This window comes from Streptomyces sp. NPDC048142 (assembly GCF_043202835.1).
GTDB lineage: Bacteria > Actinomycetota > Actinomycetes > Streptomycetales > Streptomycetaceae > Streptomyces.
On the sequence record NZ_JBIDBC010000009.1, the window covers coordinates 111553 to 167303 of the forward strand.

The window sequence follows — 55751 nt, forward strand, 5'->3', positions numbered from 1 at the left end:
GAGGGAGCGCAGGAGAGCGCGAGGGAGAGTGAGGGCGAGGAAGGAAGAGTGAGGAGCGGGAGAGGAGCGGGAGAGGAGTGGGAGAGGAGGAGAGCGGAGTCGCGTTCGGGTCAGCCGCGCCAGGGCAGCTCGGCTGTGACCGTCGTCGGGCCGCCGGCCGGGGAGTCGACCACAAGGACCCCGTCCACCGCGTCCAGCCGTTCCGTCAACCCGGCCAGGCCGCTGCCCGAGGCCGGTGACGCCCCGCCTCGGCCGTTGTCCGTGACCTGGAGCATCAACCGGTCGGCCGCCCGCCACACGTCGACCGTGGCGCGAGTCGCTTTGGCGTGCTTGCTGACGTTCTGAAGCAGCTCCGAGACGGTGAAGTACGCGATCCCCTCGATCGCCTGCGCGGGCCGCGAGTCCAGGTCCACCTCGACCGTCACGGGCACGGTGCAGCGGGAGGCTATCGCGGAGAGTGCGGCGTCCAGGCCCCGGTCGGTGAGGACGGCGGGGTGGATTCCGCGGGCCAGGTCGCGCAGTTCCTGAAGGGCCACTTTCACCTCGCCGTGTGCCTCGTCGACCATGCGGGCCGCGGCCTCGGGGTCGTCGGTGAGCTTCTCCTTGGCGAGGCCGAGCCCCATGGCGAGGGCGACGAGGCGGGCCTGGGCGCCGTCGTGCAGGTCGCGTTCGATCCGGCGCAGGTCGGCGGCGGCGGTGTCCACGACCACACCCCGGTCCGACTCCAGCTCGGAGACCCGGGTGGCCAGCCGGGACGGGCCCAGCAGACCGGTGACCATCAGCCGGTCCACCGTCAGCAGACCGCGCACGACCCACGGCGCCGCCAGCACCAGCACGAGGCCTATCGTCCCGGTCACCGCCAGCTCGCCGGGCGAGTCCAGATACTCCTGGTGGGTGCGGTCCCCGTACAGCTGGATGCCGTTCTGCTCCCCGAACGCCGGGAAGAGCCAGAACCACAGCGGGTACGTCAGCGCCGCCAGGCCGTACGTCCAGAACGTGATCGCGACGACGAAGGTGAACGTGGCCCACGGGAAGTGCAGCAGCGTGAACAGCAGGTGCCGCCAGGACACCCCGCTCTTGAGGACCGCGCCCATCCAGGACATCGGGCCGCCGGTCTTCCCCCGTACCCGCTCCGGATCCGCCACCTCCACCCGCAGCAACCCGCGCGCCCGGTGCCGCTCCAGCGCACCGAAGCCCCGGCAGACGGCGAGACCGGCCGCAAGGACCGGTATCCCGATGAAGGTGACCAGCAGGCCCGCGCTCATCGACGTCATGGTGACCGCGAAGACGAACATCACCGTGCTGAGCGGGAAGCTCAGCAGCGCATAGAGCAGCTCGCGCCAGGCACGGGCCTCCAGCGGCCCACGCAGCGGTGCCGGGAGGAAGTGCTTCGCCGGGGTCTTCGCCCCGAAGCCGGGGCCGGAAAACTGCCGCTCCCGGTCCCGTGTGTCCGGTCCGTATGCCGTGGCCATGAGTCCCGTCCGTTCCGTCTCTGTCTCAGTCTCTCAGTGGGCTGTGCGTGGGGCGTAGGTCGTGGGGCGTGCGCCCGATGGCGCCGGAGGCGGCCCGCGACCACGGACCGTTCTCCCTCCAGGGTGCTGGCCGGCGGCCTTCCGCACCATGAGGTCCCTCTCCGTATCCGCCCGGGGGTTTTCCCCACCCCCTCGGGCGGCAGGGCAGGCCGGAGCGGGCCGGGCCGCCTGCGGGGCGGACAGCGGGGCAGCCGGTCAGGCGGCCCGGTCGCGCCAGGGCAGCTCGGCGGTGACGGTCGTCGGCCCGCCCTCCGGCGAGTCCAGGAGAAACACCCCGTCGACCGCGTCGAGCCGCTCGGCGAGCCCCGCCATCCCCGTACCGCCGTCCATCCGGGCCCCGCCCCCGCCGTCGTCCGTGACCTGGAGCATCAGCCGGTCCCCCGAACGCCACACGTCGACGGAGGCCGACCGTGCGCCGCTGTGCTTACTGACGTTCTGAAGCAGCTCCGAGACGGTGAAATACGCGATGCCCTCGATCGCCTCCGCCGGACGCCCACGAAGCCCCACCGACACCTTGACCGGGACCGTGCAGCGGGAGGCTATCGCGGAGAGTGCGGCGTCCAGGCCCCGGTCGGTGAGGACGGCGGGGTGGATTCCGCGGGCCAGGTCGCGCAGTTCCTGAAGGGCCACTTTCACCTCGCCGTGTGCCTCGTCGACCATGCGGGCCGCGGCCTCGGGGTCGTCGGTGAGCTTCTCCTTGGCGAGGCCGAGCCCCATGGCGAGGGCGACGAGGCGGGCCTGGGCGCCGTCGTGCAGGTCGCGTTCGATCCGGCGCAGGTCGGCGGCGGCGGTGTCCACGACCACGCCCCGGTCCGACTCCAGCTCGGCGATGCGCCGCTCCAGCTCGTCCGAAGGCGACAGCAGCCCGCGCACCATCGCCCGGTCCACCGCCGTCAGCCCCCGGGTGATGAACGGCAGCACCGGCCACAGGACGAGCAGGCTCGCCAGCGTCACCGCGAACGTCAGCACCCCCCACGGCAGTCGGATGAACCCGTACAGCAACGCCCGCCAGCCCACCGGGTCCTTCAGCCCCGCCCACAGCCGGACGAAGAACCCCTGGTCCCGGTGGCCGCGCGCCAGCGGACTCGGCTCCTCGACCCGTACGCCGAGCATCCGCCGTGCCCGCCGCCGCTCCAGCCGGCCCAGCAGCCGGGCGCCCTGGAGCCCGCCGACCAGCAGCGGCAGCCCGACCACCGTGACGGAGAGCGCGGCACCGACGGCGATCACCAGGACCGAGTAGACGAACCCGACGACGGCCAACGGCAGATTGGCGAGCAGATGCGCGACCTCCCGCCAGGTCCACCGGTCGAGGGCGAATCGGGCGGGCGGCAGCCGGTCGGGATCCGGCACGGAAGGGCTCATGGTCATACCCACAGCCTGCCGGTCCGCACCCGCGCACACCATGGGGCTCATGGGTGGGGGTGAAGTAGGGATAACCCCACCCGATGCCCGACGCGGCTGCTTACGCTCCGTTGAGCAGGCCCTAGACTCCCGTGCGTACAGAACAGGCAGGCACGCAGGACTGATGCGGACGACGAGGGAGCGAGGGGCGGACGTGGCCGACGTTACGGACGTGACCGGCGTGACCGGCGTGACCGGCGTGGCGGAGGTGGCCGGTGTGGCGGATGCGACGGGCATGTCCGGCGGACCGGTGGACGGACCCGCCGCACTCGCCTCGGAGTACTTCCAGAGCTACTCGGTCATCGGCCTGCTCGCCCTGGTCGGCGTCCTGTTCGTCGCCGTGGCCTTCGGGGCCGGGCGACTGCTGCGCCCCGTCGTTCCCACCCCGGAGAAGCTCCTCACCTACGAATGCGGCGTCGACCCGGTCGGCGAGGGCTGGGCACACACCCAGGTCCGCTACTACGTCTACGCCTTCCTGTACGTGATCTTCGCGGTCGACTCCATCTTCCTGTTCCCGTGGGCCACGGTGTTCGCGGCGCCCGGATACGGCGCGACGACCCTGGTCGAAATGTTCATCTTCCTCGGCTTCCTGGCCGTGGGACTGCTCTACGCATGGAAGAAGGGCGTCCTCGCATGGGACTGACGAGCCGGCCGACCCCCGCGTCGCAGCAGCCCGCGCCCCCGTCCGACCCGGTGCTTCTCCCCGAGCCGAAGCGCCTCGGCGTACTCTCCCGGCTCGCACCGGAGCCGATGAAGGTGGTCCTCAACTGGGGCCGCCGCTACAGCCTCTGGGTCTTCAACTTCGGACTGGCCTGCTGCGCCATCGAGTTCATCGCCGCGTCCATGGCACGCCACGACTTCATCCGGCTCGGCGTGATCCCGTTCGCCCCCGGCCCCCGTCAGGCCGACCTCATGATCGTGTCCGGCACGGTGACGGACAAAATGGCCCCGGCCGTGAAGCGGCTGTACGAGCAGATGCCCGAACCGAAGTACGTCATCTCCTTCGGCGCCTGTTCCAACTGCGGCGGCCCCTACTGGGACTCGTACTCCGTCACCAAGGGCGTCGACCAGATCATCCCCGTCGATGTGTACGTACCCGGTTGCCCGCCCCGGCCCGAGGCGCTGCTCCAGGGCATTCTCAAGCTCCAGGAGAAGATCGCGCGCGAATCCCTCGCCGAGCGGTATGCCTCCGGGGAGACGGGCGGCGGCCCGTCCACCGAGGCCCTGCGCAGCGGCCTGGTCGCCGCGCCGGCCTCGACCCCTGCTCCTTCCTCGACCTCTACCCCTTCCTCGAACCCGGTGTCGACACAGGCATCGACACAGGCCTCGAAGCCGACGTCGACCGAGGCTTCGGCGCCGGGGGAGGGGCAGCGATGAGCGAGCGCGACCAGCACGCGGAATCCGCAGCCGAGGCCTACGACCGGCTGCCGGACGCGGTCACCGACCTGTTCGGCGACGAGGCCACGGCGGAGTCGGCGTACGACCTGCTGACCGTCGACGTCCCCGCCGCCACCTGGCTCACCGCGCTCCGGACCGCCCGTGACGAACTCGGGTGCAGCTACTTCGACTGGCTCAGCGCCGTGGACGAACCGGGCGCCGGCTTCCGCGTCTGCGCCCATGTCGCGGCCCTGGGCACGGGTACGGTGCGGCGGCTGCTGGTACGGACGACCGTGCCGCACGAAGCGGCCGTCCTGCCCAGCGCCATCGACGTCTACGCGGGCGCCGCGTGGCACGAGCGCGAGACGCACGAGATGTTCGGCGTCGCGTTCGAGGGCCACCCCCATCTCGTACCGCTGCTCCTGCCGGAAGGTTTCGAGGGCCACCCGCTGCGTAAGGACTTCGTCCTGGCCGCGCGCGTCGCCAAGGCCTGGCCCGGGGCGAAGGAACCGGGGGAGCCGGCGGAGGGGCACACCGGACCCAAGCGTCGCGCGATGCTCCCGCCCGGGGTGCCCGACCCGAACGAATGGGGCCCCCTGAAGGGCCAACTTCCCCCGGCCGCCGCCCGCCCGGCCCGAGCCGCGCGCCCCGCAGCCGACCGCCCGCCCCGCCGCACCCGCACGGCGGGCGAGGGCTCGGCGGCACAACGGCCCACGGCGAACGGCCCGGAGGCCCCCACGGTGACCGGTACGGATGCCCCTGCGGTGACCGGTGCGGAGGTTCCCACGGCGAGTGGCCCGGATGCCTCCACGGCGACGGGCCCGACAGCCTCTGCGGCGAACGGCCCGGAGACCTCCACGATGACCGGACCGGAGGCCCCCGCGACGCCGGAGGCATCCGCGCCCTCAGAGGCATCCGCACCCCCGCAGGCGCCTTCGGCGACCGCGCAGCCGCCGGCCGCCACGCCCCCGCAGGCGGCCCCGACGACCCGCCCGCGCCGTTCCCGGTCGGCGTCCGAGGGCTCGGCCGGCCAGCAGTTGCCCCCGGACGCCCCCCCGGACGACCCTGCGGCGCCCCCGACCGCCCCGGCCCGCCGCTCCCGGTCCGCATCGGACGGTTCGGCCAGTCAGCGTCCGGGGCCGGACGCGTCGACGCCGGCTCCGGCCCGCCCGGCTCGCCGCTTCCGGTCCGCATCGGACGGCTCGGCCAGCCAGCGTCCGGCGTCGGGCGCGCCCGGGGACGCCTCAGGGCTTCCGCCCCGGGTGCGCAGCACGGACGCCCCGTGGCATGACGCCCGGCCGGCCTTCGACGAACCCGGCACCACGAAGCCGGCCGACGCCCCGCAGCCGCCCCACGCTCCGGGGGGCGACGGGGGCGACGACAGCGACGACGGCGACGGGGGCGCAGAGGCCGTGTTCCCGGACTCGACTCAGCCCCTCCGGCGTTCGAGGAGCGGGGGTACGGGTGCGGAGCCCCCGGTTCGGGAAGGGGCGGGCAGGGGAGAGACCCCGCGCAGCGGCCCCACCCCCAGCGACGCCGCCGAGTCCGAAAGTGAGCCCGCACCCACGGACGAACCCACCCCCACCCCTGACGAGCCCGCGCCCGACAAGCCCACTCCTGCCCCAGAGAACCCCGCCCCGGGGCGCCCCGCCCCAGACCACCCCGCCGGAGGCGATCCCGAGTGAACGATGCTCTCGACGTCGCCCTCCGTCTGGCCGTCATCTTCGGCGTCTTCCTCGTCGCCCCCCTCCTCGTCGGTCAGACGGAGCACAAGGTGATGGCCCACATGCAGGGCCGCCTGGGCCCCATGTACGCGGGCGGCTTCCACGGCTGGGCGCAGCTCGTCGCGGACGGCGTGAAGTTCGCGCAGAAGGAGGACGTGGTCCCGGCCGCCGCCGACCGCCGTGTCTTCCAGCTCGCCCCCGCCGTCGCCCTCCTCCCGTACCTCCTCGTCCTCGTGGTCATCCCCGTCGGCCCCGGCGACGGCGCGGTCGGCCAGGTCATCGACGCGGGCATCTTCTTCGTGCTCGCCGTCATGGGCATCGGCGTCCTCGGCTCGCTCATGGCGGGCTGGGCCTCCGCCAACAAGTTCTCCCTGCTGGGCGGCCTCCGTACCGCCGCGCAACTCCTCTCCTACGAGCTGCCGATGCTCCTCGCCGCCGCCTCCGTGGCCATGGCGGCCGGGACGGTCTCACTCACCGGCATCCTCGACGCCTTCGAGTGGTGGTGGCTGCCCTGGCAGATCGTCGGCGCCCTGGTCTTCTTCGTGGCCGGTCTCGCCGAACTCCAGCGCCCGCCGTTCGACATGCCGGTGGCCGACTCCGAGATCATCTTCGGCGCGTACACCGAGTACACCGGTCTGCGCTTCGCCCTGTTCCTCCTCGCCGAGTACGCGGGCATCGTCATCCTGTGCGCCCTGACCACCGTCCTCTTCCTCGGTGGCTGGCACGGCCCGTTCGGCGCCGACGGGCTCGGCTGGCTCTGGACCCTCCTCAAGACCGCCCTCCTCGCGTTCGTCATCATCTGGCTGCGCGTCAGCTATCCGCGCCTGCGTGAGGACCAGTTGCAGAAGCTCGCCTGGACCACCCTCGTCCCGCTCGCCCTCGCGCAGATCGCGCTCACCGGCATCGTGAAGGTGGCGATCAACTGATGCCCCCGATCCCTGGATCCGGCCTGGCCAAAGGCCTTGCCGTCACCCTGCGCACGATGACGAGGAAGACCGTCACCGCGCAGTACCCGGACACCCAGCCCGAACTCCCGCCCCGCTCCCGCGGTGTCATCGGGCTGTTCGAGGAGAACTGCACGGTCTGCATGCTCTGCGCCCGTGAGTGCCCCGACTGGTGCATCTACATCGACTCCCACAAGGAGACGTCGCCGCCCGCCGCCCCCGGCGGACGTGAGCGCAGCCGGAACGTCCTCGACCGCTTCGCCATCGACTTCTCCCTCTGTATGTACTGCGGCATCTGCATCGAGGTGTGCCCCTTCGACGCGCTGTTCTGGTCGCCCGAGTTCGAGTACGCGGAGACGGACATCCACGAACTCACCCATGAGCGCGACAAGCTCCGCGCATGGATGTGGACCGTGCCGGAGCCGCCCGCACTCGACCCCGGGGCCGAGGAACCGAAGGAGATCGCCGCCGCCCGCAAGGCCGCGGACAAACTCGCAGCCCAACGGGCACAGGAGCAGCGAGAGCAGCAGGAACTGCGGGAACAGCAGGAACCGTCGGACGAGAAGGGAGGGACCTCGTGATGCTTCACACCGCGCCCTCTTTGCTCACCGCCACCTCCACGGCCGCCACCTCCACTGCCACCGCTGCCGCGGGCGACCACCCCGGCTTCCTCTCCCCCTCCGGCGTCGAGATCGCGTTCCTCCTCGTCGGCCTCGCCACCCTCGGCGCCGCCGTCATCACCGTCACGACCAGGCAGCTGGTGCACGCAGCGCTCTGGCTCGTCGTGGCGCTCGGCGGGCTGGCCGTCGAGTACCTCCTGCTCACCGCTGAGTTCATCGCCTGGGTCCAGGTACTGATCTACGTCGGTTCCATCGTCGTCCTCCTCCTCTTCGGCCTGATGCTCACCCGGGCCCCCATCGGCCGCTCCCCGGACGCCGATTCGGGCAACCGATGGGTCGCCCTCGGGGTGGCCGCCGCCGCGGCGGCGGCCCTCGTCTGGGTCGTGGCCGACGCCTTCCGCACCACCTGGATCGACCTCGACGGGCCGGCCCAGGGCTCCACCGAAGTCACCGGCGCCTTCCTGTTCCGGAACTGGGTCCTGCCCTTCGAGGCGCTCTCCGTCCTGCTGCTCGCCGCCCTCGTCGGCGCGATCGTCCTGTCCCGCAAGCGCGACACGGACACCACGGTCCGCCCCGGCACGAACGGCACGGCCAAGCCCAGGACGTCGAAGTCCGGCCCGCCCGCCTCGTCCGGCACATCCGGGCAGGAGGAGCAGAGCTGATGCACCTCGCCTATCCCGCCGTGCTCGCCGCCCTCCTCTTCTGCATCGGCCTCTACGGCGTCCTCGCCCGCCGCAACGCGATCCTGGTCCTGATGTCCGTCGAGCTGATGCTCAACGCCGTCAACCTCAACCTCGTCGCCTTCGACGTCTGGCTCCGCGACACCCTCCACTCCGGCCAGGCCCTCACGCTATTCACCATCGCCATCGCCGCCGCCGAGATCGGCATCGGCCTCGCGATCGTCCTGGCCGTCTACCGCAACCGGGGCAGCTCCGATATCGACCGGCTCCGCGACACCGCCGAGACCGACGACGCCGAGACGCTCCCCGACGACGCCGAGACGCTTCCCGGTGAAGGGGACAAGAACGACGGGAGCGACGGGAACGGCAGGAACACCGGGAAGACGAAGAAGGCAGAGGCCACCACGTGACCACCACGACCCTCGCCGCCCTGGTCCCCCTCCTCCCGTTCCTCGGCGCCTTCGCCGGGCTCGCCGTCGGCCGCACCGCCCCCGGCTTCGTCCGCCCGCTGGCGATCCTTCCGACCCTCACCGCGGCCGTACTCGCCGTGATCGTCGCCGTCCGCCAGGGCGGCGGCCGGGCCATCGACGCCGCGATCCAGCTCACGCCCACCGGCTCGGTCCCGATCGATCTGGCGCTGCACCTCGACGGGTTCGCCGTCCTGGTCGCCGTACTCGTCACCGTCGTCGCCACCTGCGTACAGCTCTACTCCACGGCCTACCTCCGCGACGACGCCCGCTACCCCTCCTACGCGGCTCTCGTCTCCCTCTTCACCTCCGCGATGCTCCTGGTCGTCTACTCCGGCGACCTGATGGTGCTCCTGGTCGGCTGGGAGATCATGGGCATCTGCTCGTACTTCCTCGTCGGCCACTACTGGGAGACGCCCGAGGCCCGTGCCGCCTCCCTCAAGGCCTTCCTGGTCACCAAGCTCGGCGACATCCCCTTCCTGATCGGTCTGTTCGCGCTCGCCGCCGACACCGGCAGCTTCCGGATCACCAAGATCCTCGCCGCCGTCGGCAACGGCGGAGTCGACCACCCCACCCTCATCGCCCTGCTGCTCCTCGCGGGCGTCGCGGGCAAGGCCGCCCAGTTCCCCCTGCACACCTGGCTGCCCGACGCGATGGCCGGCCCCACCCCCGTCTCCGCGCTCATCCACGCCGCGACGATGGTCGCCGCCGGCATCTACTTCGTGGCCCGCCTGCTGCCCGTCTTCGCGGCCTCCGGCGCGGCGCTCGTCGTCCTCGCCGTGATGGCCGCCGTCACGATGATCGGGTCCGGGCTCGCCGCCCTCGCCCAGGACGACATCAAACGCGTCCTCGCCTACTCGACCATCGGCCAGCTCGGCTACATGTCGGGCGCCCTCGCCGTCGGCGACCGCGGCGCCGCCGTCTTCCACCTGATCTCGCACGGTGCGTTCAAAGCCGTCCTCTTCCTCGCCGCGGGCGTCGTCATCCATGCCGCGGGCACCAACTCACTGGCCGCCATGTCCCGGATGGGCGGCCTCGCCCGCCGCATCCCGGACGCCTACTGGACGATGACCGTCGCCCTCCTCGCCCTGGCCGCCATCCCGCCGTTCGCCGGCTTCTTCTCCAAGGAAGCCGTCCTCGTGGCCGCCGAGCACACCGCCCTGGGGGAGCGGACCGTCGCCCCGGCCGCCGCGGGCTGGACGATCCTGATCGCCGGGCTCCTCGCCGCCGTCCTCACCGCCGCCTACGCCGTACGTCTCTGGCTCCTCGCCTTCCGCGGGCGCGGCGCCGAAGCCCCCGACCACGGCAGGCAGCCCCACGCCATGACCTCCGTCCTGTGGATCCTGGCCGCCCCCACCATCGGCTTCGGCCTCACCGCCGGTGTGATCGGCGACTGGTTCGACGGGCACGGCCTCACGCCGTCCCTCACCACCGCCGTCGTGTCCACCGGCGTCGGCCTGGCCGGCGGGCTCGTCACCTACGGCGCATGGCGGCACACCACCGCCCTCGCCGCCCGCACCCCCATCGGCGCCGTCGTCGCCCACCCCGGTGCCGAACCCGCTCTCGTCGAAGCCGAGGCCATGACGTCCCACACCGCCGTCTACGGCACCATCGCGGACGCCCCCGACCCGGCCGACCCCGGCAGGCTCCTCCTCGGGCCCCTGCACCGTCACGCGGTCACCGGCTTCCACCTCGACGCCCTCTACACGGTGCTGTTCGTCCGGCCCGTCCAGGGAGCCGCCCGTCTGGTCCGCTTCCTGGACCGCGAGGTCGTCGACACCTACGTCAACGGATCGGGCGCCGTCACGCGCCTCCTCGGCACCGCTGTCCGCCGGGCCCAGACCGGCAACGTGCAGACCTACGTCAGCGCCCTGCTCGCCGGGTCCCTCGTCCTGGCGATCGCCGCCGTCGTCTTCGCCAACGTCAACGCGGGGTCGTGACCGTGATCGATATCAGTGCGTCCGTGATGCAGTTCCTTCTGGCGTTCGTCGTCGTCGCCCCGCTCCTCGGCGCCGTCGCGGCCCTGCTCCCCGCCCCGCCCGGACTCAAGGGGAAGAACCCCGACCAGGCCGTGCTCCGCCACGGTGTGACCGTCACCGGCGCCGTCCTCATCGCCGCGGTCGTCCTGGCCGCCGGCTTCGACCACGACCACCCCGCCACGATGCAGGCGACCACCGACATCAGCTGGATCCCGGCGCTCGACGTCCGCATCCACCTCGGCATCGACGGCATCTCGCTCCCCCTCCTGGTCCTGACCGCGCTGCTGACCTTCCTCTGCGCGCTGTACAGCTACTTCAAGCTGCCCGCGGGCCCCTCACCGAAGGCCTTCGTCGCCCTCGTCCTCGTCCTGGAATCCGGCACCCTCGCCACCTTCGCCGTCCTCGACCTGCTGCTCTTCTTCCTCGCCTTCGAGATGGTCCTCATCCCGATGTACTTCCTCATCGCCCGCTGGGGCGATGGCCAACGGCAGGCGGCCGCCTGGAAGTTCATCCTCTACACCCTGCTCGGCTCGGTCATCATGCTGCTGGGCCTCCTCCTCATCGGGCTGAAGAGCGGCACCTTCGACATGGTGGCACTCGCCACTGACAACGGCCGGGGCCTCACCACGTCCGTGCAGGTCATCGCCGTACTCGCGATCGGTCTCGGCCTCGCCGTGAAGACCCCGATGTGGCCCTTGCACAGCTGGCTCCCCGACGCCCACACCGCCGCCCCCACCGTGGGGTCGGTGCTCCTCGCGGGCGTCCTGCTCAAGATGGGAACGTACGGATTCGTCCGGATCCTGCTCCCTATCGCACCCGACGGCATGCGGACCTTCGCGCCCTACCTCGCCGCGTTCGCCGTCGTCGGCATCGTCTACGGATCCCTCGCCTGCCTGGCGCTGGCCCGTACCGGCGCCAAGGGCGACCTCAAGCGGCTCATCGCCTACTCGTCCGTCGGCCACATGGGCTTCGTCCTGCTCGGCATCGCCACCATGACCCCCACCGGAGTCAACGGCGCGCTCTTCGCCAACATCGCCCACGGACTCATCACCGGCCTGCTGTTCTTCCTCGTCGGCGCCATCAAGGACCGCTACGGCACCGCCGACCTCGACACCCTCGCCGGAGCGACCGGGGCCGCCCTCTACGGCCGGGCGCCCCGCCTCGGCGCGCTGCTCGCCTTCGCCGCCGTCGCCTCGCTCGGCCTGCCCGGACTCGCCGGATTCTGGGGCGAGATGCTCACGCTGTTCGGCGCGTACAGCCCCGCCGAAGGCCTCAGCCGCCCCGCGTTCCGCACCTTCATGGCCATCGGAGCGTTCGGCACCCTGCTCACCGCCGCGTACATGCTCATCGTCGTCCGCCGCGTCTGCATGGGCGAGCACCCGCCCCACCCCCGGCTGTCGCCCGACGAGCAGGCCGCGCACGCCCCGGCTGCCCCGCAAGCGGCGGACGGCCCCCAGCCGTCCCGGCCCGCCGGAGCCCGGACCGCCGCCACCACGCCGCAGCTCGCCGACATCCAGACGTACGAAGCCGTCGCCTGGACCCCGCTCGCCGCGCTCACCGTCCTCGCCGGCCTCTGGCCCGCCGTCCTCCTCGGCCTCACCGACCCGGCCGTGCAGCAGCTCCTCGCAGGAGGCAAGTCGTGACCGTGGACATCGGCACCACCGCCGGAAGCCTCATCGAGCAGACCGCCGCGGCCGAAGCCCCGGGCCTCCTCACCACCGCGACCGACGCCCCCAGCGTCGTCCAGTCCATCGACTGGCTCGCCATCGCGCCCCCCACCCTCACGGCGCTGGCCGCCCTGGTCGTCCTGGTCGCCGACCTGTTCCTGCCCGCGCACCGCAAACAGCTCCTCGGCTACGGCGCCCTCACCGCCCTCGCCGCAGCCCTGGCGCTCCTGGTCCCCCTGCGGGCCGGGGACCGTTCGACCTTCTGCGTCACCACCGGCGCCCAGGCCTGCAGCTACACCGCCGACCACTTCACCGTCGTCATCCAGGCCCTCGTCCTGGGCGGCGCGTTCCTCACCGTCCTGCTCTCGCTCGACGACACCCGCAAGCTGCCTGCGGGGGAGTACTGGTTCCTGCTCCTGGCCTCCGCCGCCGGGGCCGCCCTGCTGCCCGCCTCCCGCGACCTCGCCACGCTCGTCGTCGCCCTCGAAGTCGCCTCGCTGCCCGCGTTCGCCCTCGTCGGCATCAAGCGCGGTGACCGGCGCTCCTCCGAGGCCGCGCTGAAGTTCTTCCTCTCCTCCGTCGTCGCCACCGCCGTCATGCTGCTCGGCGTCAGCTTCGTGTACGCGACCACCGGCACCCTGCACCTCACCGAGATCGCCGCCCGCCTCGACGACGTGCCTCCGGTTCTCGACACCCTCGCCAAGACCGGTGTCGCCCTCACCCTTGTCGGCTTCGCCTTCAAGACCGCCGCCGCGCCCTTCCACTTCTGGGTCCCCGACACCTATGTCGGCGCGCCCCTCCCGATCGCCGCCTACCTCTCCGTAGTGGGGAAGGCCGTCGGGTTTTCGGGGCTCATCCTGGTGACCGTCATCGCGTTCCCCTCCTATGCCGACGTCTGGGGGCCCGCACTCGCCGTCGTCGCCGCGCTCACCATGACCGTCGGCAACGTCGCGGCCCTCCGCCAGAACGCCGCCCGCGCCCGCAGTGCCGTCCGCCTCCTCGCATGGTCCTCGGTCGCCCAGGCCGGCTACCTTCTGGTCCCGATCGCCGCCGCCGCGTACTCCACCGGCGAACAGATCGGCTCCACGGTGGCGTACGCCCTCATGTACGCCGTCGTGAACCTGGGCGCGTTCGCGGTCGCCGCCCTCGTCGCCCGTACGCACCCCGGCAACCGGCTCTCCGACTACCGGGGCCTGTACGCCACCCGGCCCCTGGCGGCTCTGGCGCTCGGCTTCTTCCTGCTCTGCCTCGCCGGACTGCCGCCCGGCATCATCGGGCTCTTCGCGAAGGTCACCGTCTTCTCCGCGGCGGTCGACGCGGGCCTCGGCTGGCTCGCCGTGGTCATGGCCGTCAACGTGGTGATCGCCCTTTACTACTACCTTCAGTGGACCGCGATTCTCTTCCGTTCGCCGGACGAAGCCCGGCGAACGGGCGGGACGGACACCGGAACCCCGGCCTCCGCCCCGCCGCGCCGATTCCGGGCCCCCACCCCTCTCACCACGGCGATCGCCCTTACCGCCGCCGCCGGAATCCTGCTCTCCGGGGTCCCGCAGGCCGTCCTGCGCGTCGCCGCCGTGAGCCTCTTCTGAGCCCTTCCGGAGCCGCAAGATCGGTTTGCCCACGGCCCCCGCCACAGGGCATGGTCTTGGCGGCATACGTCACGTAATCGACGTGGACGTGTCGGGACAAGAGGAGAGAGAGCAGTGCTGAACGGGTTCAAGGACTTCATCCTGCGCGGGAACGTCATCTCGATGGCGATCGGTCTCGCCGTCGGCGCCGCCTTCACCGCCGTCGTCACGGGTTTCAGCAACGCCTTCATCACCCCGCTGATCGGCCTCGCCACCCGTGGCACCGGAGACTTCAGCAAGGCTTCCTACAAGGTCGACGGCGTCGTGTTCCCCTACGGCCTCTTCATCAGCGCCGCCATCGCCTTCCTGATCACTGCCGCGGTCCTCTACTTCTGCGTGGTGGTCCCCATGGCCAAGGTGCAGAACCGCTTCACCAAGGAGCAGGAAGAGGCCGTCGACATCAAGGCCGCCCTCCGCGACTGCCCGCGCTGCTACAGCGAGATCCCCGCCGTCGCCTCCCGCTGCGGCCACTGCACCAGCGAGGTCGAGCCCGACGCCGAGGCGCTCTCCCTCACCAAGCTCCCCGCGCAGCAGCACTGAACCGCGCAGCAGCACTGACCACACAGCGGCACTGACCGCACAGCAACACCGGTCGCACCGCAGCACCGACCGCACAGCGGCACTTCGCACCACCTCACCACCGCACCACGAAGACGCCCCGCCACCCGTACGGCCCAGCGCCACTCCGTACGGGGACGGGGGCCTGACCGGCGTGAACACGCGGCACGGCTTCCGCCCTCCGGCCGCACGCACAAGGGAACTAGCTCCTCTCGCCTGGCGTTGACCAGTACGGGAGGCTCCACTGGAGAGTGGAGCACCACCATGCAAAGGGTTCCCCTGCTGCACCACTTGGAGGGCGTACCGTGCACCGCCGGCACAACGGGCTGAAGACCGCCGTACTCCTCGGGGGACTGTCCGCACTCATCATCGTCATCGGCAGTTTCTTCGGACGTACGGGCCTCGTCGTCGCGCTCCTGGTAGCCGTCGGCACCAACGCCTACGCGTACTGGAACAGCGACAAGCTCGCCCTGCGAGCCATGCGCTCCCGCCCCGTCAGCGAATTCGAGGCGCCGCAGCTGTATCGCATCGTCCGCGAGCTCTCCACGGCTGCCCGTCAGCCCATGCCGCGCCTCTACATCTCCCCGACGCAGGCGCCCAACGCGTTCGCCACCGGCCGCAACCCGCGCAACGCCGCCGTCTGCTGCACCGAGGGCATCCTCCAGATCCTCGACGAACGCGAGCTGCGCGGCGTCCTCGGCCACGAGCTCAGCCATGTCTACAACCGGGACATCCTCATCTCGTCCGTCGCCGGAGCCCTCGCCTCCGTCGTGATGTTCCTGGTCAACTTCGCCTGGCTCATCCCGGTGGGCCGCTCAAACGACGACGAGGGGCCCGGCCTCCTCGGCATGCTCCTGATCATGATCCTGGGGCCGCTCGCCGCGTCCGTCATCCAGCTCGCCGTCAGCCGCTCCCGCGAGTACGAGGCCGACGCCTCCGGGGCCCAGCTCACCGGCGACCCACTGGCTCTCGCCAGTGCCCTGCGCAAGCTCGACGCCGGGACGAAACAGCTCCCGCTGCCGGCCGAGCCGAGGATCGAGACCGCGAGCCACATGATGATCGCGAATCCATTCCGTCCGGGCCAGGGGATGGCGAGAATGTTCTCCACCCACCCGCCGATGGCGGAACGCGTCGCCCGACTAGAACAGATGGCAGGTCATCGCCCGTGAAAACCATCCTGAACGTCATCTGGCTGATCCTCTGCGGATTCTGGATGTTCCTCGGCTACCTGGTGGCGGGCCTTCTGCTCTGCATCACCATCATCGGCATCCCCTTCGGGCTCGCCGCCTTCAGGATCGGCGTCTACGCCCTCTGGCCGTTCGGCTACACCGTCGTCGACCGCCGGGACGCCGGCTCGCCCTCCTGCGTGGGGAACGTCCTCTGGCTGATCCTCGCCGGATGGTGGCTCGCCCTCGGCCACATCACCACCGGCATCGCGCTGTGCATCACGATCATCGGCATCCCCCTGGGCATCGCCAACTTCAAGCTGATCCCCGTCTCCCTCATGCCCTTCGGCAAGGAGATCGTCCGCACGGACCAGCCCTTCGCCACCCGGTAGCCCGCTCCTCAGCACCACCGGCCGGCGGCGTCCGTCCCGACCCCGGCGGACGCCCCCGGCAACCGAAACGCACGCCCCCGGCGTCCAGGGTTCCAAGACGAAACTAGGGGTAGGTGCAGCGACATGGGCATCATCAGTTGGATCATTCTTGGGCTGCTCGCCGGAGTCATAGCCAAAATCCTCCTCCCGGGACGCGACCCGGGCGGCATCATCGGCACCACCCTCATCGGCATCGCCGGGGCCTTCGTCGGGGGCTGGCTGTCCAGCAAATTCCTCGACCGCCCCATCAGCAACGACTTCTACGACACCGCGACCTGGATCGCCGCCATCGCCGGTTCACTGGTCCTGCTCATCGCCTACCGGCTGCTGTTCGGCAACTCCCGCGAACGCCGCTGACCCGGGGCGCGCACCAGGGCCCGCAGGCGCGGGGCGCACACCGCCTCTACCGCACGTCCCGTGACGTCATCCCGGTCTCCCGCAACGTCAGATTCAACCGGCCGGCCCGCAGCCCCGGGGCCGGGTCGGCCGGTCCCGCATACACCTTCGGCACCCCGTGGAACGCGAAACGCGACGGCCCGCCGAAGACGAACAGGTCCCCCGACGCCAACTCCACATCCGTATAGGGCTGTCCACGCCCCTCCGTGTTCCCGAAGCGGAACACACATGTCGCCCCGATGCTCAACGACACCACAGGAGCGCCCGACCGCTCCTCCTTGTCCTGATGCATCCCCATCCGCGCGGCGTCGCCATAGAAGTTGATCAGCGCGGTATCCGGTGCGAAGGCCTCCGCCGCGCCCTCGTCCCCGTACGCCTCGGCCGCCGCCGCCCGCCCCAGATCGCCCAGCCAGTCCGGGAACGCGGCCACCCGGGCGCCGTTGACATCGTCGGCCGTACGCGCGTAGCGGTACGGCTGCCAGTGCCACCCCAGGCACACCGTCCGCACCGACATCACCCCGCCGCCCGGCAGCGCGGTGTGGCGCAACGGGACCGGTCCCCGCGCCCACCGGCGGCACGCCGCCACCAACTCCGCCCGCCGCTCCACCGGCAGCCATTCCGGCACATGGACGGCGCCCGGCGCGATGACCCTGCGCGGCCGCCGGAACAGCCCGTCCGAGGACGGCGGAAGCCCGTGCGCCACGGCTCAGCCCGCCCCGCCTTCGATCCCCAGCAGCAGCTTCTTCCGCTCCAGCCCGCCCGCGTACCCCCGCAGCGCCCCGTCCGCCCCGATCACGCGGTGGCACGGCCGTACGACCAGCAGCGGATTGCGCCCGATCGCCGTGCCCACGGCCCGCACCCCCGCGCCCGCCGCCCCGACCTGGGCCGCGACCTCCCCGTACGACACCGTGCTCCCGTACGGGATCGACTCCAGCACCGCCCAGACCCGCCGCTGGAACTCCGTGCCCGCCCCCTTGGCCAACGGCACGTCGAACCGCGTCGAGCGCCCCGCGAAGTACGCCTCCAACTGCCGGGCGACCTCCCCGAACGCCTCGGGGGCGTGCTGCCAGCCGTCCTGGACGACCGCGCCGCCCTTCTGGCCGGGCATCGACAGCGAGAGCAGCCGGACTCCGGCGCCTCCGGCCGTATCCGGCCCGCCCGCCGGCGCCTCGCCGACCAGCAGCAGCTCGCCCAGCGGGCTCTCCACCCGCGCGTACACCGTCGTCGTCATGCCTTCTCACTTCCCCGGTCGGTACGGCCGTACGGCCAGTCTGCGCCCACTCGCCGTACGACCACCGGCGGTATTCGGACATCGCACCCGCACCCCTGGGCCGGGAGTACGGAGAGAGACGCGGAGACACCGGCGGCGTCGGCACTTCCGTGCGCGTCGTATGACTCAGCCGTACGCCTCGGTCGTACACCTCAGTCGCAAGCCGTGCACCTCAGCCGTACATCTCGTCCGGCTTGACTGTGCGGAAATTGTCGCACTATTTTTGTGCGAGATATTTCGAACGATGGGGAGGCGGCATGGCTGCCGTAAGGGTGTACCAGCATCCGGAGACGTCAGAGATCGCGATGCCCAGGGTGCTGTTCGCACTCAGCGAGCCGCTGCGGCTGGGCATGGTCCGCACGCTCGTCGAGCGCGGCGAGGTCGACAGCATCGAGCTCGGCCCGGACCTGCCGCGGTCGACGCTCACACACCACACGAGCCTGCTGCGTGAGTCTGGGATCGTGTTCGTCCGCGCCGAGGGGCGCAAGTGCATGATCCGGCTGCGTACGGACGATCTGGAGGCCCGGTTCCCCGGCCTGATCCGGACCGTCCTGAACGGCTACCCGGCGGATGTGGACGAGGAGGGGGACGCGTGATCCGCAAGGTGTGGCCGCTGGTCGCCGCCGCCGTCGCGCTCGGCATCGACGCCTACGTCCTCGCCGGGGTGCTGCCGTCGATCGCCGACTCGCTGGTGACGACGGTCGCGGTGGTCGGCCTCGGGGTGACCGCCTTCACCGCCGCGTACGCCGTGGCCGGGCCGCTGCTGTCCGGACGGCTCACCCGTGGCAGTACCGCGCGAGCACTGTTGATCGCGCTCGGCGTGTTCAACCTCGGAAACCTCATCACCGTCGTGGCGCCGGGAGTCGGGTTGTTCCTCGCGTCCCGCGTCGTCGCGGGCGTGGGCGCGGGCATCCTCACCGCGGTCGCGACCGCGACCGCCGCCGCGATGGTCGCCGATCGCGAACGCGGCCGGGCGATGGCGATGGTCACCTTCGGCCTGTCCACGGGTACGGTCGCGGGGGTGCCCGTGGGCATGCTGATCGGGGAGCACCTGGGCTGGCGCTGGACCATGGCCCTGGTCGTCGCCGTCGGCGTGCTCAGCATGATCGCCCTCGCCGCCCGCGCCCACACGCTGCCGGCCTTGCCCACGAGGCGTGGTGCGCCGGTCTTCGGGGTGCTGCGCTCGGGCAGGACCGCCGCCGGAATCGTCGCGGCGTTCCTGCTCGGCATGGCCAGCCTCGGCCTGTACACCTACCTGCTTCCGATGGCGGACGCCCGAGGTCTTCGGGACTGGGGCTTCGCCCTGGTGTGGGCGTGGGGCATCGGCGGCGTCACGGGGGCCGCGCTGATCGGCAAGCCCCTGGACAGGTACGGCCCCGGGGTGCTGCTGCTGGTCCTGCCGGCGACACTCGCCGTGAGCTTCGGCGCGGTCCGGATCTTCTCCGCCCCGGCCGTGTGGCTGATCGCCGCGGTCCTGTGGGGAGCTGCCGGCTGGGCCACCGTGCCGACCCTGCAGCAAGCACTCACGCGGGACCGCCCGGACCGGGCGATGGCGGTCATCGCCTTCCAGATGGCAGCCATGTACCTCGGTTCCGCCGCGGGCGCCGCTGTCGGGAGCAGCCTTTTGGCCGGCGGGGCCGACTCCGGCGATCTTGCGGGATGGGCGTTGCTCCCCACGGGGATCGCCATGGTTCTGACCGGCTGGATCGGCGCGGGGGCGCTCGCGAGGGCACTGCCGGCCGGGACGCGTGAACCCGTTCCTGCCCAGGCCTGCGAACCTGCCGGGTGAACTTCCCCCCGGGGTGACCGCGCAGCGTCCTGCCGGTGTTCACGGCGGCGAGTTCGGCCCGGTGGACGGAGGCCGGCCCTCACCCGTACGCACGTCCGTGGCCGGCCGGCGAAGACACAACGAGGGCCGCCGTCGAGGCCGTCCTCGGCGATGTGCCCCCGTTGCGTTCTGCGCGGACCGCCCGGCAACGTCCTTGCCGGTCGGGTCAGTTGATTACCGGTAGTTCGCGAACTGCACCGCGAAGTCGAAGTCCTGCCCCTTCAGCAGAGCCTGCACGGCCTGCAGGTCGTCCCGGCTCTTCGAGCTGACCCGCAGCTCGTCGCCCTGGACCAGCGCCTTGACGCCCTTGGGGCCCTCGTCGCGGATGATCTTCGCCACCTTCTTGGCGTTCTCCTGGGAGATGCCTTCCTCGATCGTGGCGAAGATCTTGTACTCCTTGCCGGAGAGCTGCGGCTCGCCGGCGTCCAGCGACTTCAGCGAGATGCCGCGCTTGATCAGCTTGGACTGGAAGATGTCGAGGATGGCCTTGACGCGCTCCTCGCCGTTCGCCTCCATCAGAATCTTCTCGCCCGACCACGAGATCGAGGCGCCCGTGCCCTTGAAGTCGTAACGCTGGGAGATCTCCTTGGCGGCCTGGTTGAGGGCGTTGTCGACCTCCTGCCGCTCGACCTTCGAGACGATGTCGAAACTGGAGTCGGCCATGACGTGTGGCTCCTTGCGTCGAATACGTGGGATACAGCGCAAGCCTAGCCACCGCCGCCCCCTCGGGCCGCTGATCAATCAGGTGGCGGAGCACCCCTGGCCATCAGGTATTGTTTACGTCGTCGCCAAGGAACTCATCACGAGGTCCAACGCGTCGTCCGAGGCGGTGTGCCCGAGTGGCCAAAGGGAGCAGACTGTAAATCTGCCGGCTCAGCCTACCCAGGTTCGAACCCTGGCGCCGCCACGCGAACGAAGCCCCCGACCAGTTCATCCGGTCGGGGGCTTCCTCGTTGTCCGGGCGTGGAGTTTCCCGTTCCGGAGTGCGGTTCCGGAGTCCCATCCGGAGTTCCGGAGCCCCGTCCCGAAGCTCCGCCCCGGTGTCCCGGTGCGGATCAGTTGCCCGCGACGTCCTTCACGGCCACCGACACCGGCACGCTCCCGGAGATCGCTTCGAGGGTGAGGCCCGCCGTCGCCGGGGTGTCCAGCAGCTCCAGCAGCGTGGCCGCCACGTCGTCGCGGGGGATCGGTCCACGGCCGGTCGAGGCGGCCAGGACGACCTGCCCGGTGCCCGCGTCGTTGGTCAGCATGCCGGGGCGCAGGATCGTCCAGTCCAGCGCGGTGCGGGAGCGTACGTCGGCGTCGGCGGCGCCCTTGGCCCGCAGGTACACGTCGAACACCTCGTCGCCGGGGTGGCCGGGGTCGGCGCCCATCGAGGAGACGACGAGGTAGCGGCGGACACCCGCTGCCTCGGCCGCGTCGGCGAACAGCACGGCCGCGTCGCGATCGACGGTGTCCTTGCGGGCGGTACCGCTGTTCGGCCCCGCGCCCGCCGCGAAGACGGCCGCGTCCGCGCCGCGCAACACCTCCGCGGTCTGCTCCACGGTGGCCGATTCGAGGTCCAGCACGGCGGGTTGGGCACCGGCCTCGGTCAGGTCCTGACTCTGTTGGGGGTTGCGGATGATCCCTACGGCTTCATCCCCGCGTGCGGCGAGCAGCCGCTCCAGCCGCAGTGCGATCTGTCCGTGTCCACCTGCGATGACAATGCGCATACCCCGACCGTACGCCCGGGGCGGGCTCCCGCTCAGTTCCTGGGCCCGGAACCGGAGTCGGGTCGTCCCTGGCGCGGAAGTCCGCCGAGGCCGGTGGCGGCGTCGGAGTCGGAGTCGCAGTACTCGCGCACGGCGCTGGTACGGGCGACGATCCGGCCGCGGTGGATGACGATGCGGCTGTAGGCGAGGGAGAGCACCGCGGAGAGCCGTTCGCCGCGTACGGCGAGGAGTTCGGCGGGGAAGCCCGCCTCGACGCGTACGTCGGGAAGGCCGAGGGCCGCGCGGGCGGTCGTGGAGACCAAGACGTACGCCTGTTCGGCGCGTAGCCCGGCCTGTGAGGCGAGCAGGTAGGCGGCTTCGAGCGGATCGCCGCGGCCGACCGGGTTGGCCGTGTCCCGCAGTGCGCCGCTGCCCGCCGCGACCCGCACGCCGGCGGAGCGCAGAAGGCGTACGGGGGCGGTCGTACGGCGCTCCGCACCGGCGCAGCCGCCCTGGGGCAGGCAGACCACGGTGATCCCGGCGGCGGCGAGCTGGTCGGCGGCGCGGGCCGCGGCGTCCAGGGGCAGGTGGGCCAGGCCGCCGCAGGGACCGAGCGTGACGCCGGGGCGCAGGCCGGCGGCCATCGCGGCGAGCCGGGCCAGGCGGACGGGGTCGTCGCCGTCGGTGTGCAGGTCCACGGGGCAGCCATGCTCGGCCGCGATCTCCAGGACGGCTTCGGTGTAGCCCGTGGGGTCCGGATCGAGGTCGGGGCAGCCGCCGACGACGGCCGCGCCCATCTTCACCGCGTCCCTGAGCATCGCGAGGCTGTCCGCCCCGGCGACGCCGGTGAGGAGCCGGGGGACCGCGACGGGCAGGACGTCGGCGAGGCCGCGCAGCGCACGCCGGGTCTGCAGGACGGCTTCGAGCGGGACGAGGCCCTGGACGTCGCCGACGCGGACGTGGGTGCGCAGGGCGGTGGCGCCGTGGCCGAGCTGGAGGAGCGCGGCCTCGGTGGCGCGGCGCTGGATGTCCTCGGAGCGGTGGGAGGCGGGCCCCGGGCTGTCGGGGCCCGCACTGTCCGCCGTGAGAGCGGTGTCGCTGTGGGCGTGGGCTTCGGCCGGGGCGGGGAGCAGGAGATAGCCGCGGAGGTCGATGCGGGGGCCGCGGGCGGTGAGGCTGCCCGCGGTGCCGACGGCCTCGATCCGGCCGCCGCTCAGGCGTACGTCGACGGCTCGGCCGTCGGCGAGGCGGGCGCCGCTGAGGACGAGGGCGGGGGTGTCGGCGGTGGTGGCTGCGTCGGCGCTGTCGGGCGCGTTGTCGTCGGGCCGCCGTGGCTGGCTTTCAGGCATCGCGCTCCTGGGAGGGGTGCAAGATCACACGGGGTGACCACACCCTAGGGGCGTGCGGGGGCGGCTTCCGGGAGGAGCGGAATAGTCGTACCGGTGCGCCTGTGCCGGCTGCCGGCCGAGCCCGGACCGGAGTCGGGCGCGGCCTGGATCAAGGCCTGATCAGCGGGTGTGGGCGGCCCCGGGCAGGGGGCCGGTGCGTGCGGAACAAACGGATTTGGGCAACCGGCGGGGGACCGTGTAATGTCTTCATCGCTCGCCCCAATAGCTCAGTCGGTAGAGCGTCTCCATGGTAAGGAGAAGGTCTGCGGTTCGATTCCGCATTGGGGCTCTGGTGATCGGGAAACCCCGCTTCGGCGGGGGGACTCATTCATCAAAGCGGTGTAGCTCAGTCGGTAGAGCAAGCGGCTCATAATCGCTGTGTCACCGGTTCAAGTCCGGTCACCGCTACTAACGGTAGCCGATGGTTGGGTCGGTCCTTCGATCGGCTACCCTTTTATGCGTTCATCCGTCCACCGTCCGTCCAAGGAGCACTCACGTGGCTGCCACCGACGTCCGCCCGAAGATCACGCTGGCCTGCGTGGAGTGCAAGGAGCGGAACTACATCACCAAGAAGAACCGGCGTAACAACCCGGACCGTCTTGAGATGAAGAAGCACTGCCCGCGCTGCAACTCGCACACCGCGCACCGCGAAACGCGCTGAATCAGGCTCGTACACGAGGCCGTCCCCTCTGGGGGCGGCCTCGTGTCGTTTGTATGGGGTCGTTCCCCGCACAGGGGCGTGCCCTTAATTCGTCTTTCACCAGGAGGTAGCGAGCTCATGGCGCTCGACCAGTCCTTCGTGGGGCGGACCTATCCGCCCACTCCGGCGTACGAGGTCGGCCGGGAGAAGATCCGCGAGTTCGCCGAGGCGGTGGGCGACACCCATCCGGCGTACGTCGACGCGGAGGCCGCCCGTGCGCTCGGGCATGCCGATGTGATCGCGCCGCCCACGTTCGTCTTCTCGATCACCTACCGGGCCGCCGGAGAGGTGGTGCAGGACCCGCAGTTGGGCCTGGACTACAGCCGGGTGGTCCACGGCGACCAGAAGTTCTCGTACGTGCGTCCGGTGCGGGCGGGCGACCGGCTGACGGTCACCTCGACGATCGAGGGCATCAAGTCGCTCGCGGGCAACGACATCCTGGACGTCCGCGGGGATGTGCACGACGAGGCCGGCGAACTGGTGGTCACGACGTTGATGAAGCTGGTGGCGCGCGCCGCCGAGGAGGCGTGATGACGGCGAAGGTCTCTTACGGGTCGGTCGAGGTCGGTACCGAACTGCCGGCGCAGACGTTCCCGGTGACGCGGGCCACGCTCGTGCAGTACGCGGGCGCCTCGGGTGACTTCAACCCCATCCACTGGAACGAGAAGTTCGCGCGCGAGGTCGGGCTGCCGGATGTGATCGCGCACGGCATGTTCACGATGGCCGAGGCGATCCGGGTGGTCACGGACTGGGCCGGTGACCCGGGCGCGGTCGTCGACTACGGCGTGCGCTTCACGAAGCCGGTCGTCGTGCCCAACGACGACAAGGGCGCGCTGATCGAGGTCAGCGGCAAGGTCGCGGCGAAGCTGGACGACCACCTGGTCCGGGTGGACCTGATCGCCATGTGCGACGGCAAGAAGGTGCTGGGGATGTCCCGGGCCGTGGTCCGGCTCGCCTGAGACATACCGGTGCGGTAGCCAGAAGTGAGGGGCGTTCCTCCTGCGGGAGGGGCGCCCCTCACTCGCGTTCGTTGCCCCCTGGGGCGCGGATTGTGGGACGACGTCCCCATCGCGCTCGGCCTCACCGCAGCTCTTCGCGGACGCGACCGTGCCCGCCGTCAGGACCGGGGCCGAGGCGGTCGCGCCGGGCGCGCTCGTGGCGCTCTCCCGCATCCCGGGCCGCCGCAGCGTCGGCCGCCGCCCCGGAACCGGTGGACCAGGGTGTCGCGGAGCCGGAGCCGGAGCCGGAGAAGGCGGCCGTCCTTGCCCCCGGGCCGCCCGTACGGTCCGTGGCCCCGCACGGGCGGCGGGGCGCCGGACCGTACTCTTGTCCCCGTGCAGGAACTTCACGACGCCCCCCTCGCCCCCCTGACCACCTTCCGGCTCGGCGGCCCCGCCGCCCGGCTGCTGACCGCCACGACCGACGCCGAGGTGATCGCCGCCGTGCGCGAGGCCGACATGAGCGGCACCCCGCTGCTGGTGATCGGCGGCGGCTCCAACCTGGTCATCGGGGACAAGGGCTTCGAAGGCACCGCGCTGCGGATCGCCACGAAGGGCTTCGCGCTCTCGGGTACGTCCCTGGAGCTGGCGGCGGGCGAGGTGTGGACCGACGCCGTCGCCCGGACCGTCGAGGGGGGCCTCGCGGGCATCGAGTGCCTGGCCGGCATCCCCGGATCCGCGGGTGCGACACCCATCCAGAACGTCGGTGCGTACGGACAGGAGGTGTCCTCCACCATCACGGAGGTCGTCGCCTACGACCGGCGCACCCAGGAGACCGTGACCATTCCGAACACGGAGTGCGCGTTCTCGTACCGCCACAGCCGCTTCAAGTCCGAACCCGACCGCTTCGTGGTGCTGCGTGTCCGATTCGAGCTGGAAGAGGCGGCCGGGCTTTCCGCGCCCCTCAAGTACCCCGAAACGGCCAGAGTCATGGGCGTCGAGCAGGGCGACCGCGTCCCGCTGCCGGCCGCCCGCGAGACCGTGCTGCGGCTGCGCGCAGGCAAGGGCATGGTGCTGGACCCGGAGGATCACGACACCTGGTCGGCCGGATCCTTCTTCACCAACCCGATCCTCGGACCGGCCGCGTTCCAGGACTTCCTCGCCCGGGTCCGCGAGCGCCTCGGACCGGACGCGACGCCCCCGGCCTTCCCCGCCGGGGACGGCCGCACCAAGACCTCGGCGGCCTGGCTGATCGACCGGGCCGGATTCACCAAGGGCTACGGCAGCGGCCCCGCCCGCATCTCCACCAAGCACACGCTCGCCCTCACCAACCGGGGCGCGGCCACCACCGATGACCTGCTCGCCCTGGCCCGCGAGGTCGTCGCCGGGGTGCACGAGGCCTTCGGCGTCACCCTGGTCAACGAGCCGGTGACGGTCGGCGTCAGCCTGTAGAGGGCCCACGGAGTCGGTCTCGGAGGCCCACGGAGTCAGAGGGCAACGGAGTCGACCGGAAGGCCCCGGAGTCAGTACGCGATGCCCACGCCCTGCTTCACGGCCGCCGGGTCGCCGATCAACGCGAGCATCGCGTGGGCCGCATCGGCCCGGGAGACGGACCGGCCGCTGCGCGGCGTACCGCCCACGACCTGCCGGTAGACACCCGTACGCGGCCCGTTCGTCAGCTTCGGCGGCCGCACCGCGGTCCAGTCCGTCGCACTGCGGGCCAACGCCGCCTCCATCCGGGCGAGATCGGCGTACAGATCCGCCAGGACCGCCCCGATCCCCTTGCGCATCAGCCGGTCGACCAGCGGATCGTCCTCCGGCTCCGGCCCGACCGGCGACGCGCTCACCGCCAGCAGCCGCCGGACGCCCTCGGCCTCCATCGCCGTCAGGATCATCCCCGTAAGCCGCTCGGCGACGCCGTCAGCCTTCCGGCCGCGCGCACCCAGCCCCGAGAGAACCGCGTCCCGTCCCGCCACCGCCGCCCGCACCGCCGACGGATCGTCCAGCCGTACGACAGCGTGCGGGGCCGCGCGCTCCAGCGGCTCCGGGAGCCGGTCCGGGTCGCGGACCACGACCGTCACCTCGTGGCCCGCCGCGAGGGCCTGACCCGCGATCTCCCGACCGATGCCGCCGGTGGCTCCGAACACGGTGACTCTCATGTGCGCCCCTTGGTGGGTGAGTATTCACTAACCTCTAGGATGGGTGGCCTCCACCCGGTGGTCAAGGTGTCCGGGTCACGGCTGTCGGAGCACGCATGGACCAGAAGCCCGCCCGCGCCCGGATCGTCGACGCGGCGCACGAGCTGATGCTCTCCATCGGCCTCGCCCGGACCACCACCAAGGAGATCGCCAGGGCGGCCGGCTGCTCGGAGGCGGCGCTCTACAAGTACTTCACCGGCAAGGAAGAGCTGTTCGTCACCGTCCTCGCGGAGCGGCTGCCCCGGCTCGTCAGCCTGCTCGGCGAACTGTCCGCCGGGGAGGGCAGCGTCGAGGGCAACCTCGCCGACGTCGCCCGGCAGGCCGCCCGGTTCTACGAGCAGACCTTCCCCATGGCCGCGTCCCTGTACGCCGAACCCCGGCTCAAGCACCGCCACGAGCAGGGCATGCGCGAGCTGGGAACAGGGCCCCACCGGCCGATCCAGCAGCTCGACGCCTATCTGCGCGCCGAACAGGCAGCGGGCCGGGTCCGGGCCGAAGCGGACACCTATGCCGCCGCCTCCCTGCTGCTGGGCGCCTGCGCCCAGCGGGCCTTCGCCTACGCCGCCCTCCCCGGGGGCACGCCCCCGCAGCCCCTGGACGACTTCGCCGCCTCCCTCGCCCGTACGCTGCTGGGCGGGCTCGGTCCGGAGGCGCCCGGGATCAGCTAGCCAGCCAGTCGTCGATCCCGGAGAGCAGTTTCTCCCGTACGTCCACGGGGGCCGCCGATCCGCGCACCGACTGGCGGGCCAGCTCGGCCAGCTCCTCGTCGGTGAAGCCGTGGTGGCGGCGCACCAGCTCGTACTGGGCGGCCAGCCGCGAACCGAACAGCAGCGGGTCGTCCGCCCCCAGCGCCATCGGCACACCCGCGTCGAACAACGTGCGCAGGGGGACGTCTGCGGGCTTCTCGTAGACGCCGAGCGCCACGTTGGACGACGGGCAGACCTCACAGGTGACCCCGCGCTCGGCGAGCTTGCGCAGCAGCCGGGGGTCCTCGGCGGCCCGGACACCGTGGCCGATGCGCGAGGCGTCCAGGTCGTCGAGGCAGTCGCGCACGCTGGCGGGCCCCGACAGCTCCCCGCCGTGCGGAGCCGCCAGCAGACCGCCCTCGCGGGCGATGGCGAAGGCCCGGTCGAAGTCGCGCGCCATACCGCGCCGCTCGTCGTTGGAGAGCCCGAAGCCGACGACGCCCCGGTCCGCGTACCGCACGGCGAGCCGGGCCAGGGTGCGGGCGTCCAGCGGGTGCTTCATCCGGTTGGCGGCGATCACCACGCGCATGCCCAGGCCGGTGTCCCGGGCGGCGCTGTCCACGGCGTCGAGGATGATCTCGATGGCCGGGATCAGCCCGCCGAGCAGCGGGGCGTACGAGGTGGGGTCGACCTGGATCTCCAGCCAGCCCGAGCCGTCCGCGACGTCCTCCTGGGCGCTCTCGCGCACCAGGCGGCGAATGTCCTCCGGGGACCGCAGGCACGACCGGGCGATGTCGTAGAGCCGCTGGAAACGGAACCAGCCCCGCTCGTCGGTCGCCCGCAGTTCGGGTGGCTCGCCACCGGTCAGGGCGTCGGGGAGACGGACCCCGTACTTGTCGGCGAGTTCGATCAGGGTGGTGGGCCGCATCGACCCGGTGAAGTGCAGGTGCAGGTGGGCCTTGGGCAACAGACGTACATCACGCTCCATCGGAAGATCCTGCCGCACGGGCGGGCCGGAGCGGTAGCCGCTTTACCGTTTAGGGGGCCGCTCGAACATAAACGCCCCCGGCCGGTGGAGGATCCCAGCGGCCGGGGGCGCTACTTGTCCGGGCGGTTCGTGACCGGTCAGGCCTTGGCCTCGCCCAGCAGCTTCTGGATCCGCGAGACGCCCTCGATGAGGTCGTCGTCGCCCAGGGCGTAGGACAGGCGCAGGTACCCCGGGGTGCCGAAGGCCTCGCCGGGGACGACGGCGACCTCGGCCTCGTCCAGGATCAGGGCGGCCAGCTCGACGGTGGTGGCCGGGCGCTTGCCGCGGATCTCCCTGCCGAGCAGGCCCTTCACCGACGGGTAGGCGTAGAACGCGCCCTCGGGCTCCGGGCAGAACACGCCGTCGATCTCGTTGAGCATCCGCACGATGAGCCCCCGGCGGCGGTCGAAGGCGGTCCGCATCTCGGCGACGGCGTCCAGCGGGCCGGAGACGGCCGCGAGCGCGGCGATCTGGGCGACGTTGGAGACGTTGGAGGTGGCGTGCGACTGGAGGTTGGTCGCGGCCTTCACCACGTCCTTCGGGCCGATGATCCAGCCCACTCGCCAGCCGGTCATCGCATACGTCTTGGCGACACCGTTGACGACGATGCACTTGTCGCGCAGCTCCGGGACGAGCGCCGGGAGCGAGGTGAAGGTCGCGTCGCCGTAGACGAGGTGCTCGTAGATCTCGTCGGTGAGCACCCACAGGCCGTGCTCGACGGCCCAGCGGCCGATCGCCTCGGCGTCGGCCTCGCTGTAGACGGCACCGGTCGGGTTGGACGGCGAGACGAACAGGACGACCTTGGTCTTCTCGGTGCGCGCGGCCTCCAGCTGCTCGACGGAGACCCGGTAGCCGGTGGTCTCGTCGGCGACGACCTCGACCGGGACACCGCCGGCGAGCCGGATCGACTCGGGGTAGGTGGTCCAGTACGGGGCGGGGACGATGACCTCGTCGCCCGGGTCGAGGATCGCGGCGAAGGCCTCGTAGATGGCCTGCTTGCCGCCGTTGGTCACCAGGATCTGGCCGGCGTCGACCTCGTAGCCGGAGTCGCGCAGCGTCTTCGCTGCGATGGCGGCCTTGAGCTCGGGGAGCCCGCCGGCCGGGGTGTAGCGGTGGTACTTCGGGTTGCGGCAGGCCTCGGCCGCGGCGTCGACGATGTAGTCGGGCGTCGGGAAGTCGGGCTCGCCGGCCCCGAAGCCGATCACCGGACGACCGGCGGCCTTGAGAGCCTTGGCCTTGGCGTCGACGGCGAGGGTGGCGGACTCGGAGATCGCACCGATGCGGGCGGAAACCCGGCGCTCGGACGGTGAAGTTGCAGCGCTCATGGCCCCATGCTCCCAGACCGCAAAAGCCGTCGGCACAGGGGTTTCAGGGACCGGACAGGACCTGAACAGCATCCGGACAGGACCGGTCAGTAGTGGTCTGTTCGACGCGGCGGCCCTGAACACGTACACTCACCTGTCGTTGGCCTTCACCAGCCACACCGTTCCTGCACCCGGTCACCGGGGAAGATGCGGTAGGTTGGTGGAAACCACAAAGGGTCGTAGCTCAATTGGTAGAGCACTGGTCTCCAAAACCAGCGGTTGGGGGTTCAAGTCCCTCCGGCCCTGCTACACACTCCTTCGCCAGGATGTGTGCGCATGTACGTACTTCATTGCACAGCCGTGCGGCTCCACCGGGCGCGGCACGGCCACGACCCGGAATCAGGTGAGTAGCGTGACGGACGCCGTGGGCTCCATCGACATGCCTGATGCTGAGGATGAAGCTCCCGAGTCGAAGAAGAAGGCTCGGAAGGGCGGCAAGCGCGGCAAGAAGGGCCCTCTGGGTCGGCTCGCGCTGTTCTACCGCCAGATCGTCGCCGAACTTCGTAAGGTTGTCTGGCCGACCCGCAGCCAGCTGACGACGTACACCTCCGTGGTGATCGTGTTCGTCGTCGTCATGATCGGTCTTGTTACCGTTCTCGACATGGGCTTCGCCCGGGTCATCAAGTACGTCTTCGGCTGATCTCGCGGAAGGCGTCCGACCCGGCGCCCTTTCGCACGTTCCACCCCTTTGTATCCAGGAAGAAGCAGCCATCGTGTCTGACCCGAACCTGAACGACGCCGTCGAGCCCAAGGCTGGCGCCTTCGAGTCCGCCAAGGACGAGCTCGACATCGTTGAGGCTGCTGACTCCGTGGACCCGGACCAGGCCGAGGCCGCCGACGTCGCCGCGGGCCGGCCCGCCGAGCAGGCCGCCGTGAACGTCACGTCGGACGAGTCCGACGAGGACACGGCAGCCGCCGAAGCCGTCGAGGAGACGGCCGCCGAGGCGGTCGAGGCCGACGACGAGAGCGCCGACGAGGAAGAGGCCGAGCCGGCCGCCCCCGTCGACCCCGTCACCGCCCTGCGCGACGAGCTCCGCGGTCTCCCCGGCGAGTGGTACGTCATCCACACGTACGCCGGTTACGAGAAGCGCGTGAAGGCCAACCTGGAGCAGCGCGCCGTCTCGCTGAACGTGGAGGAGTTCATCTATCAGGCCGAGGTGCCTGAGGAGGAAATCGTCCAGATCAAGAACGGCGAGCGCAAGAACGTCCGGCAGAACAAGCTCCCCGGTTACGTGCTGGTGCGCATGGACCTGACGAACGAGTCCTGGGGCGTCGTGCGGAACACGCCGGGCGTCACCGGCTTCGTGGGCAACGCCTACGACCCGTACCCGCTGACCCTGGACGAGATCGTCAAGATGCTCGCCCCGGAGGCCGAGGAGAAGGCCGCCCGCGAGGCCGCCGAAGCCGAGGGCAAGCCGGCTCCGTCCCGCAAGGTCGAGGTCCAGGTGCTGGACTTCGAGGTGGGCGACTCGGTCACCGTCACCGACGGCCCGTTCGCCACGCTGCAGGCCACGATCAACGAGATCAACGCCGACTCGAAGAAGGTCAAGGGCCTCGTCGAGATCTTCGGCCGCGAGACCCCGGTCGAGCTCAGCTTCGACCAGATCCAGAAGAACTAGCGCTTCCCGCCGGTTTCTGGTCACATGCCTACCCAGCAGGTCAGAGGGGCTGCAAAGCCCCTCTGACCTGCTGGGTTTTTGGTCGCACGGCTATACCCGTTATCGTTGTGCGGTATGCCTCCATCCGGATGACCGGAATCGGCGGCGAAACACTCTCATAGGACCCGGAGAGAGCAATGCCTCCCAAGAAGAAGAAGATCACGGGGCTTATCAAGCTTCAGATCAACGCCGGTGCGGCGAACCCGGCCCCGCCGGTCGGCCCCGCGCTCGGTCAGCACGGCGTCAACATCATGGAGTTCTGCAAGGCCTACAACGCCGCGACCGAGTCGCAGCGTGGCATGGTCGTGCCGGTGGAGATCACGGTCTACGAGGACCGCTCCTTCACCTTCATCACCAAGACTCCGCCGGCCGCCAAGCTGATCCTCAAGGCCGCGGGTGTGGACAAGGGCTCCGGCGAGCCGCACAAGACCAAGGTCGCCAAGCTGACGGCCGCCCAGGTCCGCGAGATCGCCACGACGAAGCTCCCCGACCTGAACGCCAATGACCTCGACGCCGCGTCGAAGATCATTGCCGGCACCGCCCGCTCCATGGGCATCACGGTCGAAGGCTGATTCAGCCCCGTAACCCCCAGTGGTAGGACCAAGCGCTGGTCCGCACCACGACTCCACACTCTGAAACCACAGGAGTAGAAGTGAAGCGCAGCAAGAACCTCCGCGCTGCGGACGCCAAGATCGACCGGGAGCGCAACTACGCCCCGCTCGAGGCCGTCCGTATCGCCAAGGACACCGCCTCCACGAAGTTCGACAGCACCGTCGAGGTCGCCTTCGCCCTGGGTGTCGACCCGCGCAAGGCCGACCAGATGGTCCGCGGCACCGTGAACCTCCCGCACGGCACCGGCAAGACCGCCCGGGTCCTGGTCTTCGCGACCGGTGACCGTGCAGCGGCCGCGGAAGCCGCCGGAGCCGACATCGTCGGCGCCGACGAGCTCATCGACGAGGTGGCGAAGGGCCGTCTGGACTTCGACGCCGTCGTCGCGACCCCGGACCTCATGGGCAAGGTCGGCCGCCTGGGCCGCGTGCTCGGTCCGCGTGGTCTGATGCCGAACCCGAAGACCGGCACCGTCACCCCCGATGTCGTGAAGGCTGTCAACGACATCAAGGGCGGCAAGATCGAGTTCCGCGTCGACAAGCACTCGAACCTGCACTTCATCATCGGCAAGACCTCGTTCGACGAGACCAAGCTGGTGGAGAACTACGCAGCGGCGCTGGACGAGATCCTCCGTCTGAAGCCGTCCGCCGCCAAGGGCCGCTACATCAAGAAGGCCACCCTGGCCACCACGATGGGCCCCGGCATCCCGCTGGACGCCAACCGCACCCGCAACCTCCTCGTCGAGGAGGACCCGGCCTCCGTCTGAGCCACCGTGCTCACCCGGTAGCCGCGTCGTACGCGTGCTCTGTGTGAACGGGCCCCGCAACCTTTCGAGGTGCGGGGCCCGTCCTCGTATCCGTAAGGATTCATGTCTGTCAGTGCCCTGTGCCACTGTTGTGCGGGGGACGACAGACGATACGAGGGGTGGACCGTCAGATGAGGACGAGCACGGTACGGCGCATGGGCACGGCTCTGGCCGCCGCGGCGGCACTGACGTCGATAGCGGCCTGTAGCGGCTCCGACAGCTCGGGGGGCTCCAGTGGCTCCGGCAAGGACAAGGCGGGTGCGGTCGGCAAGGCGAGCCCCGTGGCCGCGCTGACGCAGGTGCAGCAGAAGACCGGCGGCGCCCAGTCCGCGAAGGTCGAAGGCACCACCGAGATCGGCAGCGTCATGTCCATGAAGCAGTCCGGGGCCATCGGCTGGGCCGACGGCCTCTCGGGCGCGCTGACCATCACGTACACCGGCGGCACCATGGGCGACGCCCTGAAGCAGACCGGCGGCGACGGATCGGTCCAGGCGCGGTACTTCAAGAACGAGTACTACGCCAACATGGGCGACGCCATGGCGGCCAACACCGGCGGGAAGCACTGGATCCGGTATTCCTACAAGGACCTCGCCGAGCTGGGCGGCGCCTCCGGCGACGTCATGAAGGACCAGATCCAGAACAGCACTCCCGAGCAGGGCGTGAAGGCGCTGCTGGCCTCCGGCGACGTCAAGAAGGTCGGTCAGGAGGACGTCCGCGGGGTCCCCGCGACGCACTACTCCGGCACGGTCGACGTGGCCGAGCTGAGCGCGAAGAACAGCAACCTGGACGCCGAGCAGCTGGCCGAGTTCAAGGAGCAGCTCACGCTGGCCGGGGTGACCACCCAGACCGTCGACATCTGGGTCGACAAGAACGATCTGCTGGTGAAGAAGACCGAGCGCGGCGAGATGAAGACCGGCACGTTCAACTCGACGCTCTTCTACAGCGACTACGGCACCGAGGTCCCCTCCGAGAAGCCGGCGGCCTCGGACGCCGTGGACTTCAAGGAGCTGCTGAAGCAGCAGGGCGGTACCCCGGGCGGTGCCTCCTGACACCTCCCGCACGGTACGAACGGGGACGGATTTGCCCGTCCCGCATCCGGTCGCGTACTCTCACCAAGAAGCCAAAGACCGCTGGTCGTCGCTGTGCCTCGTCAGAGGGACGGTGACCGAAGGTTCCGCTAGATCGGACGACCTGCGCAGGTGACTGTGGAACGCTCCCGGACTCTGTTCGGTCGAGCCGCGCCCTGGCACCTGTGCTGGGGCGTTTCGTCTTTCCCGGCCCCTTCTGAGCGGTCCTCATCACCCGGAAGGAGGCCGACGCTCATGGCAAGGCCCGACAAGGCTGCCGCGGTAGCCGAGCTGACGGACCAGTTCCGCAGCTCGAACGCCGCCGTGCTGACCGAGTACCGGGGTCTCACCGTGGCACAGCTCAAGGAGCTGCGCCGTTCGCTCGGTGAGAACGCCCAGTACGCCGTGGTGAAGAACACGCTGACCAAGATTGCGGCCAACGAGGCCGGGATCGACACGCTGGACGACCTGTTCTCGGGTCCGACGGCGGTTGCCTTCGTCACCGGTGACCCGGTGGAGTCGGCGAAGGGTCTTCGTGACTTCGCCAAGGACAACCCCAACCTCATCATCAAGGGCGGTGTCCTTGACGGTAAGGCGCTGTCCGCCGATGAGATCAAGAAGCTCGCGGACCTCGAGTCCCGCGAGGTTCTGCTCTCCAAGCTGGCCGGTGCTTTCAAGGGCAAGCAGACGCAGGCGGCGCAGGTCTTCCAGGCCCTGCCCTCCAAGTTCGTCCGCACCGCGGAAGCTCTTCGTGCCAAGAAGGAAGAGCAGGGCGGTGCCGGTACTCCGGCTCCCGCCGAGGCCGCCGAGTAATTTCGCTCAGCGGTCCAGCGGGCTCCACGTACGCCCGCCGACATATACATCCGGCACCTGCCGAATAGTGGAAGGACGCCTATCATGGCGAAGCTGTCCCAGGACGACCTGCTCGCGCAGTTCGAAGAGATGACCCTCATCGAGCTCTCCGAGTTCGTGAAGGCCTTCGAGGAGAAGTTCGACGTCACCGCCGCCGCGGCCGTCGCCGTCGCCGGTCCCGCCGCTGGTGGCGCCCCGGTCGAGGCCGAGGCCGAGCAGGACGAGTTCGACGTCATCCTCACCGGTGCCGGCGAGAAGAAGATCCAGGTCATCAAGGTCGTGCGTGAGCTGACCTCGCTGGGTCTCAAGGAGGCCAAGGACCTCGTCGACGGCACCCCGAAGCCGGTCCTCGAGAAGGTCGCCAAGGAGGCCGCCGAGAAGGCTGCCGAGTCCCTCAAGGCCGCCGGCGCTTCCGTCGAGGTCAAGTGACTTCGAGAGTCTTCTGACTCTCCCGAGGCCGTCCCCGCCGTAAGGCGGTGACATCTCCTCACCGAAGGGCGATCACCCATCCGGGTGGTCGCCCTTCGGCGTGCCCGTGGCGGGTGCCTTGCTCTTCCGCCGACGACGAGTAGGGTGATCTTCGCCGTGCGCCTCTCGCAGGCCCCTCAGGGGCGTCCTGCGGGCGCCACGGGGGTGGCTGGTGAAGGCTCCTGGAGATCCGATCGGACCGGCGGGCCTTGACGAACCGGACGCGGCGCGCAATTCTCAGGACGCGTCATCACTTCGATCCGTATCCGAGGCATGGATCGAGAGTGAAGAGGGCAGTAAGGAAGTGCGCACCCCGCGCGAGGACCAGGGCTAGACATAGGTGTTGAGAACAGCTGTTGAGAGCAACGTGGGTCTCTGAGAACCCCGACTGGACATCAGTGTGCCGCTTGGCTACACTGACCCTTTGCGCTGCCTGTTAGCTGCCTCCTGCCCGTCACCAGGGGCATGCCCACGCTGAAGCATCGATGGCCGACCCCCTCCGACCTGGTCGTATTGCGACCGATTCGGAACGGTCTGTCTATATGCCCAGGGTGGGACCGGTACGCGCGTAGTGAGTCCGAGCCCTCGGAAGGACCCCCTCTTGGCCGCCTCGCGCAACGCCTCGACCGCGAATACGAACAACGGTGCCAGCACCGCCCCGCTGCGCATCTCTTTTGCAAAGATCAAGGAGCCCCTCGAGGTTCCGAACCTCCTCGCGCTGCAGACCGAGAGCTTTGACTGGCTCCTGGGCAACGCCGCCTGGAAGGCTCGCGTCGAGGCTGCTCTGGACAGTGGACAAGACGTCCCCACCAAGTCCGGCCTGGAGGAGATCTTCGAGGAGATCTCACCGATCGAGGACTTCTCCGGGTCGATGTCGCTTACGTTCCGCGACCACCGCTTCGAGCCCCCGAAGAACTCGATCGACGAGTGCAAGGAGCGCGACTTCACGTTCGCCGCGCCGCTCTTCGTCACGGCCGAGTTCACCAACAACGAGACCGGCGAGATCAAGTCCCAGACGGTCTTCATGGGCGACTTCCCGCTCATGACCAACAAGGGCACCTTCGTCATCAACGGCACCGAGCGTGTCGTCGTGTCGCAGCTGGTCCGCTCGCCGGGTGTCTACTTCGACTCCTCCATCGACAAGACGTCCGACAAGGACATCTTCTCCGCCAAGATCATCCCGTCCCGGGGTGCCTGGCTGGAGATGGAGATCGACAAGCGCGACATGGTCGGTGTCCGCATCGACCGCAAGCGCAAGCAGTCGGTCACCGTCCTCCTCAAGGCGCTCGGCTGGAGCACCGAGCAGATCCTGGAGGAGTTCGGCGAGTACGAGTCGATGCGCGCCACCCTGGAGAAAGACCACACCCAGGGCCAGGACGACGCACTGCTCGACATCTACCGCAAGCTGCGTCCGGGCGAGCCGCCGACGCGCGAGGCCGCTCAGACGCTGCTCGAGAACCTCTACTTCAACCCGAAGCGCTACGACCTCGCGAAGGTCGGCCGCTACAAGGTGAACAAGAAGCTCGGCGCCGATGAGCCGCTGGACGCCGGAGTGCTCACCAGCGACGACGTCATCGCGACCATCAAGTACCTGGTCAAGCTGCACGCCGGTGAGACCGAGACGACCGGTGAGTCCGGCCGGGAGATCGTCGTCGAGACCGACGACATCGACCACTTCGGCAACCGTCGTCTGCGCAACGTCGGCGAGCTCATCCAGAACCAGGTCCGTACGGGCCTGGCGCGGATGGAGCGCGTCGTGCGTGAGCGCATGACCACGCAGGACGTCGAGGCGATCACGCCGCAGACCCTGATCAACATCCGGCCGGTCGTCGCCTCCATCAAGGAGTTCTTCGGCACCAGCCAGCTGTCGCAGTTCATGGACCAGAACAACCCGCTGTCGGGTCTCACCCACAAGCGCCGCCTGTCGGCTCTTGGCCCGGGTGGTCTCTCCCGTGAGCGGGCCGGCTTCGAGGTCCGAGACGTGCACCCGTCCCACTACGGACGCATGTGCCCGATCGAGACCCCCGAAGGCCCGAACATCGGTCTGATCGGTTCGCTCGCCTCGTACGGCCGCGTCAACGCGTTCGGCTTCATCGAGACGCCGTACCGCAAGGTCGTCGACGGCCAGGTCACCGATGACGTCGACTACATCACGGCCGACGAGGAGGACCGCTACGTCATCGCCCAGGCGAACGCGACCCTCTCCGAGGAGCTGCGCTTCACCGAGCCCCGCGTCCTGGTCCGCCGTCGTGGCGGAGAGGTCGACTACGTGCCCGGCACGGACGTCGACTACATGGACGTCTCGCCGCGCCAGATGGTGTCCGTCGCCACCGCGATGATCCCCTTCCTGGAGCACGACGACGCCAACCGTGCCCTCATGGGCGCGAACATGATGCGGCAGGCGGTGCCGCTCATCAAGTCCGAGGCCCCGCTGGTCGGCACCGGCATGGAGTACCGCTGCGCCACCGACGCCGGTGACGTCCTCAAGGCGGAGAAGGACGGTGTGGTCCAGGAGGTCTCCGCGGACTACATCACCGTCACGAACGACGACGGCACGTACACCACGTACCGCATCGCCAAGTTCATGCGCTCCAACCAGGGCACCTCGGTCAACCAGAAGGTCGTCGTCGCCGAGGGCGACCGGATCATCGCCGACCAGGTGCTCGCCGACGGACCGGCCACCGAGAACGGTGAGATGGCCCTCGGCAAGAACCTGCTCGTGGCGTTCATGCCGTGGGAGGGTCACAACTACGAGGACGCGATCATCCTGTCGCAGCGCCTCGTGCAGGACGACGTCCTCTCCTCGATCCACATCGAGGAGCACGAGGTCGACGCCCGTGACACCAAGCTCGGCCCGGAGGAGATCACCCGGGACATCCCGAACGTCTCCGAAGAGGTCCTCGCCGACCTCGACGAGCGCGGCATCATCCGGATCGGTGCCGAGGTCGTCGCCGGCGACATCCTCGTCGGCAAGGTCACGCCCAAGGGTGAGACCGAGCTGACGCCGGAGGAGCGGCTGCTCCGCGCGATCTTCGGTGAGAAGGCGCGCGAGGTGCGCGACACCTCGCTGAAGGTGCCGCACGGTGAGATCGGCAAGGTCATCGGCGTCCGCGTCTTCGACCGCGAAGAGGGCGACGAGCTGCCGCCGGGCGTGAACCAGCTGGTCCGCGTCTACGTCGCGCAGAAGCGCAAGATCACCGATGGTGACAAGCTCGCCGGCCGTCACGGCAACAAGGGCGTCATCTCGAAGATCCTGCCGATCGAGGACATGCCGTTCCTGGAGGACGGCACCCCGGTCGACATCATCCTCAACCCGCTGGGTGTCCCGTCCCGAATGAACCCGGGACAGGTCCTGGAGATCCACCTCGGCTGGCTCGCCAGCCGCGGCTGGGACGTCTCCGGCCTCGGTGACGAGTGGGCCCAGCGCCTGCAGGCCATCGGCGCCGACCAGGTCGCCCCCGGCACCAACGTCGCCACGCCCGTCTTCGACGGTGCGCGCGAGGACGAGATCACCGGCCTCTTCCAGGCCACGATCCCCAACCGCGACGGCGACCGGCTGGTCCAGCCCTCCGGCAAGGCCCAGCTCTTCGACGGCCGCTCCGGCGAGCCGTTCCCGGACCCGGTCTCGGTCGGATTCATGTACATCCTCAAGCTGCACCACCTGGTCGACGACAAGCTGCACGCGCGTTCGACCGGCCCGTACTCCATGATCACCCAGCAGCCGCTGGGTGGTAAGGCACAGTTCGGTGGTCAGCGCTTCGGTGAGATGGAGGTGTGGGCCCTTGAGGCTTACGGCGCCGCATACGCCCTCCAGGAGCTCCTGACGATCAAGTCCGACGACGTGACCGGCCGCGTGAAGGTCTACGAGGCCATCGTCAAGGGCGAGAACATCCCCGAGCCCGGCATTCCCGAGTCCTTCAAGGTGCTCATCAAGGAAATGCAGTCGCTCTGCCTCAACGTGGAGGTGCTGTCCTCGGACGGCATGTCCATCGAGATGCGCGACACGGACGAGGACGTCTTCCGCGCGGCGGAGGAACTCGGTATCGACCTGTCCCGGCGCGAGCCGAGCAGCGTCGAAGAGGTCTGACGGGCCGGCCGGCCGCCTCATCCCGAGGCGGCCGGCCCTCCCCGGACCCGTTCAGACCATTGATTGAGACGAGACCCCGAAAGAGGGATTGACGACAAGTGCTCGACGTCAACTTCTTCGACGAGCTGCGGATCGGCCTTGCCACCGCGGACGACATCCGGACCTGGTCACACGGCGAAGTGAAGAAGCCGGAGACCATCAACTACCGCACGCTCAAGCCCGAGAAGGACGGACTCTTCTGCGAGAAGATCTTCGGTCCGACCCGGGACTGGGAGTGCTACTGCGGCAAGTACAAGCGTGTCCGCTTCAAGGGCATCATCTGCGAGCGCTGCGGCGTCGAGGTCACTCGCGCCAAGGTGCGTCGTGAGCGGATGGGCCACATCGAGCTTGCCGCTCCCGTCACCCACATCTGGTACTTCAAGGGCGTCCCCTCGCGCCTCGGATACCTGCTGGACCTCGCGCCGAAGGACCTCGAGAAGGTCATCTACTTCGCCGCGTACATGATCACGTTCGTGGACGAGGAGCGTCGTACCCGCGACCTGCCGTCCCTGGAGGCCCACGTCTCCGTCGAGCGCCAGCAGACCGAGAACCGCCGCGACTCCGACCTGGAGGCCCGCGCCAAGAAGCTCGAGACCGACCTGGCCGAGCTGGAGGCCGAGGGCGCCAAGGCGGACGTGCGCCGCAAGGTGCGCGAAGGCGCCGAGCGTGAGATGAAGCAGCTGCGCGACCGTGCGCAGCGCGAGATCGACCGCCTCGACGAGGTGTGGAGCCGCTTCAAGAACCTCAAGGTCCAGGACCTGGAGGGCGACGAGCTGCTCTACCGCGAGCTGCGTGACCGCTTCGGCACGTACTTCGACGGCTGCATGGGCGCCGCCGCGCTGCAGAAGCGCCTGGAGTCCTTCGACCTCGACGAGGAGGCCGAGCGCCTCCGCGAGATCATCCGTACCGGCAAGGGCCAGAAGAAGACCCGTGCGCTCAAGCGCCTCAAGGTCGTCTCCGCGTTCCTGCAGACCAGCAACAAGCCCAAGGGCATGGTGCTCGACTGCGTGCCGGTCATCCCGCCGGACCTGCGTCCGATGGTGCAGCTGGACGGTGGCCGCTTCGCGACCTCCGACCTGAACGACCTGTACCGCCGGGTGATCAACCGCAACAACCGCCTCAAGCGTCTCCTTGACCTCGGCGCCCCCGAGATCATCGTGAACAACGAGAAGCGGATGCTGCAGGAGGCCGTCGACGCGCTGTTCGACAACGGCCGCCGCGGTCGCCCGGTCACCGGTCCCGGTAACCGTCCCCTGAAGTCCCTGAGCGACATGCTCAAGGGCAAGCAGGGCCGTTTCCGCCAGAACCTCCTCGGCAAGCGTGTGGACTACTCCGCGCGTTCCGTGATCGTCGTCGGTCCGCAGCTCAAGCTGCACCAGTGCGGTCTGCCGAAGGCGATGGCGCTGGAGCTCTTCAAGCCGTTCGTGATGAAGCGCCTGGTGGACCTGAACCACGCGCAGAACATCAAGTCGGCCAAGCGCATGGTCGAGCGTGGCCGCACCGTCGTGTACGACGTCCTCGAAGAGGTCATCGCCGAGCACCCGGTGCTGCTGAACCGTGCGCCCACCCTGCACCGCCTGGGCATCCAGGCCTTCGAGCCGCAGCTGGTCGAGGGCAAGGCCATCCAGATCCACCCGCTCGTCTGCACCGCGTTCAACGCGGACTTCGACGGTGACCAGATGGCCGTGCACCTGCCGCTCTCCGCGGAGGCGCAGGCCGAGGCCCGCATCCTGATGCTGTCCTCGAACAACATCCTGAAGCCGGCCGACGGTCGTCCCGTCACCATGCCGACCCAGGACATGGTGCTGGGTCTCTTCTTCCTCACCACGGACGAGGAAGGCCGCAACGTCAAGGGCACGGACCGCGCGTTCGGCTCCACGGCCGAGGCCACCATGGCCTTCGACGCCCGCGAGCTGTCGCTGCAGGCGAGGGTCGACATCCGCTTCCCGGTCGGCACCATGCCGCCGCGTGGCTGGGTGCCGCCGGTCGCCGAGGAGGGTGAGCCGGAGTACCAGCCCGGCGACACCTTCCGGCTGCGGACCAGCCTGGGCCGTGCGCTCTTCAACGAGCTGCTGCCCGAGGACTACCCGTTCGTCGACTACTCGGTGGGCAAGAAGCAGCTCTCCGAGATCGTCAACGACCTGGCCGAGCGCTACCCCAAGGTCATCGTGGCGGCGACGCTCGACAACCTGAAGGCGGCGGGCTTCCACTGGGCGACCCGTTCGGGCGTCACCGTGGCCATCTCCGACGTCGTCGTGCCCGAGGCCAAGAAGGCCATCGTCAAGGGCTACGAGGACCAGGACGAGAAGGTCCAGAAGCAGTACGAGCGCGGTCTGATCACCAAGGACGAGCGCACGCAGGAGCTCATCGCGATCTGGACCAAGGCGACCAACGAGGTTGCCGAGGCGATGAACGCGAACTTCCCGAAGACGAACCCCATCTTCATGATGGTCGACTCGGGTGCCCGAGGAAACATGATGCAGATGCGTCAGATCGCGGGTATGCGTGGTCTGGTGTCGAACGCCAAGAACGAGACGATTCCTCGTCCCATCAAGGCGTCCTTCCGCGAGGGCCTCACCGTTCTGGAGTACTTCATCTCCACGCACGGTGCCCGTAAGGGTCTGGCGGACACCGCCCTGCGTACCGCCGACTCGGGTTACCTGACCCGTCGTCTGGTGGACGTCTCGCAGGACGTGATCATTCGCGAGGAGGACTGCGGCACCGACCGCGGCCTCAAGCTGAAGATCGCCGTCAAGGGCGCCGACGGCGTGCTCCGCAAGACGGAGGACGTCGAGACCTCGGTCTACGCCCGCATGCTCGCCGAGGACGTCGTGGTGGACGGCAAGGTCATCGCGCCTGCCAACGTCGACCTCGGTGACGTCCTGATCGACGCCCTGGTGGGCGCCGGCGTCGAGGAGGTCAAGACCCGCTCGGTCCTGACCTGTGAGTCCGCGGTCGGCACCTGTGCCTTCTGCTACGGACGCTCGCTCGCCACCGGCAAGCTGGTCGACATCGGTGAGGCGGTCGGCATCATCGCCGCCCAGTCCATCGGTGAGCCCGGCACCCAGCTGACGATGCGTACCTTCCACACCGGTGGTGTGGCCGGTGACGACATCACCCAGGGTCTGCCCCGAGTCGTCGAGCTCTTCGAAGCCCGTACGCCCAAGGGTGTCGCCCCGATCTCCGAGGCCAAGGGCCGCGTGCGGATCGAGGAGACCGAGAAGACCAAGAAGCTCGTCGTCACCCCGGACGACGGCAGCGACGAGACGGCGTTCCCGATCTCGAAGCGTGCCCGTCTGCTCGTGGGCGAGGGCGACCCGGTCGAGGTGGGCCAGAAGCTCACCGTGGGTGCCACCAACCCGCACGACGTGCTGCGCATCCTCGGCCAGCGTGCGGTCCAGGTCCACCTGGTCGGCGAAGTCCAGAAGGTCTACAACTCGCAGGGCGTGTCGATCCACGACAAGCACATCGAGATCATCATCCGGCAGATGCTCCGCCGTGTGACGATCATCGAGTCCGGCGACGCGGAGCTGCTTCCGGGCGAGCTGGTCGAGCGGTCGAAGTTCGAGACCGAGAACCGTCGTGTGGTCACCGAGGGCGGTCACCCCGCCTCCGGCCGTCCGCAGCTGATGGGTATCACCAAGGCCTCGCTCGCCACCGAGTCGTGGCTGTCGGCGGCGTCCTTCCAGGAGACGACCAGGGTCCTGACCGACGCGGCGATCAACGCCAAGTCGGACTCCCTGATCGGCCTCAAGGAGAACGTCATCATCGGTAAGCTCATCCCGGCCGGTACGGGCCTTTCCCGCTACCGCAACATCCGGGTCGAGCCGACCGAGGAGGCCAAGGCCGCGATGTACTCGGCCGTCGGCTACGACGACATCGACTACTCGCCGTTCGGCACCGGCTCCGGCCAGGCCGTTCCGCTGGAGGACTACGACTACGGTCCGTACAACCAGTAGAAGTGAGTGAGAAGGGCGCCCATCCCGCGTGCGGGGTGGGCGCCCTTCTGCGTGGGGCGGGGCGGGAGTCAGCCGATGGCGATGCGGGGCTGGGCGGAGGGCTTGATCCAGCTCATGATCCGGTCCATGGTGGCCCGGGGGACGGAGACACAGCCGGCCGTGGCCCCGTTCCCGTTGACGTGGAGGAAGATCCCGGCGCCGCGGCCGGGCACGGCGGGCCACCGGTTGAAGTCGATGACCAGGGCCTTGGCGTACTGCGTCGGGTAGTTCACCAGGTGCTCGCTGCCGCGCTCGCCCTTCTCGGTCAGCGGGAAGTCGGCCTCTGCCTCCGTGCGCAGGGAGTTGTAGTAAGCCGACTCGGGGTCCTGGACCCACCAGTGGCTGCTGTCGACGACGGTGTACGGCATGGAGGTGCCGCCCGCCCGGAGGCCGAAGCCCTGGGTGAGCGTGTAGGTGCCGGACGGGGTCGTGTACGTGTTCTGGCGCCGCGTCGCACCGTTGGTCACCCCGTTCGACCCGACCCGGCCGGCTGTCGTGGAGATCGCCGGCTTCCAGCCCGAGGCGCCCTTCTGCCAGGCGGTGACGGTGGCGTACGAGCCGTTGGCCCGGACCGTGATCAGCTGCGTGGCGTCGCCGAGCCGGACCGGCACGGGGAAGGCCGGCGCGGCGGGCTTCTGCTGCGGGGCCGCGGCGGGCCCTTCCTGGGGCGCGGGGCTCCTGGAGGCCTTCGGGGAGGCGGACGCCGCGGTGGCGGGGGACGCGGACGCCGAGGGGGAGGGCGAGGACCGCGCGGACGCCGAGGCGGACGCGGAGGGGGACGGGGAGGCCGAGGAGGAGGGCGAAGGCGTCGCGCTCGCGCTCTCCTCGGCGGTCTCGACGGAAGCCGCGGGCGCGGGGGCCGCCGCTTCCTCGTCGGTCGCCCCGGAGCCGCAGCCGGAGGCGAGAAGCAGCGCTCCTGCGGCGATGAGGACGGTGTGGGCGGGACGGTACACGACCTGCACGTGGTGCTCCTGGGTGGCGGGAGGACGGGCCGGAGGTGTGGGGGCGGTGCGCTCGTCGGATTCCGCGGGGAGGGCGTTTCTGGGGCCCGCCGGTCCAACCAGTGCGCGACGCACTCTAGTTGATGACGGGCCGGGAAGCCCGGGACGGCCCGTGCGGGGCCGTCCCGGCGCGGTCATCGCACGGTCTCCCACAGGACGACGGCGACGCCGACGGCCGCGGTGAGCGCGCCGATGCTCGCCAGCGGCCAGCGGGACCGCTCCAGCGTGTCGAGGCGTACCTCGTGGTCCGCGAGCTGTTTGTCGGTCTGGTCGCTGCGCTGCACCAGCAGCGCCAGCTGGCCGTCGGCGCGGGCGAAGCCGGCTTCCAGCGAGCCGCGCAGGCGCTCCAGCTCCAGCGCGACGGCGACCGGGTTGTTCGGATCAGTCTCGTTCATGGGCGACTCCTGGCCGTGGGGCATCGGGCGGGTCGGCGCGCAGCCAGGCGGGGAGCAGCGTCTGCAATCCGGGCACGGCCATCACTCGGGTCAGCGCCCCCGCGACGGCCAGGGCCCCGGCGACCCCGGGCAGGGCCGCGGAGAGGCCGGCCGCGTCGACAAGCGCGGGCAGGAGCAGGGCAAGGGCGACGGCCGTCTGCACCAGGGTGCGGACGGTACGCCGGGTGGCGTCGGACACGGCAGGCTCCTCATCCCGTCCGGGGGACTTTCAGGGCGTTCCAGGACGTGCGGCCGGGAATGCCGTCGGCGTCGCCGCCCCGGAAACCGAGCTTGCGTTGCCAGGCGGCGTACGAGCGGCGGTCCGCTTCGCTCCAGCGGGGGCCGGGCCCGACGGCATACGACGAGCAGCCCTCGGCGACGAGCCGGCGGCCCATGGCGGTGATCACGGGGGAGCTGGTGCGGGCGCTGAAGAAGGAAGCGCCCGGGAAAGGCTGGTGGCGGGGGGCGAGGGAGCCGCCGGCCGGCCGGCTCGGGGCCGCTCCGTCAGCCGGAGCGGCCAGCCGGGTGGCGATGCGGTCGCGCATCGACGGCATGGTGAAGCCGCGCGGGTCGACCTTCCAGTCGGACCACTCCAGGTGGCCGATGACGCTGCGGGCAGTCCAGCCGTGGGCCCGGCAGACGGCCGCGGAGACGCGTTCGACCGCGTCGAGCTGGGCGGCCGGCCAGGGGTCCGCCCCGTCACCGAGGTTGACGCACTCGAATCCGTAGAAGCGGGCGTTGCCGTCGACGGAACCGGCGCTGCCGTCGTGCTCGCGGGGCGCCGGCGGGCGGTCCCCGTAGTCCTCCGCGATCACCCGCCGGAGCACGGCCGGGTCGCCGCCCCCGGCGTGGTTGGCCCGGCCGTGGCCGACCAGGTGGACGGTGCCCGCCTTGTCGACGACGCCGTGGCAGAGGGGGCCGGGCAGAGTGGCGTGGCCGTCGTGGCAGAGCTTCACGGAGGCGGCGGTGCCGGAGCTGACGGTGTGGTGGACCATCACTCCGTTCACGGGGCCCCAGGCGCCCTTGTGATCGCGGTTGTGGGTGCGCCAGCCCGGGTACTCGACGACGCTGACGCCTTCGGCGTGCAGCGCGGCGAGCAGCCGGTCGGCGCTCAGGGGAGTGGCCATGGGGCGGGTTCCTTTCGGTGCGGAACGGGTGAGGGGCCCCGCACCGGCCGGTGCGGGGCCCCTCGTGGGACGGGACGATGTGCGGTCAGGAGGCCAGGGCCGCCCAGATGGCGTTGGAGTCGGCCACCACGTCGCCGGGGGAGAAGGAGGTGGGCAGCGAGGTCCGGCCGGTGGTGCTGAGCCGGCCGTGGCGGATGAACGCGCCGGGCATCCTGGCGCTGCCGCCCGGCGCCACGCCCACGCTGGCGCCGCGCAGGAAACCGGGGCCGCTGTTGGTCGGATTCGGTCCGTTGACGACGAGCCCCACCCAGTAGATGCCGGCCTCCGCCTCGTACGGGACGGTGAGCGGGCAGACGACGGTCTCGCCCTCGGTCTGCGGGATGCCGGTCTTGAGGGTGGCGGTCACACCGACCCGGGTCCCGGTGCTGGTGTAGAGCCCGGCGTACGAGGAGGTGCTCAGGGTGCCACCGGCGTACCCCGCGACGTAGAACACGACGTTGCGCACCGTCGTGGGTGCGTGCAGGGGAACGCCGATGAGGTACAGCCAGCCGTTGATGCAGTACTGCACGGAGTGCGACGAGCCGGCCGCCGGGTCGAACGCCCAGCCGCTGAACCCGACCGACGAGGGGGTCCAGGTGCCGGAGGCCGCGACCGTGTCGACGTAGCCGCGCCGGGTCAGCTGGTCGGCGGTGACGGGAGCGGCGGCGGTCGCGGGCGGGGTGATGAAGGTCTTCACCCCGTCGACGGTCTGGTCGCCCGCCACCAGCACCGCTTGGCCGTCCGGCACCGCCGAGACGTCCGCCGCGCCGAGGACGACCTCGCCGATGAGACCGTTGACCGAGGTGACGGGCGCGCCGCCGAGAGCCAGGTAGCGGGCGTCGCCCGCCGCCGGGGTCAGAGCGCCCAGGTCGTTCGCGGTCAGCAGGACCTCGCCGGTCTGCCCGTTCACGGAGGCGACGGCGCCGCCTCCCGCCGGGAGCTGGGCGGGCGGGACCAGCCCGTCGGCGCCGAGGGTGGCCACCCCGCCCGGCGCGCCCGCCGTGTCGGCGGCGAGCGCCGAGACGTCCGCCGCGCCCAGCACGATGTCGGCCTCGGTGTGCCCGTTGACGGAGTGCACCGCGCCGGCCGGCCCGGCGGGGCCCTGCGGCCCCAGCTCCCCGGCGGGTCCTGGCGGCCCCGGCACGGCGACGTACTGCGGGGCGGCCGGATCGGCCGGCGCGATGTCGGCGAGGTCCACCGCCGACTGCCCGGCCGTGAGCGCGATCTGGTAGGTCCGGCCGCCGCGGGCGAGACCGGCGAGCCGCTCGGTGACGGTGTACGTCCAGACCGCCGGGTTCCAGCCGGGGGCGTCGGTGGCGGGCAGGACGACGGCGATGCGGCCCTCCGCGTCGAGGGCGGCGCGGGTCGGGCCGCCCAGGAAGAGGTCCTCGTCGGCGTGGGTGAGGAGCGCCGGCGGGCGGAACTCGACGGTCCCGCTCATCGGGCGTCCGTCGGGGGTCATGTAGCGGGCGGTGACGGTGACGGTGGAGATGCTCTCAGGCAGCACGCGGGTGCCCCTTTCGTGGGTGGACGGGCCGCGCCGGCCCGGCGGCCGACGGGACGGTCGGCCGCCGGGGCGCGGCGCGGGCTCAGGACTGGACGCCGTACAGGGCGATGGGGCGGCAGCGCAGGGTGTCGCCGGCGGTCGCCACCCGGGCCTGGATCTCGAAGGAGACCGTGGCGCCGAAGTCGGCGGGCAGCCGCTCGGTGAGGGCGAGCCCGTCGCCCGGCCCGCCGACCGGGCCGAGCTGGACGCCGTCGACGAGCAGCCGCACCTCGGCGCCCGTACTGCCCTCGGCGGCGATCACGCAGTGCAGCCGGGGGTGCTGGGCGATGCCGGGGCCCCGGTAGAGCGTGGTCCAGGCCGTGGACCCGGTGGACTCCCAGCGGGCGGTGTCGGCCGGGCCCGGCAGCGGGTACGGGATGTAGGGGCGGGCCAGACCGCCGCGGATCGCGTCGTCGGCGACGACCACGTTGCCCCGGCGGTCGAGGATCTGCACCGGCTGGACGGGCAGCGTGTCGGGGGACGCCGTCCACACGGTGAGGGCGAGGGACCCGTCGTCGCGGCGGACGACGAAGCCCTGCTGCGGTTCGTCCTCGCCGCGGTCCGGCTGGACCCGGCCCAGGTAGAGCAGGTCCTCGTCGCCCGAGGTCCGTACGCGCAGCCGGCCCCGGTCGCCGATGACGACCTCGCCGCCCGTGATCCGGTTCAGTGCCGGAGTGGTGTTGGCGCTGCCCATCAGCTCCCTGACCTGGCGCTCCAGTGCGCGGATACGGTCGAGGAGATCGGTGGGGATGATGGCCACGGGTCAGGCTCCTTCCAGGTAGAGGACGGCGGTCTCCGCCTTGGTGCGCTGGGGCGGGGTGACGGCGATGCCGACGATCCGGTAGGCGGCGTCGAGGCCCTCGTGGTGCCAGAGGTCGTGGACGCGCAGCCGGATGCGTGCGCCGAGCAGCGCGGGGGTGATCCGCCCGTCCAGCAGCACGGTCAGCTCCGGGATGACCTCGGGGCGGTTCTGCCGGGCCAGTTCGGCACGGGCCAGCGAGCGCAGCGTCGCCTCGTCCGTGACGCCGCTGTGGTCGGAGGTCAGCTCCAGGCGGGGCCAGCCCGCCGCCAGGTCGTCCGGGGTCGATGCGCGGACGGTGAGCGGCTGGGACTCCTGCGACTGGTCGGTGTTGACGGAGTCGCCGCGGGCCACCCAGACGTTCGCCTGCACGGTGGAGTCCGTGGGCAGGCTGTAGGAGAGGACCTGGCCGGGATGGTTCAGCACGATGTCCGTGTGGCCCGTGCGGATCTGCGGGTGGCCGAGCTGGAGCCGTTTGACCCGGCGGCCCTCCGCGTTCCGGTAGCAGTGGACGCGCCACTCGAAGCCGTCGCTCAACTGGCCCAGTTTGTCCAGCAGTTCCCGGATGCGGGCCAGTGCGGAGGAGGCGTAGGCGTAGTCCCGCAGCACCCCGGAGCGGTCGTGGCCCGGCTCGATGCCGATGTCCCCGCCGGCCTGCTCCTGCGCGTGCGTGATCAGGGTGCGGGCGATGTCGAACTGGTCCGTGCCGGTGCCGGCCAGGTCGTGGGCGAGGATGCGGTGGTCCAGGTACGAGTCGAACGTGCCGGCCTGGAACCGCACCGTGAGCCGGCCCTGTTCGTCGGCGGCCGGCGTACAGGTCCACAGGATCCCGCCCCACCAGATGTCCCCGTCGCGCTCCAGCCAGACCGCGGTGCGGCCGGGCTGGAGCGCCGTCCGGGCGCGGGACGCCAGTGCGCCCGAGGGCAGCGGGATCTTGGCGGAGAGCGACCCGGGCTTTCCTATGTAGTCGTCGAACTTGGTCTCCGTGAGCGGCAGCACGTCCAGCAGACGGTCGGTGCGCAGGTCGCAGAAGAGCGCCCGGTAGACGGGCGTGGTGACGGAAGCGGTCATCGGCTGCCTCACACGAGCGGGTCGACGCGGATGAAACGGTTGTCGAACCAGCCCCGGTTGCTGGTCGCCGACGTGGTGTAGGCGGAGACCGCCGTGTAGACCGCGCCCGGCTGCAGCCCCGTGAGGCGGGAGGTGGTGGAGACCGAGGTCATGGCCTTGGACCCGACCGTCGCCGCGCGGACCTCGTGCGCGCCGAGGACCAGGACGCCGTCCTTGCGGATGTTGACGCTCATACGGGACCACTGTCCGTCGACGCCGGTGTGCCCCGTGAAGCCGACGGTCACCAGGACCGCGCCGGTGACCGGCACGGTGAAGGTGGCGGTGATGGTGGGGCCGGTGGTGTCGGTGACCGACTCCACCCACGAAGTGGAGGAGCAGTAGCCGCCGTCGGAGTGGCTCGCCCAGGCGGTGGACGGCACGGCCGGGCGCCAGACGGCGCCGTCCCAGCGCTCCAGCCGCCCGGCCTCGTCGCGGTACTGGCCGGTGTACTCACCCGCGGCCAGCGCCCCCTGCGGGGCGATGCCGCCGGTCTGCCGGGGGTAGCTCGCCCAGCGGGCCCCGTCCCAGCGCTGGAGGGCGTCGGAGGAGTCGCGGTACTGCCCCGGGTAGCCGCCGGCGACGTCGCGGTTCCAGGACTCGGGCAGGATGCCGCCGATCGCCACGGTCGGTACGCGCAGGTCGTAGACGGCATCCGCCCAGACGATGCCGCCCGTGCCGACGGAGGCGCCGGCGGGCACCGTGATCCGGGCGAGCGGGAGGGACGCCGACGGGACCTCCGGCGGCTCGGGGATGGCCTTCGCCTCGCCGGTGATGACCTCCAGAGAGGCTTCGGTGCGGTCGCCGGCGTCGAACTGGGCGTCGCGGACGCGCAGCACGACGAGGTCGATACGGTCGTTGGAGGCGTTCCCGTCGTCGAGGGTGAGGCTCGCGTAGTCGGTCAGGACGACCGGGTAGGCCCCGGCGGCTCCCTGGCCCTGGATCACCGCTCGGCCCGGGGCGACGGTCACTCGCATACCGGCGCTCTCACCGAAGACGTAGAGCCCGGACATCAGGTACTCGCCGTTGTCGGAACCGGGCATCACGCCGCCGGCTCCGGTCAGCGATCCGTTGGGGGCCATGGTGCCGAGCGGGGCGAGTCGGGTGTCGGCGCGGCTCTGGCCGCTCTCGGTCTCGGTGCGGTTGATGAGCCAGGCACTGCGTACAGGCATGTCGTCCTCCTGAGTGGGGTGGTGGTGGTCGGGTGCCGCGGAGGGTCACCAGTGGGCGTCGCGCCAGCGCAGGGTGACCGAGGCCCGCGGGTCGGGTGTGGCGTCCCCGGCCCGGAAGGCCAGCTCCGTGGCGCCGGGCGGCAGGTGGAACAGCTGCTCGGGGGCGGAGGCGGGGGCCGCGGTGTAGAGCCGGGACGCGGTGCCGTTGAGCAGCACGGTGCCCGCCTCCGTGTCGACGGTCAGGACGTCCTGGGGGCCGAGCACGATGTCGTACTGGAGCTGTCGGCCGTCGCGGAGCCGGGTCAGCGTGGGGCGTCGGAGCGGTCCCCGGAACTCGATGACCGGGAGGGCCGCCGCTCCGCCCTCGTTGACCGCGGTGCAGGTGCCCGCGGTGCCGGTCTCGCCCCACTCCAGCGGCCACTGGAGCCCCATGCCGGCGGGACCCGGTTCGGCGGGCCAGTCCAGGCCCGGTTCCTGCACGGGCAGGAACGCCCGAGCCTCCCGCAGGACCGCTCCGAAGCGGCGCGGGTCGGTCGCGGTCCACTGGACGCTCGTCCTGGTCGTGCCGTGCACGAGGAAGGACCGGTCCTGCGGTACGACCCGGCGGCTCACCCGTGCCCGGACGGCGAGCGTCTGGCCGTGCAGCCGTACGGCCAGCCACTGCTCACCGCCGTCCGCTCCGGTGGCCGTGCGGAAGGCGGAGAGGACGCCGAGGGCCTCTTCGGCCTTCCGGGGCAGCAGCCAGAGGGAGGCTCCGACGATGCGGGGCTGGGCCCAGCGGGCGCCGGGCCAGGCGCCGTGCTGGTCGGGGCGGGAGATGTCACCGGTGTCCAGGACCGGGAGGTCGTCCCAGCCGGTGATGCCCGTGCGGTCGATCTCGTACGGTGTTCCGGGGCCCATCAGCAGTCCGGCCCACTGGATCTGCCCGTCGCGGGTGATCAGTGAGCCGGGTGCCGCCTCGTGGGGATGTGTGGTTGTGGTCTCGGCCATGCGGGCCGTCACCTCGCTTCAGTTGTGGGGCGGGTGGGCGCTCATGCCGCCGCCCCGTACAGGAACAGCAGGTCGCCGGCGACGGCGAGCGGTCCGTTGCCCTCGGCGGCGTGGTACGTGCGCAGCCGGGTGCGGTCCGTGGGGCGGGTGGGGCCGGTCGTGTGCGGTGAGGCCTCGGCGGGGCGCAGACGGGTGAGCGCGGAGAGCGGCAGCACGGCGGAGGCGGCGTCCGGCCCGGCGGGCTGCACGACACCGCCCTCGGCGAGCTGGGGGATCTTGGGCAGGTCGACGCCGAACTTCTTCCCGAAGAAGCTGAAGCTCAGCTTGTTGAGGCCGTCGATGACCCGGTTGGCGAAGGAGATCAGCGCCTTGACGGGCCCGGTGACGGCGGCCATGACGCCCTGCATGCCGGTGCTGATGAAGCGGCCCATGCCGTTCAGGGTCCGGGACAGGGCGCTCTTCACCCGGGTGAACATGCTGGGGATCTTCTGCGTGATCCAGCTCAGGACGGGCCGGATCACGGCGCGGAAACCGCTCCAGGTCCGGCGGACGAGGCCGGAGAGGGCGCGGGTGGCCGAGGTGACGGCGCTCCGGGTGAAGTGGAAGCCCTTGGAGAGCAGCGGGCCGACGACGGACAGGACCGTGGTGATGACCTTGATGGCGGCCTTGAAGTAGGCCGAGATCACGGTGGCGTACACCTTGAGGACGGGACCGAGGAACTTCAGAATCGCCTGGAACACCTTGCGGACCTGGCCGAAGACCTGCTGCGTCATCTTCTGGCCGGCCTGCGAGTTGAGCGCGTACTCGATCAGGTAGCCGACCAGCGGGGCGACCAGGCCGAGGACGAACCCGAAGGGGTTGGCGCGCATCGCGAGGTTGACGGCGGTCATCGCGCCGGAGGCGACGGTGAGCGCGCGGCCGAAGAAGCCCATGAGCTTGGAGACCGTGCCCGAGCCCTTGCCCAGGACGCCGACGGCTCCGCTGAACCGGGCGCCCTCGGTGGCGATCGAGTTCAGGGGCGCGACTGCGGGGCGGGCCTTGGCGGTGCCGGTACGGAGCTGGGTCGCCGTACGGCCTGCTGTCCGGCCCGTCTTCGTGAGGGACCTGCCGGCGGCGTCCGCCCCGGTCCTGATCTGCCGGAGCTGGGTGCCGGCGGAGGCGGCGGAGCTCTTGATCCGGCCGGCCGCGGTCGATGCCTGCCCCAGGGTCCGCGCGGCGGTGCGGACGGACCGTCCGGTGGCGGTGAGCCTGGTGCGGAAGGTGCTCAGCGCTCCGGCGACCCCCGCGAGCGGGTCGGCGCCGGCCCGGATCGCCGCGGCGCTCATCCGCGGGCCTTGGACAGGAACAGCAGGGCGGTGGCGGTCTCCTGGAGGTCGGAGGAGGACGCCTCGTAGTAGTTCTCGATCTGGAAGCCGGCCATCGCGCCGGCCGTGGCGCTGACCGACCCGGCCCTGGCCCGGCGGGCGGTGTGCCGCAGCAGCCGGTCCAGCTTGGACAGCGGCAGCACGGCCTCGGCCTCGCCGGCCTCTGCGACGATGGCGTGGACGCCGCCGTTGCGCGGGGCCACGATGCCGCCCGCCGCCAGCTGCGGGATCTTCGGCAGGCTGATGCCGAAGGTCTTCCCTCCGACGCCGGGGACCCAGCCGGGGATCGACACCTTGATGCGGTTGAGCCTGCCGATCGCGGAGTTGATGAGCCGGATGACGGCGTTGACGGGGCCCTTCACCGCCCCCTTGATCGCGCCGAAGGCCCGGCTCGCGATGCCTTTCAGCCCGCCCCAGATGCCGGCCAGCCTCTCCTTGACGCGGCTGAAGGCCTGGGGGATGGCGCTGCGGATCCAGTTGACGACGGGAGTGATGATCTTCCGGATGCCGTTCCAGACGCTGGAGATGACCTTCCTGACGGCGTTCATCACCGTGGTGATGATCTTCTTCCAGGCGTTGAAGTAGGTCGTGATGACCTTGGCGACGGCCTTGATGACGACGGTGATCGCCTTCTTGATGCCGCTCCAGACCTTCTTGATCAGCGCACCGGCCTTCTTCATGATCGGCCCGACGACCTTCATGACCGAGCTGATGACCTTCTTGATCGCGGCGAAGGCGACCTTGAGGACCTTCTGCATGGTCTTCGAGCGGGCGGCCATCTCGACCACCTTCTCGACGAGCGGGGCGAGCAGGGAGAGCAACTGGCCGACGAGGTTGCCCTTCATCGACTTGTTGAGCCCCTTCATGCCCTTGGACGCCTTGTCGGCCCCGGACTTGAACTTTCCGACCTGGGGCCCGCTCTTCTTGGCGGTCCGGCCGGCCTTGGCCATCGAGCGGTCGGCCTTGTCGGCGGCGCGCTGGATGGCGGTGAACTGGCGGGCGGAGGCCTGGGCGGAGGTCTTGAGCTTCTTCAGCTCGCGGTCGCTGCCCGTTGCCCTGCTCTGCAGACCGCTCGCTGCCCGGGCGGCGGTGTCAGCCCTCGACCTGAAGTTCCCCAGCGCCGTTGATGCCTGATTGAGCGAGCGCAGCAGAGGCATAGTTCTTCCTATCGTCCAGTTGGTTCCGGGAGCGAGAGTCAGGAACCGAGTGCCTGGTCAATCGTCCTGACGATTTCCACGAATTCATTTCTGGCTCTCGTCGTCCTGTCGCGTATGTCGAGTGCGAATGCTTTGGCGTTCGTGTGTGTTTCTTTTATCTGGCGGAGATAGCCGGACGATTCCTCCCGGTACTGGAATATCTCTCGGTTCTGGGATGCGGCTACGGCAACCAGATCGGACGGGGCAGGCGAGGGGGTGTTCGGTCCCCCTGCGGGTGACGCCGAACCGGCTTCGGAAAATCCCAGTACTCCCCTCGCCCAGCCTCTGAACTTGTCCTGGTTGAAGAAATCAATGACCTGGACTCCCAGCACGTCGATTCCGTTGGCATCCACTTCGAAAACCTGGGGAGACAACGAAACGACTTCTGGTGCTGCCGTAACGGCCGCTGGGTCGACTTTGAAGGTCTGTGTGCTCCAATAGAGCACTTGGTCCGCGATGGCCGCGTGATCGTTCATCCACTTCTCGTCGATCTTGCTGAGAGTCTCTTTCGACCAGTCCACCTCTGCGGCCGCGGCGGCCTCTCTCGTGTTCGCCGCCTCAAGGGCCGCTATTCGTTGTCCCGCACTGGCTAGTGATTCGACGAAATTCGAGATCCTTGTCCGAGTTTCATCGAGCTCTCGCTCCAGTCGTCCGTACTCTTCACTCACTGCTGTCCCCTTCTCTCGGTGCACCTCGTTGACGGCAGAGCGGGCAGGCATTAATGTCCGCAGTAACTTGTGCAGAGAGGATTCGGCATCCGATGCAAATTTTGGCATTTGTCGCTTTAGTGGTACTCGGTGGCGTTTCCTTCCTGGCTTACGTAGGGCTCAAGGTCCTCATGGCGATGTTCTGGCAGAAGGTTCTCCTGGCCCGAAAAGGAGTGCGCACCAGGGGAGTGTGTTCGGGGTATACGAGCGGCCGGTACGGAAGTGGGGTCGTCGTCGATTTCACGGACGAGCTCGGTGGGTCCAATAGAATGGTGGCTGCCGGTTGGCAGGGCGTACTCCCGGAAAGAGGCGGTGAGGTGGAAATCGTCTACCTTCCGCGCGATCCCAAGGTGGCCGACCTCTGGCCGGTAGGCTCGCTCGTTCCGAACGCGATATACATGACGGTGGCGGTCCCGGTGATTTTGGCGAGCGGCTTGGCGTGCTTGGTGGCCATGGCGTGGATCGTGCACCGGGTGTGGTTTCCGGGCTGAGGGCTGCCCCAGGGGGATTTCTCTGCCTTTCTGTTTTAGTGGCCTGATCCCGGCGTGGAACGCACCGGAGGGATCTGGTGAAGGCTGCAGGGGAGGCGCAATGCTGAACCGCATTCGAGCGTGCTCGAAAGTGAGTGAGGGGCGCCGTCGCGGAATGTCCGATCGGCTCAGAGGTACGCTTCGCCGGTTCGCCGGCCGGGTGGCTTTTCCTTCAAGAAGGTGATCGTGAGGAGTCTGTGGTGTCGAATTCTTCGTCCGTGCCCCTTGGGCTTCTTCTTTTTTGCGCTTCTGGCCTTCTGCTTTTGCTGGCTGCTACGCGTTGATGAGGGCTGTCAACGCGATACGTCTGGCCATGTCCGGCGTCCAGGCGGAGGGTTCCTGCGCCGGCTATTCGGCGGGACGCTTCGGGCAGTCGGTGATAGTCGACTATCGTGCGCGTGGTGGAATCGAGTACACGATGACCACGGAATTCTGGGCTGGGAGACTTCCTGCACCGGGTTCCAGGATGGACGTCATCTATCTTCCGCGGAAGCCG

53 protein-coding genes and 4 tRNA genes are annotated in these 55751 nt (G+C 70.2%); 35 read left to right on the forward strand and 22 right to left on the reverse strand.

What is annotated here, in order from left to right:
* Positions 1 to 110: 110 nt before the first annotated feature.
* Together ACGF2Y_RS14475 and ACGF2Y_RS14480 are read right to left on the reverse strand one after the other, a co-directional pair.
* Complete coding sequence (locus ACGF2Y_RS14475; RefSeq protein ID WP_392946469.1) at positions 111 to 1472, reverse strand: sensor histidine kinase; 1362 nt, start codon at positions 1470 to 1472, stop codon at positions 111 to 113.
* 255 nt (positions 1473 to 1727) lie between these two features.
* Positions 1728 to 2900, reverse strand: a complete 1173-nt coding sequence (locus tag ACGF2Y_RS14480; RefSeq protein ID WP_392946472.1) for a sensor histidine kinase — start codon at positions 2898 to 2900, stop codon at positions 1728 to 1730.
* A gap of 268 nt (positions 2901 to 3168) precedes the next feature.
* Between ACGF2Y_RS14480 and ACGF2Y_RS14485 the strand changes: the two genes are divergently transcribed.
* From ACGF2Y_RS14485 to ACGF2Y_RS14550, 14 genes are all read left to right on the forward strand, one after another.
* Entirely contained in the window at positions 3169 to 3576 is a 408-nt protein-coding gene (locus tag ACGF2Y_RS14485) for an NADH-quinone oxidoreductase subunit A (RefSeq protein WP_392946781.1), read from the forward strand.
* The gene (locus tag ACGF2Y_RS14490) at positions 3567 to 4310 is read left to right on the forward strand and encodes an NADH-quinone oxidoreductase subunit B (protein ID WP_392946474.1); all 744 of its coding nucleotides are present in this window, start codon (positions 3567 to 3569) and stop codon (positions 4308 to 4310) included. Before ACGF2Y_RS14485 ends, ACGF2Y_RS14490 begins: the two co-directional genes overlap by 10 nt.
* Positions 4307 to 5995: an NADH-quinone oxidoreductase subunit C gene (locus ACGF2Y_RS14495; protein ID WP_392946477.1), complete on the forward strand. Its 1689-nt coding sequence runs from the start codon at positions 4307 to 4309 to the stop codon at positions 5993 to 5995. Before ACGF2Y_RS14490 ends, ACGF2Y_RS14495 begins: the two co-directional genes overlap by 4 nt.
* The gene (locus tag ACGF2Y_RS14500; RefSeq protein ID WP_392946480.1) at positions 5992 to 6960 is read left to right on the forward strand and encodes an NADH-quinone oxidoreductase subunit H; all 969 of its coding nucleotides are present in this window, start codon (positions 5992 to 5994) and stop codon (positions 6958 to 6960) included. The genes ACGF2Y_RS14495 and ACGF2Y_RS14500 overlap by 4 nt, the downstream gene beginning before the upstream one ends.
* Positions 6960 to 7559 carry a NuoI/complex I 23 kDa subunit family protein gene (locus ACGF2Y_RS14505; protein WP_392946482.1) on the forward strand — a complete coding sequence of 200 codons (600 nt, stop codon included), beginning with the start codon at positions 6960 to 6962 and terminating at the stop codon, positions 7557 to 7559. The genes ACGF2Y_RS14500 and ACGF2Y_RS14505 overlap by 1 nt, the downstream gene beginning before the upstream one ends.
* The gene (locus tag ACGF2Y_RS14510; protein ID WP_392946784.1) at positions 7559 to 8260 is read left to right on the forward strand and encodes an NADH-quinone oxidoreductase subunit J; all 702 of its coding nucleotides are present in this window, start codon (positions 7559 to 7561) and stop codon (positions 8258 to 8260) included. The genes ACGF2Y_RS14505 and ACGF2Y_RS14510 overlap by 1 nt, the downstream gene beginning before the upstream one ends.
* Complete coding sequence (gene nuoK, locus ACGF2Y_RS14515) at positions 8260 to 8688, forward strand: NADH-quinone oxidoreductase subunit NuoK (RefSeq protein ID WP_392946485.1); 429 nt, start codon at positions 8260 to 8262, stop codon at positions 8686 to 8688. The genes ACGF2Y_RS14510 and nuoK overlap by 1 nt, the downstream gene beginning before the upstream one ends.
* On the forward strand, positions 8685 to 10685 hold the full coding sequence (locus ACGF2Y_RS14520) for an NADH-quinone oxidoreductase subunit L (RefSeq protein WP_392946487.1): 2001 nt from the start codon (positions 8685 to 8687) through the stop codon (positions 10683 to 10685). Before nuoK ends, ACGF2Y_RS14520 begins: the two co-directional genes overlap by 4 nt.
* Positions 10682 to 12367, forward strand: coding sequence for an NADH-quinone oxidoreductase subunit M (locus tag ACGF2Y_RS14525; protein ID WP_392946490.1), 1686 nt, complete (start codon positions 10682 to 10684; stop codon positions 12365 to 12367). The genes ACGF2Y_RS14520 and ACGF2Y_RS14525 overlap by 4 nt, the downstream gene beginning before the upstream one ends.
* The gene (locus ACGF2Y_RS14530; RefSeq protein ID WP_392946492.1) at positions 12364 to 13980 is read left to right on the forward strand and encodes an NADH-quinone oxidoreductase subunit N; all 1617 of its coding nucleotides are present in this window, start codon (positions 12364 to 12366) and stop codon (positions 13978 to 13980) included. The genes ACGF2Y_RS14525 and ACGF2Y_RS14530 overlap by 4 nt, the downstream gene beginning before the upstream one ends.
* A 114-nt stretch (positions 13981 to 14094) precedes the next feature.
* A complete protein-coding gene (mscL, locus tag ACGF2Y_RS14535; protein WP_392946495.1) occupies positions 14095 to 14559 on the forward strand; it encodes a large conductance mechanosensitive channel protein MscL in 465 nt (154 codons plus the stop codon).
* Positions 14560 to 14882: 323 nt separating this feature from the next.
* Entirely contained in the window at positions 14883 to 15746 is an 864-nt protein-coding gene (htpX, locus tag ACGF2Y_RS14540; protein WP_392946498.1) for a zinc metalloprotease HtpX, read from the forward strand.
* Positions 15743 to 16135 (forward strand): YccF domain-containing protein, encoded by a 393-nt coding sequence (locus tag ACGF2Y_RS14545; protein ID WP_069754071.1) that lies wholly within the window; start codon positions 15743 to 15745, stop codon positions 16133 to 16135. The genes htpX and ACGF2Y_RS14545 overlap by 4 nt, the downstream gene beginning before the upstream one ends.
* Before the next feature lie 123 nt (positions 16136 to 16258).
* Positions 16259 to 16531: a GlsB/YeaQ/YmgE family stress response membrane protein gene (locus tag ACGF2Y_RS14550; RefSeq protein ID WP_097870170.1), complete on the forward strand. Its 273-nt coding sequence runs from the start codon at positions 16259 to 16261 to the stop codon at positions 16529 to 16531.
* A 46-nt stretch (positions 16532 to 16577) separates the two neighbouring features.
* Here the strand turns inward: ACGF2Y_RS14550 and ACGF2Y_RS14555 are convergent, their stop codons facing one another.
* Together ACGF2Y_RS14555 and ACGF2Y_RS14560 are read right to left on the reverse strand one after the other, a co-directional pair.
* The gene (locus ACGF2Y_RS14555; RefSeq protein ID WP_392946503.1) at positions 16578 to 17273 is read right to left on the reverse strand and encodes an alpha-ketoglutarate-dependent dioxygenase AlkB family protein; all 696 of its coding nucleotides are present in this window, start codon (positions 17271 to 17273) and stop codon (positions 16578 to 16580) included.
* Positions 17274 to 17276: 3 nt separating this feature from the next.
* Entirely contained in the window at positions 17277 to 17801 is a 525-nt protein-coding gene (locus ACGF2Y_RS14560) for a methylated-DNA--[protein]-cysteine S-methyltransferase (RefSeq protein WP_392946506.1), read from the reverse strand.
* Positions 17802 to 18097: 296 nt separating this feature from the next.
* On the opposite strand from ACGF2Y_RS14560, the gene ACGF2Y_RS14565 reads away from it, so the two are divergent.
* On the forward strand, positions 18098 to 18436 hold the full coding sequence (locus ACGF2Y_RS14565; protein WP_392946509.1) for an ArsR/SmtB family transcription factor: 339 nt from the start codon (positions 18098 to 18100) through the stop codon (positions 18434 to 18436).
* Complete coding sequence (locus ACGF2Y_RS14570; protein WP_392946511.1) at positions 18433 to 19629, forward strand: MFS transporter; 1197 nt, start codon at positions 18433 to 18435, stop codon at positions 19627 to 19629. The genes ACGF2Y_RS14565 and ACGF2Y_RS14570 overlap by 4 nt, the downstream gene beginning before the upstream one ends.
* A 213-nt stretch (positions 19630 to 19842) precedes the next feature.
* Here the strand turns inward: ACGF2Y_RS14570 and ACGF2Y_RS14575 are convergent, their stop codons facing one another.
* Entirely contained in the window at positions 19843 to 20331 is a 489-nt protein-coding gene (locus ACGF2Y_RS14575) for a YajQ family cyclic di-GMP-binding protein (protein ID WP_392946514.1), read from the reverse strand.
* A gap of 162 nt (positions 20332 to 20493) precedes the next feature.
* On the opposite strand from ACGF2Y_RS14575, the gene ACGF2Y_RS14580 reads away from it, so the two are divergent.
* Positions 20494 to 20575 (forward strand) — tRNA-Tyr (locus tag ACGF2Y_RS14580).
* A gap of 148 nt (positions 20576 to 20723) precedes the next feature.
* On the opposite strand, the gene ACGF2Y_RS14585 is transcribed toward ACGF2Y_RS14580, so the two are convergent.
* Together ACGF2Y_RS14585 and ACGF2Y_RS14590 are read right to left on the reverse strand one after the other, a co-directional pair.
* On the reverse strand, positions 20724 to 21380 hold the full coding sequence (locus ACGF2Y_RS14585; RefSeq protein WP_392946516.1) for an SDR family oxidoreductase: 657 nt from the start codon (positions 21378 to 21380) through the stop codon (positions 20724 to 20726).
* Positions 21381 to 21412: 32 nt separating this feature from the next.
* Entirely contained in the window at positions 21413 to 22708 is a 1296-nt protein-coding gene (locus ACGF2Y_RS14590; protein ID WP_392946517.1) for an amidohydrolase family protein, read from the reverse strand.
* Positions 22709 to 22963: 255 nt separating this feature from the next.
* On the opposite strand from ACGF2Y_RS14590, the gene ACGF2Y_RS14595 reads away from it, so the two are divergent.
* From ACGF2Y_RS14595 to ACGF2Y_RS14620, 6 genes are all read left to right on the forward strand, one after another.
* Positions 22964 to 23036 (forward strand) — tRNA-Thr (locus ACGF2Y_RS14595).
* 46 nt (positions 23037 to 23082) lie between these two features.
* Positions 23083 to 23155: transfer RNA gene (locus ACGF2Y_RS14600), tRNA-Met, on the forward strand.
* Positions 23156 to 23243: 88 nt separating this feature from the next.
* Complete coding sequence (rpmG, locus tag ACGF2Y_RS14605) at positions 23244 to 23408, forward strand: 50S ribosomal protein L33 (RefSeq protein ID WP_003956487.1); 165 nt, start codon at positions 23244 to 23246, stop codon at positions 23406 to 23408.
* Between the two features lie 117 nt (positions 23409 to 23525).
* A complete protein-coding gene (locus ACGF2Y_RS14610) occupies positions 23526 to 23978 on the forward strand; it encodes a MaoC family dehydratase N-terminal domain-containing protein (RefSeq protein WP_030578943.1) in 453 nt (150 codons plus the stop codon).
* Positions 23978 to 24406, forward strand: coding sequence for a MaoC family dehydratase (locus tag ACGF2Y_RS14615; protein ID WP_392946518.1), 429 nt, complete (start codon positions 23978 to 23980; stop codon positions 24404 to 24406). The genes ACGF2Y_RS14610 and ACGF2Y_RS14615 overlap by 1 nt, the downstream gene beginning before the upstream one ends.
* Positions 24407 to 24781: 375 nt before the next feature.
* Positions 24782 to 25837, forward strand: coding sequence for a UDP-N-acetylmuramate dehydrogenase (locus ACGF2Y_RS14620; protein WP_392946521.1), 1056 nt, complete (start codon positions 24782 to 24784; stop codon positions 25835 to 25837).
* A gap of 71 nt (positions 25838 to 25908) precedes the next feature.
* Here the strand turns inward: ACGF2Y_RS14620 and ACGF2Y_RS14625 are convergent, their stop codons facing one another.
* On the reverse strand, positions 25909 to 26544 hold the full coding sequence (locus tag ACGF2Y_RS14625; RefSeq protein ID WP_392946523.1) for an NAD(P)-dependent oxidoreductase: 636 nt from the start codon (positions 26542 to 26544) through the stop codon (positions 25909 to 25911).
* A 95-nt stretch (positions 26545 to 26639) separates the two neighbouring features.
* Here ACGF2Y_RS14625 and ACGF2Y_RS14630 point away from each other — a divergent pair, with 95 nt between their 5' ends.
* On the forward strand, positions 26640 to 27251 hold the full coding sequence (locus ACGF2Y_RS14630; protein WP_392946525.1) for a TetR/AcrR family transcriptional regulator: 612 nt from the start codon (positions 26640 to 26642) through the stop codon (positions 27249 to 27251).
* Here the strand turns inward: ACGF2Y_RS14630 and ACGF2Y_RS14635 are convergent.
* Both ACGF2Y_RS14635 and ACGF2Y_RS14640 read right to left on the reverse strand, forming a co-directional pair.
* Complete coding sequence (locus tag ACGF2Y_RS14635) at positions 27244 to 28257, reverse strand: adenosine deaminase (protein ID WP_392946527.1); 1014 nt, start codon at positions 28255 to 28257, stop codon at positions 27244 to 27246. The two genes, ACGF2Y_RS14630 and ACGF2Y_RS14635, sit on opposite strands and share 8 nt — an antisense overlap.
* A 137-nt stretch (positions 28258 to 28394) precedes the next feature.
* Entirely contained in the window at positions 28395 to 29621 is a 1227-nt protein-coding gene (locus ACGF2Y_RS14640; RefSeq protein WP_392946529.1) for a pyridoxal phosphate-dependent aminotransferase, read from the reverse strand.
* Between the two features lie 212 nt (positions 29622 to 29833).
* Between ACGF2Y_RS14640 and ACGF2Y_RS14645 the strand changes: the two genes are divergently transcribed.
* The 10 genes from ACGF2Y_RS14645 to ACGF2Y_RS14690 all read left to right on the forward strand — a co-directional run bounded on the left by ACGF2Y_RS14645 (position 29834) and on the right by ACGF2Y_RS14690 (position 43204).
* Positions 29834 to 29906, forward strand: a tRNA-Trp gene (locus ACGF2Y_RS14645).
* Between the two features lie 106 nt (positions 29907 to 30012).
* Complete coding sequence (gene secE / locus ACGF2Y_RS14650; RefSeq protein ID WP_215107274.1) at positions 30013 to 30300, forward strand: preprotein translocase subunit SecE; 288 nt, start codon at positions 30013 to 30015, stop codon at positions 30298 to 30300.
* A 73-nt stretch (positions 30301 to 30373) separates the two neighbouring features.
* The gene (gene nusG / locus ACGF2Y_RS14655; protein ID WP_392946531.1) at positions 30374 to 31279 is read left to right on the forward strand and encodes a transcription termination/antitermination protein NusG; all 906 of its coding nucleotides are present in this window, start codon (positions 30374 to 30376) and stop codon (positions 31277 to 31279) included.
* 176 nt (positions 31280 to 31455) lie between these two features.
* Complete coding sequence (rplK, locus tag ACGF2Y_RS14660; protein WP_007445924.1) at positions 31456 to 31890, forward strand: 50S ribosomal protein L11; 435 nt, start codon at positions 31456 to 31458, stop codon at positions 31888 to 31890.
* An 80-nt stretch (positions 31891 to 31970) separates the two neighbouring features.
* Positions 31971 to 32693, forward strand: coding sequence for a 50S ribosomal protein L1 (gene rplA, locus ACGF2Y_RS14665; protein WP_007445923.1), 723 nt, complete (start codon positions 31971 to 31973; stop codon positions 32691 to 32693).
* Between the two features lie 170 nt (positions 32694 to 32863).
* Positions 32864 to 33781 (forward strand): hypothetical protein, encoded by a 918-nt coding sequence (locus ACGF2Y_RS14670; protein ID WP_392946533.1) that lies wholly within the window; start codon positions 32864 to 32866, stop codon positions 33779 to 33781.
* 273 nt (positions 33782 to 34054) lie between these two features.
* Complete coding sequence (gene rplJ / locus ACGF2Y_RS14675) at positions 34055 to 34612, forward strand: 50S ribosomal protein L10 (protein WP_003966997.1); 558 nt, start codon at positions 34055 to 34057, stop codon at positions 34610 to 34612.
* 84 nt (positions 34613 to 34696) lie between these two features.
* The gene (gene rplL / locus ACGF2Y_RS14680) at positions 34697 to 35080 is read left to right on the forward strand and encodes a 50S ribosomal protein L7/L12 (protein WP_392946536.1); all 384 of its coding nucleotides are present in this window, start codon (positions 34697 to 34699) and stop codon (positions 35078 to 35080) included.
* A 640-nt stretch (positions 35081 to 35720) separates the two neighbouring features.
* Positions 35721 to 39206 (forward strand): DNA-directed RNA polymerase subunit beta, encoded by a 3486-nt coding sequence (gene rpoB, locus ACGF2Y_RS14685; protein ID WP_392946539.1) that lies wholly within the window; start codon positions 35721 to 35723, stop codon positions 39204 to 39206.
* A gap of 98 nt (positions 39207 to 39304) precedes the next feature.
* Positions 39305 to 43204, forward strand: coding sequence for a DNA-directed RNA polymerase subunit beta' (locus ACGF2Y_RS14690; protein WP_392946542.1), 3900 nt, complete (start codon positions 39305 to 39307; stop codon positions 43202 to 43204).
* A 68-nt stretch (positions 43205 to 43272) separates the two neighbouring features.
* Here ACGF2Y_RS14690 and ACGF2Y_RS14695 read toward each other — a convergent pair whose 3' ends face one another.
* The 12 genes from ACGF2Y_RS14695 to ACGF2Y_RS14750 form a co-directional block, all read right to left on the reverse strand.
* Positions 43273 to 44205 (reverse strand): L,D-transpeptidase, encoded by a 933-nt coding sequence (locus ACGF2Y_RS14695; protein WP_392946544.1) that lies wholly within the window; start codon positions 44203 to 44205, stop codon positions 43273 to 43275.
* A 173-nt stretch (positions 44206 to 44378) separates the two neighbouring features.
* Complete coding sequence (locus tag ACGF2Y_RS14700; protein WP_336678868.1) at positions 44379 to 44639, reverse strand: hypothetical protein; 261 nt, start codon at positions 44637 to 44639, stop codon at positions 44379 to 44381.
* On the reverse strand, positions 44626 to 44877 hold the full coding sequence (locus ACGF2Y_RS14705) for a hypothetical protein (RefSeq protein ID WP_392946547.1): 252 nt from the start codon (positions 44875 to 44877) through the stop codon (positions 44626 to 44628). The genes ACGF2Y_RS14700 and ACGF2Y_RS14705 overlap by 14 nt, the downstream gene beginning before the upstream one ends.
* Before the next feature lie 10 nt (positions 44878 to 44887).
* Positions 44888 to 45805 carry a peptidoglycan-binding protein gene (locus ACGF2Y_RS14710; protein WP_392946550.1) on the reverse strand — a complete coding sequence of 306 codons (918 nt, stop codon included), beginning with the start codon at positions 45803 to 45805 and terminating at the stop codon, positions 44888 to 44890.
* Between the two features lie 85 nt (positions 45806 to 45890).
* The gene (locus tag ACGF2Y_RS14715) at positions 45891 to 47351 is read right to left on the reverse strand and encodes a phage tail protein (protein WP_392946552.1); all 1461 of its coding nucleotides are present in this window, start codon (positions 47349 to 47351) and stop codon (positions 45891 to 45893) included.
* Positions 47352 to 47433: 82 nt separating this feature from the next.
* Positions 47434 to 48150 carry a hypothetical protein gene (locus ACGF2Y_RS14720; protein ID WP_392946555.1) on the reverse strand — a complete coding sequence of 239 codons (717 nt, stop codon included), beginning with the start codon at positions 48148 to 48150 and terminating at the stop codon, positions 47434 to 47436.
* A 3-nt stretch (positions 48151 to 48153) separates the two neighbouring features.
* Positions 48154 to 49260 (reverse strand): hypothetical protein, encoded by a 1107-nt coding sequence (locus ACGF2Y_RS14725; protein WP_392946558.1) that lies wholly within the window; start codon positions 49258 to 49260, stop codon positions 48154 to 48156.
* An 8-nt stretch (positions 49261 to 49268) separates the two neighbouring features.
* Positions 49269 to 50468: a hypothetical protein gene (locus ACGF2Y_RS14730; RefSeq protein ID WP_392946560.1), complete on the reverse strand. Its 1200-nt coding sequence runs from the start codon at positions 50466 to 50468 to the stop codon at positions 49269 to 49271.
* Positions 50469 to 50513: 45 nt separating this feature from the next.
* The gene (locus ACGF2Y_RS14735) at positions 50514 to 51458 is read right to left on the reverse strand and encodes a phage distal tail protein (RefSeq protein WP_392946563.1); all 945 of its coding nucleotides are present in this window, start codon (positions 51456 to 51458) and stop codon (positions 50514 to 50516) included.
* A gap of 41 nt (positions 51459 to 51499) precedes the next feature.
* Positions 51500 to 52783 (reverse strand): tape-measure protein, encoded by a 1284-nt coding sequence (locus tag ACGF2Y_RS14740; protein WP_392946564.1) that lies wholly within the window; start codon positions 52781 to 52783, stop codon positions 51500 to 51502.
* Positions 52780 to 53979 carry a phage tail protein gene (locus ACGF2Y_RS14745; protein ID WP_392946567.1) on the reverse strand — a complete coding sequence of 400 codons (1200 nt, stop codon included), beginning with the start codon at positions 53977 to 53979 and terminating at the stop codon, positions 52780 to 52782. Before ACGF2Y_RS14745 ends, ACGF2Y_RS14740 begins: the two co-directional genes overlap by 4 nt.
* A gap of 38 nt (positions 53980 to 54017) precedes the next feature.
* Positions 54018 to 54686, reverse strand: coding sequence for a hypothetical protein (locus ACGF2Y_RS14750; RefSeq protein WP_392946570.1), 669 nt, complete (start codon positions 54684 to 54686; stop codon positions 54018 to 54020).
* Positions 54687 to 54778: 92 nt separating this feature from the next.
* Here ACGF2Y_RS14750 and ACGF2Y_RS14755 point away from each other — a divergent pair, with 92 nt between their 5' ends.
* The gene (locus ACGF2Y_RS14755) at positions 54779 to 55216 is read left to right on the forward strand and encodes a hypothetical protein (RefSeq protein WP_392946572.1); all 438 of its coding nucleotides are present in this window, start codon (positions 54779 to 54781) and stop codon (positions 55214 to 55216) included.
* Positions 55217 to 55751 lie beyond the last annotated feature (535 nt).

What these genes read in the sequence shown, in the direction of transcription:
- ACGF2Y_RS14475 (WP_392946469.1), bottom strand. Translation starts at nt 1,472, where the DNA reads ATGGCCACGGCATACGGACCGGACACACGGGACCGGGAGCGGCAGTTT.
- ACGF2Y_RS14480 (WP_392946472.1), bottom strand. Translation starts at nt 2,900, where the DNA reads ATGACCATGAGCCCTTCCGTGCCGGATCCCGACCGGCTGCCGCCCGCC.
- ACGF2Y_RS14485 (WP_392946781.1), top strand. Translation starts at nt 3,169, where the DNA reads ATGTCCGGCGGACCGGTGGACGGACCCGCCGCACTCGCCTCGGAGTAC.
- ACGF2Y_RS14490 (WP_392946474.1), top strand. Translation starts at nt 3,567, where the DNA reads ATGGGACTGACGAGCCGGCCGACCCCCGCGTCGCAGCAGCCCGCGCCC.
- ACGF2Y_RS14495 (WP_392946477.1), top strand. Translation starts at nt 4,307, where the DNA reads ATGAGCGAGCGCGACCAGCACGCGGAATCCGCAGCCGAGGCCTACGAC.
- ACGF2Y_RS14505 (WP_392946482.1), top strand. Translation starts at nt 6,960, where the DNA reads ATGCCCCCGATCCCTGGATCCGGCCTGGCCAAAGGCCTTGCCGTCACC.
- ACGF2Y_RS14510 (WP_392946784.1), top strand. Translation starts at nt 7,559, where the DNA reads ATGCTTCACACCGCGCCCTCTTTGCTCACCGCCACCTCCACGGCCGCC.
- nuoK (WP_392946485.1), top strand. Translation starts at nt 8,260, where the DNA reads ATGCACCTCGCCTATCCCGCCGTGCTCGCCGCCCTCCTCTTCTGCATC.
- ACGF2Y_RS14550 (WP_097870170.1), top strand. Translation starts at nt 16,259, where the DNA reads ATGGGCATCATCAGTTGGATCATTCTTGGGCTGCTCGCCGGAGTCATA.
- ACGF2Y_RS14560 (WP_392946506.1), bottom strand. Translation starts at nt 17,801, where the DNA reads ATGACGACGACGGTGTACGCGCGGGTGGAGAGCCCGCTGGGCGAGCTG.
- ACGF2Y_RS14565 (WP_392946509.1), top strand. Translation starts at nt 18,098, where the DNA reads ATGGCTGCCGTAAGGGTGTACCAGCATCCGGAGACGTCAGAGATCGCG.
- ACGF2Y_RS14575 (WP_392946514.1), bottom strand. Translation starts at nt 20,331, where the DNA reads ATGGCCGACTCCAGTTTCGACATCGTCTCGAAGGTCGAGCGGCAGGAG.
- ACGF2Y_RS14585 (WP_392946516.1), bottom strand. Translation starts at nt 21,380, where the DNA reads ATGCGCATTGTCATCGCAGGTGGACACGGACAGATCGCACTGCGGCTG.
- ACGF2Y_RS14590 (WP_392946517.1), bottom strand. Translation starts at nt 22,708, where the DNA reads ATGCCTGAAAGCCAGCCACGGCGGCCCGACGACAACGCGCCCGACAGC.
- ACGF2Y_RS14610 (WP_030578943.1), top strand. Translation starts at nt 23,526, where the DNA reads ATGGCGCTCGACCAGTCCTTCGTGGGGCGGACCTATCCGCCCACTCCG.
- ACGF2Y_RS14615 (WP_392946518.1), top strand. Translation starts at nt 23,978, where the DNA reads ATGACGGCGAAGGTCTCTTACGGGTCGGTCGAGGTCGGTACCGAACTG.
- ACGF2Y_RS14625 (WP_392946523.1), bottom strand. Translation starts at nt 26,544, where the DNA reads ATGAGAGTCACCGTGTTCGGAGCCACCGGCGGCATCGGTCGGGAGATC.
- ACGF2Y_RS14630 (WP_392946525.1), top strand. Translation starts at nt 26,640, where the DNA reads ATGGACCAGAAGCCCGCCCGCGCCCGGATCGTCGACGCGGCGCACGAG.
- ACGF2Y_RS14635 (WP_392946527.1), bottom strand. Translation starts at nt 28,257, where the DNA reads ATGGAGCGTGATGTACGTCTGTTGCCCAAGGCCCACCTGCACCTGCAC.
- ACGF2Y_RS14640 (WP_392946529.1), bottom strand. Translation starts at nt 29,621, where the DNA reads ATGAGCGCTGCAACTTCACCGTCCGAGCGCCGGGTTTCCGCCCGCATC.
- rplK (WP_007445924.1), top strand. Translation starts at nt 31,456, where the DNA reads ATGCCTCCCAAGAAGAAGAAGATCACGGGGCTTATCAAGCTTCAGATC.
- ACGF2Y_RS14670 (WP_392946533.1), top strand. Translation starts at nt 32,864, where the DNA reads ATGAGGACGAGCACGGTACGGCGCATGGGCACGGCTCTGGCCGCCGCG.
- rplJ (WP_003966997.1), top strand. Translation starts at nt 34,055, where the DNA reads ATGGCAAGGCCCGACAAGGCTGCCGCGGTAGCCGAGCTGACGGACCAG.
- rplL (WP_392946536.1), top strand. Translation starts at nt 34,697, where the DNA reads ATGGCGAAGCTGTCCCAGGACGACCTGCTCGCGCAGTTCGAAGAGATG.
- ACGF2Y_RS14700 (WP_336678868.1), bottom strand. Translation starts at nt 44,639, where the DNA reads ATGAACGAGACTGATCCGAACAACCCGGTCGCCGTCGCGCTGGAGCTG.
- ACGF2Y_RS14710 (WP_392946550.1), bottom strand. Translation starts at nt 45,805, where the DNA reads ATGGCCACTCCCCTGAGCGCCGACCGGCTGCTCGCCGCGCTGCACGCC.
- ACGF2Y_RS14725 (WP_392946558.1), bottom strand. Translation starts at nt 49,260, where the DNA reads ATGACCGCTTCCGTCACCACGCCCGTCTACCGGGCGCTCTTCTGCGAC.
- ACGF2Y_RS14730 (WP_392946560.1), bottom strand. Translation starts at nt 50,468, where the DNA reads ATGCCTGTACGCAGTGCCTGGCTCATCAACCGCACCGAGACCGAGAGC.
- ACGF2Y_RS14735 (WP_392946563.1), bottom strand. Translation starts at nt 51,458, where the DNA reads ATGGCCGAGACCACAACCACACATCCCCACGAGGCGGCACCCGGCTCA.
- ACGF2Y_RS14740 (WP_392946564.1), bottom strand. Translation starts at nt 52,783, where the DNA reads ATGAGCGCCGCGGCGATCCGGGCCGGCGCCGACCCGCTCGCGGGGGTC.
- ACGF2Y_RS14745 (WP_392946567.1), bottom strand. Translation starts at nt 53,979, where the DNA reads ATGCCTCTGCTGCGCTCGCTCAATCAGGCATCAACGGCGCTGGGGAAC.
- ACGF2Y_RS14755 (WP_392946572.1), top strand. Translation starts at nt 54,779, where the DNA reads ATGCAAATTTTGGCATTTGTCGCTTTAGTGGTACTCGGTGGCGTTTCC.